Raw genomic sequence first — 57,671 nt, 5'->3', positions numbered from 1 at the left:
CACCGCGCACACCATCCGGCCGTCCTTCGAGATCATCAAGACCCGTCCGGACACCTCGATCGTGTCGAGCGTGTTCCTGATGGCGCTCGCCGACCGCGTCCTGGTCTACGGCGACTGCGCGGTGATCCCGGACCCGACGAGCGAGCAGCTCGCCGACATCGCGATCTCGTCGGCCGAGACGGCGACCCAGTTCGGCATCGACCCCCGCGTCGCGATGCTCAGTTACTCGACCGGCGACAGCGGCACCGGCGCCGACGTCGACAAGGTCCGCGCCGGTACCGCCTTCGTGCGCGAACGCCGCCCTGACCTGCTCGTCGAGGGCCCGATCCAGTACGACGCCGCTGCCGACCCGACGGTCGCGAGCACGAAGATGCCGGACTCTCCGGTGGCCGGCAAGGCGACCGTCTTCATCTTCCCGGACCTCAACACGGGCAACAACACCTACAAGGCCGTGCAGCGCTCCGCCGGTGCGGTCGCCATCGGGCCCGTCCTGCAGGGACTGCGCAAGCCGATCAACGACCTCTCCCGCGGCGCCCTCGTCAGCGACATCGTGAACACCGTCGCGATCACCGCGATCCAGGCCGGCACCGCGTCCGACGCGGCCTGACCTGCGCGACGCACACCGCGCCTCCCGTCCGGCCGACCAGGCCATGAGCAGAAAGCGACACCACCCGTGACCGCAGCCCTCGTCGTGAACTCCGGATCGAGTTCGTTCAAGTACCAGCTCATCGAACTCGAGGGGGAGCGCACGCTCGCCTCCGGGCTCGTGGAACGCATCGGCGAGTCGGCCGGCGCGTGGAAGCACACCAACGCGCTGACGGGGGAGTCGTCGTCGAACGACGCAGCGTCCGTGCCGGACCACGCCGCCGGGTTCCAGGCAATGATCGATGCGTTCGCCAAGGTCGGTCCGTCGTTCGAGGAACACCCGCCGGCCGTCGTCGGCCACCGCGTCGTGCACGGCGGCACCACCTTCGACCGCGCGACCGTGGTGACGGACGACGTCGAACGACAGATCGAGGCGCTCAACAGCCTCGCGCCGCTGCACAACCCGGCGAACCTCGAGGGGATCCGGGCCGCGAAGCAGGTGTTCTCCGACGTGCCGCACGTCGCCGTGTTCGACACCGCGTTCCACCAGACCATGCCGCCGCACGCCTACACCTACGCGATCCCGGCCGACCTTGCGGCGAAGTACTCCATCCGCCGCTACGGCATGCACGGCACGAGCCACAAGTACGTCTCCGAGCAGGCCGCGGTCTTCCTCGACCGCCCGCTGTCCGAGCTGAAGACCATCGTGCTGCACCTGGGCAACGGTGCCTCGGCCGCAGCGATCGACGGCGGGAAGTCGATCGAGACGTCGATGGGCCTCACGCCGCTCGAGGGCCTCGTCATGGGCACCCGCTCCGGCGACCTCGACCCCGCCGTCCTGCTGCACCTGCACCGCGAGGCCGGGCTGTCCTTCGACGAGCTCGACACCATGCTCAACAAGCAGTCCGGGCTGCTCGGCCTGACCGGCAACGGCGACATGCGCGACGTCCAGGACGCCGCCTTGAACGGTGACGAGGTCGCCGAGGCGGCGCTCGCCGTGTACCGCCACCGCATCCGTCGCTACGTCGGCGCCTACACGGCGCAGCTCGGCGGGCTCGACGCGGTGGTCTTCACCGCCGGCGTCGGCGAGAACAACGCGCTGCTGCGCCGGCGCGTGCTCGCCGGGCTCGAGCACCTGGGCATCGAGATCGATGCGGACCGCAACGAGCTGGGATCCCGGGAGGCCCGGGTCATCTCCACGGACACGTCACGTGTCGCGGTGCTCGTGATCCCGACGAACGAGGAACTGGAGATCGCCCGGCAGTCGGCTGCGGTCGCGCTCTGACGCGGAGCGCGCTGCGCGGTGCGCGCTGCGCTGCCTGGCGCCAGCACGGTGCGGCCTGGCTGGGCTGGTGCGGGGTTGGTCGCTGGGTGCGCGCTTGTAGCGCGGCACGGAGCGTGCAAGCTCGCACGGGGTGACGAGGTGCGCACGGTGCGGACGGGAGGCGCGGGGCGGGCTGGTGCCGTGCCTCCTGTCCGGCGCTGGGTTGCGGTCACCGCACGGTGCGGCCTGGGTGGGCTGGTGCGGGGTTGGTGGCTGGGTGCGCGCTTGTGGCGCGGCACGGAGCGTGCAAGCTCGCACGGGGTGACGAGGTGCGCACGGTGCGGACGGGGCGCGCGCCTCAGGACAGGGCGTCGAGGGCCGCGGGGATCGGCGTGTTCCCGCTCGTGACCTCGAACTGGACCCCGACGGCCGAGTCGTCGAGCAGCGCGTGCAGCACGACCGTGGCGACGTCGGCGCGGGGGATCGAGCCACGCGGCACGGTGCGCCCGACGTCGACCGTTCCCTGCGGCGGGGTGTCGAGCAGGGCTCCCGGACGCACGATCGTCCACCGCAGCCGTCGGGCGCGCAGGTTCGCGTCGGCCTCGGCCTTCGCCCGGAGGTAGACCTGGAACACGGCGGCGTCGTCCTTCGCAGGGACCACCGCGGCCTCGGCGTCGTAGGTGTCCGCCGCCATCGCCGACACCATCACGTACCGGTCGATGCCGGCGCGCTCCGCGGCGTCCGCGAGCAGGATCGCGCCGTCCCGGTCGACGGTGAGCTTGCGCTCCGCGCCGCTGTTCGGCCCGGCGCCGGCGGCGAAGACCACGGCGTCGACCCCGCGGAGGCGCAGTGCCAGGTCGTCGTCGCCGAGCTGTTCGAGATCCGCGACGATCGCCGTGGCACCCTGCTGCTCCACGTCGGCGACGTGCGCGGGGTTGCGGACGATCGCGACGGCGTCGTGTCCGGCGTCGGTGATCTGGCGGGCGAGGAGCAGTGCGATCTGGCCGTGTCCTCCGGCGATGGCGATCTTCATGTGTCAATCCTGCCCGGTCGCATCCGGTAGAGTTGTCGGCGGCTCCTCACGTGACGCCATCCAGGTGAACTCCCCCAGGGCGGAAACGCAGCAAGGGTAGCCGGGCTCTGGCGGGTGCGTGAGGAGTCTTTTCGTCGTTCGAGGCAACGCGCACAGACCTGTGGAGGGGCACGCGGGTGTCGGTCGTCCCGGCTACCCTGGTCGCGTGGTCACCGCCCTGTATCGCCGTTACCGGCCCGAGAACTTCGCCGAGCTCATCGGGCAGTCGCAGGTCACCGACCCGCTCCGCACGGCGCTCCGCACCAACCGCGTCAACCACGCCTACCTGTTCAGCGGGCCGCGCGGCTGCGGCAAGACGACCTCGGCCCGCATCCTGGCGCGGTGCCTCAACTGTGCCGAGGGGCCGACCGACACCCCGTGCGGCGTCTGCCCGAGCTGTGTCGAGCTCGCCCGTGACGGCAGCGGTTCACTCGACGTCATCGAGATCGACGCCGCGAGCCACAACGGTGTCGACGACGCGCGGGACCTCCGTGACCGCGCCGTGTTCGCCCCCGCGCGCGACCGCTACAAGATCTTCATCCTCGACGAAGCGCACATGGTCACCCCGCAGGGGTTCAACGCGCTGCTCAAGCTGGTCGAAGAACCGCCGGAGCACGTCAAGTTCATCTTCGCGACGACCGAGCCGGAGAAGGTCATCGGCACCATCCGGTCGCGCACCCACCACTACCCGTTCCGGCTCGTGCCGCCCGCCGTCATGCTCGAGTACATCGAGCAGCTCTGCACGCAGGAGTCCGTGACGGTCGCACCCGGCGTCCTGCCTCTGGTCGTGCGCGCCGGCGGTGGTTCCGTCCGCGACACCCTGTCCCTGCTCGACCAGCTCATCGCCGGCAGCGAAGACGGCGCGATCGCCTACGAGCGCGCGGTCGCCCTGCTCGGCTACACCGATGCCGCGCTGCTCGACGACGTCGTGGACGCCCTTGCCGTGGCCGACCCGGCCTCCGCCTTCGCTGCGATCGACCGGGTCGTGCAGACCGGTCAGGACCCGCGTCGGTTCGTCGAAGACCTGCTCGAGCGACTGCGCGACCTGATCGTCGTCGCGGCGACGAACGAGAGCGCCGCGGCGGTCCTGCGCGGTGTCTCGCCGGACGAGCTCGACACCATGACCCGGCAGGCCGGTGTCTTCGGTGCCACCGGGCTGTCCCGTGGCGCGGACATCGCGAACAAGGCGCTGACCGACATGACCGGAGCGACCTCGCCCCGGCTGCACCTCGAGCTCATGACGGCGCGCATGCTCGTGCCCGAGGCCGACGACACCCAGCGCGGTGCCCTCGCCCGGGTCGAGCGGCTCGAACGCCGCGTCGGTGTCGGGGACGCCGGCGGCCACCAGGCACCGTCCGGCGCGGTCGCGGCGCAGGGGTCGGCACAGCTGGCCGCCACCAGCACGGCGCCCGCTCCGGCCCCGTCGTCGACTGCGGCACCGCGTCGGCAGGAGCCCGCCGCGCAGCATGGCCCCGCCGCCCAGCAGGTCCCGGCCGTCCAGCAGGCCCCGGCGGCGCAGCGGGAGCCCGCCGCGCAGCAGGCTCTCGCCGCGGCGTCGGCGAACGCGGCTCCGACGGCGCAGTCCGACGCCGGCAGTGCGGCACGCGACGCCGCAGCCTCCTGGGCTGCAGCCGTCCCGAGCGCTCCCGAGCCCGCTGCTCCGACCACCGAGCAAGTCAGTGCTTCGTCCACGGGCCAGGGCACGACGATCGGTGACGAGCCGGCGGTCCGGACCGTCGGCGCCGTGGGCTTCCAGCAGATGCGCGACGCCTGGCCACAGATCGTCGAGCACGTGCAGCACGCCAAGCGGTCGGCGTGGTCGGTGGTCGTCACCGCACAGGTGACCGCGCTGCGCGACGACGTGCTGACCCTGACCTTCCCGAGCCAGCAGGACGTCGCCTCGTTCAAGGAGATGTCCGACCCCTCGGCCAGCGTCAGCGAACTGCTCCGCGCCGCGATCATGGACGTCATCGGGCTCCGCGTGAAGTTCGTCGCCCGCGGTCCCGGAGGCCCGGGTCAACAGCGCACCCCGGCTCCCACGCAGCAGCCGTCCGCGCCGGTCGGCCGTCCGGCGCCGGCGAGCCAGCCCGCTGAGCAGGCGCAGCCGCAGTCGCAGCCGCAGCCGCAGACGTCGTCGGCGCCGCAGTCCGCCGCGCCCGCTCCGACGTCGGCCCCGGCCCCGGCCTCCGAGGCCGCTGCAGCCACCGGGGACGGTCCGGCCGCCCCTGCTGAGGCCGCCGCCTCCGCAGCGCCCGACACGACGGCGGCACCCGAACCCGCGGCGTCCACGCCGGAGTCCGGTCCCGCCGCCACCGAGCCGGAGCCCCGTCCGGCGCAGGCACCCGCTCCGGCGTCGGCACCCACTCCCGAGCAGGCGCCGGCCGCCGAGCAGGCGCCGGCCGCCGAGCAGGCGCCGGCTCCCGCTGCTGCGTCGGCACCTGCTCCGACGCAGGCACCCGCTCCCGCGCAGGCGCCCGCACCGTCCGGCGCACCCGTCACCGACTGGGCGGTCGCGACGATCCCCTCGAGCGACCCCACCGCCGACGCCGTGCCCGAGTCCGTCGAACCCGGCTGGGCGGCACCCTTCGGCACCGCTCCGGCCGCCGCGCCCGTCGCCCCGGCCGAGTCCGTCGACCCGCAGCAGCCCCGGTCCGAGGCGCCTGCGCAACCCGCCGGTGCCACTGCACCGCAGGGGGTGCAGCCGACCGACGGTGGCCCGCAGGCGGCGTCGTCGACGGTCGCCGCGCCTCCCGGAGGACCCGTCGTACCGGGCGTGCCCGTCGACGACTACCCGCTGGACGACGAACCGTACGACGACGGCGCGCCGTTCCCGGACCCCGGTCACGGCCGATCCGCCGCAGCGCCCGCGCAGGCGCCGGCCGCCCCGCGCGCGCAGACCGCCCCGCCGGCCGCGCCGCGGACCGCACCACCGGCGCGTCGTGCGCCGGTCGCCGGTCGCTACGGCGAGGCCGTCGTGCGTGAGATCCTCAATGCCCAGTTCATCGAGGAGACCGCTCTCCACCAGGACGGTGCCTGATGTACGACGGGATCGTCCAGGACCTCATCGACGAGTTCGGTCGCCTGCCGGGCATCGGCCCGAAGTCGGCGCAACGCATCGCGTTCCACATCCTGCAGACCGAGTCGTTCGACCCGTCGCGGCTGTCCGAGCTGCTGGCGGACGTCAAGGAGCGCGTGCGCTTCTGCGAGATCTGCGGCAACGTCACCGAGAACGTCCAGTGCAGCATCTGCCGCGACCCGCGCCGGTCGCCGGCCACGATCTGCGTGGTGGAAGAGGCGAAGGACGTCGCGGCGATCGAACGCACCCGTGAGTTCCGCGGGCTCTACCACGTGCTCGGTGGCGCGATCAGCCCGATCGACGGCATCGGCCCGGACGACCTGCGGATCCAGCAGCTCATGACGCGCCTGGCCGACGGCACGGTCGAAGAGGTCATCATCGCGACCGACCCCAACCTCGAGGGCGAGGCGACGGCGACCTACCTGAGCCGGTTGCTCGTCCCGATGGGCATCCGGACGACCCGGCTGGCCTCGGGCCTGCCGGTCGGCGGCGACCTCGAGTACGCCGACGAGGTCACGCTCGGCCGTGCGTTCGAGGGCCGTCGCGTCGTCGGCGGCTGAGCCCCACGCAGGATCGTTGCGTGTGGGGCGGCTCGCACGCAACATCCTCGAAACACCGACTACCATTGTGAGACCGCGTGACCTCGCGGTGTCGCCGTCTCCGGGAGTACCAGCCAGTGGCCTTGATCGTGCAGAAGTTCGGTGGATCCTCCGTCGCGGACGCCGAGAGCATCAAGCGCGTGGCGAAGCGGATCGTCGAGACGAAGAAGGCCGGCAACGACGTCGTCGTGGCGGTGTCGGCGATGGGCGACACCACCGACGAACTCGTCGACCTGGCGCACTCGGTCACCCCGATCCCCGCCGGCCGTGAGCTCGACATGCTCCTGACCGCGGGGGAGCGCATCTCGATGGCGCTGCTCGCGATGGCGATCAAGAGCCTCGGGGTCGAAGCCTCGTCGTACACCGGCAGCCAGGCGGGCATGCTCACCGACGCGCAGCACGGCAAGGCGCGCATCGTCGACGTCACCCCGAAGCGCGTGCGCGAGGCGCTCGACTCCGGCCACGTCGCGATCGTCGCGGGGTTCCAGGGGTTCAACCGCACGACGGGCGAGATCACCACGCTCGGCCGGGGCGGCTCGGACACGACGGCCGTCGCCCTCGCCGCCGCGCTCGACGCCGACGTCTGCGAGATCTACACCGACGTCGACGGCATCTTCACCGCCGACCCTCGGGTCGTGCCGAAGGCCCGCAAGGTCGACCGCATCACGAGCGAGGAGATGCTCGAGCTCGCGGCGTCCGGCGCCAAGGTCCTCTACATCCGTGCCGTCGAGTACGCCCGCCGGCACGGCGTCACCCTGCACGTCCGGTCCTCGTTCAACAACACCGAGGGCACCATCGTCTACAACCCTGCCGAGGGGGCAACCGTGGAAGAACCGATCATCACCGGGATCGCCGGAGACCTCTCCGAGGGGAAGATCACCGTCGTGGGCGTCCCGGACCAGCCGGGCAAGGCCGCCGAGATCTTCACCAACGTCGCACGCGCCGGGGCGAACATCGACATGATCGTCCAGAACGTGTCGGCGGCGTCGACCGGGCGGACGGACATCTCGTTCACCCTGCCGAAGGACCAGGGCCAGACCGTGCTCACGGCGCTCGAGGTCGCGAAGTCCGACATCGGCTACGAGAGCATCCAGTACGACGACCAGATCGGCAAGCTCGCCCTGGTCGGTGCCGGTATGCGCACGAACGCCGGCGTCTCGGCGAAGCTCTTCCGCGCGCTGCACGACGCGTCGATCAACATCGAGATGATCTCCACCTCGGAGATCCGCATCTCGGTCGTCACCCGCGCCGACACCCTCAACGAGGCGATGCGGGTCGTGCACAACGCGTTCGACCTCGACGCCGAGGCCGAAGCCGTCGTCCACGCCGGCACCGGCCGCTGACCCACGCTGACCCGCTGAACCAGGAGCACCGCATGAGCACCCTCACCGTCGCCGTCGTCGGCGCCACCGGACAGGTCGGCGCCGTGATGCGTCGTCTGCTCGAAGAGCGCGCGTTCCCGGCCGACCAGGTCCGGTTCTTCGCGAGTGCCCGGTCCGCCGGCACGACCCTGCCGTTCCGCGGCGAGCAGATCGTGGTCGAGGACTCCGAGCTGGCCGACCCGTCGGGCATCGACATCGCCCTGTTCTCGGCCGGTGCCACCGCCTCGCGGGCCCTCGCGCCGAAGTTCGCCGCAGCCGGGGCGCTCGTCGTCGACAACTCGAGCGCCTGGCGCATGGACCCCGAGGTCCCGCTCGTCGTGAGCGAGGTCAACCCGCACGCGATCGACCAGGCCCCCAAGGGGATCATCGCGAACCCCAACTGCACCACCATGGCGATCATGCCGGTGCTCAAGGTGCTGGACACCGAGGCCGGGCTCCGCCGTCTGGTCGCCACGACCTACCAGGCCGTCTCCGGCTCCGGGCTCGCCGGCGTCGAGGAACTGCTCGGCCAGGCGCGTGCCGCCCTCGAGCAGGACACCGCAGCGCTCACCCACGACGGTTCCGCGGTGACGTTCCCCGAGCCGGTCAAGTACGTCCGCCCGATCGCCTTCGACGTCGTGCCGCTCGCCGGCAGCATCGTCGAGGACGGTCTGGGGGAGACCGACGAAGAGAAGAAGCTCCGCAACGAGAGCCGCAAGATCCTCGAGCTCCCCGACCTGCTCGTCGCCGGCACGTGCGTGCGAGTGCCGGTCTTCACGGGCCACTCCATCTCGGTGCACGCCGAGTTCGAGCGTCCGCTGTCGCCCGAGCGTGCGACCGAGATCCTGTCGAGCGCTCCCGGCGTGGAGCTGTCGGACGTGCCGACGCCGCTGCAGGCCGCCGGCAAGGACCCCGCGTTCGTCGGGCGCATCCGTGCCGACCAGTCCGCACCCGAGGGGCGTGGGCTCGCACTGTTCGTCAGCAACGACAACCTGCGGAAGGGGGCAGCGCTCAACGCGGTGCAGATCGCCGAGACGATCGTCGCACGCCGCACCGTCGCCGCGTAGCGGCAGGGTCGCCGCGGAGCGGCACGGCCGCACGGTCACCGCGCGCGGCTGACCGGCCTGTCGGTCGACGCCGGTAGGATCGACGGGTGGCAGTGAAGCAGGTGGACCCGATCGATGTCGTCCTCGTCGGGGGAGGCATCATGAGCGCCACCCTCGGCGCGATCATCCACCGGCTCGAGCCCTCGTGGAAGATCCGCGTGTACGAGCGTCTCGGCGCCGTCGCGCAGGAGTCCTCGAACCCGTGGAACAACGCCGGCACCGGGCACTCCGCTCTCTGCGAGCTGAACTACACGCCCGAGCTCGCCGACGGTCGCGTCGAGATCGCGAAGGCCGTCACGGTCAACGAGCAGTTCCAGGTCTCGCGGCAGTTCTGGTCGCACCTGGTCGAGATCGGGACACTGCCCGACCCGTCCAACTTCATCAACCCGACCCCGCACATCTCCTTCGTCTGGGGTGCGGACAACGTCGAGTACATGCGCAAGCGGTACGAGGCGATGCGGGGGCACCCGCTGTTCGCCGGGATCGAGTTCTCCGACGACCCCGCCCAGATCCGCAAGTGGGCGCCCGCGCTCATCCCCGGCCGCAAGAAGGACCAGCCGATCGCCGCGACCTACTCGGCGGCGGGCTCCGACGTCGACTTCGGGTCGCTCACCCGGCAGCTGTTCGACCAGCTCGAACTCGACGGGCTCGAGTTCGAACCGAACCACCAGGTCAAGAACATCTCGCGGGGCAAGGACTTCGACGGCTGGGCGCTCGACGTCCTGAACGAGGTCGGTCGGTCGACGCAGAAGATCGCCGCGAAGTTCGTCTTCGTCGGTGCCGGCGGTGGGGCCCTGCAGCTGCTGCAGAAGTCCGGCATCCCGGAGATCCGCGGGTACGGCGGCTTCCCGGTCTCCGGCGAGTTCCTGCGCACCGACGACCCCGAGGTCGTGCAGAAGCACGCAGCCAAGGTCTACGGCAAGGCCAGCGTGGGGGCGCCGCCGATGTCGGTGCCGCACCTGGACACCCGCATCGTCGACGGCAACGCGTCGCTGATGTTCGGGCCGTACGCCGGGTTCAGCCCGAAGTTCCTGAAGCAGGGGTCGATGCTCGACCTGTTCAAGTCGATCCGACCGCACAACCTGCGCCCGATGCTGAGCGTCGCGTTCTCGAACTTCGACCTGGTGCGCTACCTGATCGGCCAGCTGCTCGCCTCGAAGCAGACCAAGTTCGACGCGCTGCGCGACTTCATGCCGAGCGCCGAGCCCGAGAACTGGCACAAGATCATCGCGGGCCAGCGGGTGCAGGTCATCAAGCCGGACAAGGACAAGGGCGGGGTGCTGCAGTTCGGCACCGAGGTCATCACGGCCGCCGACGGTTCGATCGCCGGGCTCCTCGGGGCCTCGCCGGGGGCGTCGACCGCCGTGCCGATCATGCTCGGCCTGCTCCGGAAGTGCTTCCCCGACCGTTGGGACGGCTGGCAGGACGCGGTCCACGAGATGGTCCCGACCTACGGGCAGGACCTCGGTGACGACGCCGCCCTGGCCGACGCCACCCTCGAGCGCACGGCGAAGGTGCTCGGCCTGCACCACTGACCAGCTCCGGCTTGCGGCCTGTTCGAACATGTGTTCGAATGGCGGCATGCGGTGGAGTGGACAGGCGATCGATGCCGAGCAGAGCGACGCACTGCCGGGCATGGAGTCGAACAGCGGGTTCGTCCGGAGTGTGACGACGCCCGAGTTCGCGGGTGTCACGTTCCACGAGGTGCTGGCGAAGAGCGCGCTGAACCGGGTGCCGAGCGCCGACGGTTCCGGCACCTACGGCTGGACCATCAACCCGTACCGGGGGTGCAGTCACGCGTGCGTGTACTGCTTCGCGCGGCCGACGCACACCTACCTCGAGTTCGACGGTGGAGCCGACTTCGACCAGCAGATCGTCGTGAAGACGAACGTGGCCGACGTCCTGCGGCGTGAGCTCGGCAAGCCCACGTGGGACGGCCACCCGATCGCGCTCGGCACGAACACCGATCCGTACCAGCGTGCCGAGGGCCGGTACCGACTGATGCCCGGGGTGATCCAGGCGTTGGCGGACAGCCGCACACCGTTCAGCATCCTGACGAAGGGCACGCTGCTCCGGCGCGACCTGCCGCTCCTGGCCGAGGCGGCGAAGGTGGTGCCGGTCGACCTCGCGATGTCGATCGCCGTGTACGACGACGACCTGCAGCAGTCGGTGGAGCCCGGCACGCCCACGACGGCTGCGCGGCTCGCCACCGTGCGGGCGATCCGCGACGCCGGGCTCGACTGCGCGGTGTTCCTCATGCCCGTGCTGCCGTACATCACCGACACCCGTGCACACCTCGACGAGGCCGTCGGTCGCGCGGCGGCGGCCGGTGCCACGAGCGTCATGTACTCCGCGCTGCACCTGCGGCCGGGCGTGAAGCCGTGGTGGTTCGAGTGGCTCGGACGCGAACGGCCGGACCTGGTGGCGCGCTACCGGGCGATGTACCTCGACAACACCTTCGCGCCGAAGGACTACCGCCGGTGGCTGTCGGAGCGCATCCGACCGATCCTGGCGGCGCACGGCGTCGGCCTCGGGCGCGTGGACCCGGCGACGGGGTCGATGGGCTTCTCGGACCCCTCGACGGTGCCGCAGGAACAGTCGATCCCCACGACGTCGCCGCTCAAGCGCGCGGATCCGGGCTTCGACCGCCGTCTGCTCCGACCGGTCGCGACACAGACGTTGTTCTGAGCAACGAAGGTTGCGCGTTCGGGGGACATCGGTGCGTGGTGGGGGCCGGTATCATCGACCGGGTCGCCGAACGGACGCTGTTTCGGGGTACACGGTCAGCACCGAGGTGTTTGATCGTGGGCGGCATTCCCGCCACCCGGAAGGACCCATCTCGTGCTCGGCATCCCCACGCACCTCGCTCCGCGAGTGAACGCGTGGTCGACGGTGCGGGCCTTCCACGCCGGTGCGATCGGATCGTTGGTGGCGGCGGCGATCGCGCTGTTGCTGTACCGGTTGTCCGAGCCCGACGTGCAGGTGATCAGTGCGGTCCTGGCGCTCGTCCCGATGCTCGGCATGATCGGCGTGCACGTGCAGTTCGGCACCTGGCGCTCCGCGGTCGCGTTCCTGGTCGTCGGCGGCGTCTGTGCGTGGTGGTTCGCCATGGTTGTGCAGCAACAGGTCCCGTTGGGCTGGGTCACCTCGTACCTGCTGTCGTTGGCGGTCATCCCGCTCATCCTGGTCGGCGGTGCCGGCGCGGTGCCGAGCCGCGTCGTGCTGTGGTCCTTCCTCGGGTTCCTGACCGGACGCGTGGCGACGTGGATCGCGGTCGTCCAGGCCGACGGCCCACCGCGTCCGCTCGTGCTCGCCTGGGTGACGCTCGGCTTCGTGGTCGTCCTGGTGCTGTTCACGAGCCGGAGCACCGGTCGGTCGGAGCGGGTGCAGCCGGAGCTGCTGCGCTCGGCGCGTGAGGAGCACGTCTCCGCGTACCGTGCCGGGGTCGAGGCCGAGGCGGCTGCGATCCTGCACGACACCGTCCTGAACCACCTCAACGCGATCGCCCTGGCGCCCGACGGGCCGATGGACCCGCACCTGGCACAGACGGTCGAAGCCGACGTCGCCGTCCTGACCGGCAAGGGGTGGCTGGCACCGGCCGCCCGGCAGCGACCGGGTGCAGCCGTCGACGCGTTCGCCGTCATGGTCGACGAGCACCGTGCGGCCGGTCTCGATGTCACGGTTTCCGGTGATCCGTCCGCCCTCGACCGGCTCGACCAGCGTGCCGTCACCGCGCTCGTCCGCGCCGTGGGGCAGTGTCTGGCCAACGTCCGCAAGCACGCCGGTGTCGACGCGGCCGAGGTCAGCGTCTTCGACGACGGTGCGTCGTGCACCGTGATGGTGGTCGACGACGGTCGCGGTTTCGACGAGGACTCCACGGGCTCCGACCGGATGGGCCTGCGTGGCTCGGTCCGCGACCGCATCGGTCGGGTGGGCGGCGACGTCCAGATCTGGTCGTCGCCCGGTTCGGGGACGAGCGTGATGATGACGGTGCCGTTCGGACCGGTCACCGCCACGACCGACGCCGTGGCCACCGACCACGTCGGCACCGTGGTCCCCGACGAGGTCGGCGGCGTGCACGGAGCCGACCGGTGAGCGCCACGACCGAGGCCCGTCGGACCGCGCAGCAGTACGACCCGCTCGGTGCGATGGGGTCGCGTCCGCTCGCGATCGGGCTCGGCGCCGCCAGCATCGTCTGGGCACTCCTGGTGTCCGTGTTCGACCGTGACGTCGTGGGCAGCCCCACCCTCAGCGCGCTCACCGTCATCCTGGTCGCGGCATCGGCAGCGGTCGTGTTCACCGCCTCGAGTCCGTTCCGCGCACCGTTCCCGCGGTGGGCGTTCGTCGCGCACGTCGGGCTGCTCGGCCTGGCGTCGGTGACGAGCGTCGCCGCGCAGTGGGGACCCGACCGCAGCGCCCTGAACGACTTCATGTCGCTCATCACGGCGACCGGCATCGTGATGGTCGCGCCGTACCGGCCCTGGACGGACCTGACCATCGGCGGCGCCCTGCTCGCCGTCGTCAACGCCGCGACCTGGGGCGTCGGTGCAGCGACGTTCCCGCACGAGATCCCCGTCGCCGTTGCGGCCTTCCTGGCGGCGGCACCGACCCTGGTGCTGACCGCTGCGTCGGCCGTCTTCGCGTGGACGTTCGCGGGTCTGGCCGAGCGGGTGCAGATCCGGGCCGGTTCCTACTCGGTCGAGCGTGCGGAGCGGGACGGCATCGCGGCGAGCGTGCAGCAGGACCGGTCGACGATCCTCGCCCGCGACGTCGCACCGTTCTTCGCCGAGCTGCGCACGCGCGAGGTCATCACCGATGCCGACCGCGAGCGGGCACGACTGATCGCCGACGGCATCCGCCGGGCGATGGTCGCCGACGCGGACCGCACCTGGTTCGAGCAGGCCGTGCGGGTCGAGGGCGGGGACGCCCCGGTCGTCGACGACCCGCACGGGCTCGCCGCGATGCTCGACGCCGACCAGCGCTCCGTGGTGCGGACGTTCCTGCGGGCCGCGTTCCGCGCCTCGACCGTCGACCCGGCCGGGTTCCGGGCAACGCTCCGACGCGCGGACGGGCAGGACGACGCGGCCACACGCGGCGATGCAGCGCGCACCGACCCGGCCCGCACCGACCCGGCGCGCACCGACCCGGCCCGCACCGACCCCGCCCGCACCGACCCGGCCCGCGATGCCCGCGTGCTGCTCGAACTCGACCTCGCCGTGGCCGACTCCGACATCGGGATCCACCGCACCTTCGACCCCTACTTCGCCGTCCTCCGTGTGACGTTCCCCGACCTCGACGTCGCGGTTCGTCCGTCCGCCCTCGCACTAAGGTTCTCCTATGACCAGCACTGACCCGAACAGGCTCTCGGAGGGGTCCCCGTCCCTCCCGAACCCGGGGGCACGACGTGTGCGGTTGGCCATCCTCGACGACCACGAGGTGCTGCTGGACAGCCTGTCGAGCTGGATCGCGGTGAACGCGTTCGACTTCGACCTGGCCCTGACCGCGCACACCTGGCTCGAGATGGTCCACAGCGACAGCTTCCCGACCGACCTGGTGTTCCTCGACTTCCAGCTCAAGGAACCCGTCTCGATCGAGGCCCGTGTCCGCACCTGCCGCGCCGCCGGTGCGAAGGTGATCGTGCTCTCCAGCGTCGACAGCCGCGAGTCTCGCGACCGTGCCCTGGCAGCAGGCGCCGCGGCGTTCCTGTCGAAGTCCCTGCCGATGCGTGAGGTCATGGACGTCGCCCGCGAGATCATGGGCGTCGCACGCGAGACCCCGCAGCCGCGCGAGTGGCGTCCGCTGCCCACCGGGGCGGCCGCGCACCAGCGTCCGAAGCTCAGCCACGGCGAGGAAGAAGCGCTCCGGCTGTACGTGTCCGGCTACTCGACCAACGAGGTCGCCGCGCAGATGAACGTGCAGTACGAGACCGCGAAGACCTACCTGCGCCGGGTCCGCGAGAAGTACAGCAAGGTCGGCCGTCCCGCCTCGAAGAAGTCCGATCTGATCCGGCGGGCCGCCGAGGACGGGTTCCTCGCGTAGTGGCGAAGCTCTACTTCCGCTACGGCGCGATGAACAGCGGCAAGAGCACGGGGCTCCTGCAGGCTGCCTACAACTACGAGGAGCGCGGCCACCGGGTCCTGCTCGCGAAGCCCGCGGTGGACACCAAGGGCGACCGTGAGATCGTGTCCCGCCTCGGCGTGACCCGCACCGTCGACCTGGTCTTCGCGCCCGACGCCGACGTCCGGTCCGCGGTCGCCGCGGCCGGCGCCGTCGACCCCGAGTCCGACCGCCTCGACGGCATGGTCCGCGCCGTCAGCTGCGTCCTGGTCGACGAGGCGCAGTTCCTCACTCCGCAGCAGGTCGACGACCTGCTCCGCATCGCGGTCCTCGACGAGATCCCGGTGATCACCTACGGCATCCGCACCGACTTCCGCACCGAGGCGTTCCCGGGCAGCGCCCGCCTGCTCGAGGTCGCGCACTCGCTCGAAGAGCTCAAGACGATCTGCCGGTGCGGTCGCAAGGCCGTCTTCAACGCCCGCACGGTCGACGGCCGGTTCGTGTTCGACGGCTCGCAGGTCGCCATCGACGGCGTCGACGTCGCCTACGAGTCGCTCTGCGCCAACTGCTACCTGACGGAGTCCGGCGGCCGGCTCGACGGCGCCTGACCCGCGCTGCCGGCAGATCGTCACACACCGCTCGCGTTCGCCGAGCGGACACGTCGAGTCGCCGGTCCGCCCGTCGGGCGACCGGACGCTACCAGTCCGCGAGATGCGCGCGGCAGGTCGTGACCGCTCGGCGCTCGAGACGCGACCGCAGACGGCCTGGAGGCGCGGTGCAGCCCCGCCACGGGCCTCCCGGCCGTCGCGCCTGACGTCCAAGGCGCGCCGCATGCGTCCGCCGTTCGGTCGCGAACCGTCGCTTGTGCGACGTCCGGGCGACGCCTGGTGACCGGTCGACCGGCGGACGACGGCGTGTCCGGACCGGTGGTGGAGGCGGTCTCGTCGTGGAATGCGTGCGCCGCGGCGTGCGTTGCTGACCACATGAGCGACGACACCCTGCACCTGTCCGTCCTGGACCTGGCGACGCGCGAGTACGGCCAGTCCAACACCGAAGCCCTGCAGGGCTCGATCGACATGGCGGTCCACGCCGAGAAGCTCGGCTACGAGCGGTTCTGGGTCGCCGAGCACCACGGCATGCCCGGCATCACCTCGTCGGCCCCAGCGGTGCTGCTGAGCGCCGTGGGCGCGGCCACCTCGACCATCCGCATCGGCTCCGGCGGCGTCATGCTGCCGAACCACGCACCCCTCGTCATCGCCGAGCAGTTCGGCACGCTCCGAGCGCTGTACGGCGACCGCGTCGACCTCGGACTCGGCCGTGCGCCGGGCACCGACGGGGCGACCGCGATGGCGCTGCGCCGCACCGACCGGCTCGACGTCGACGACTTCCCCGACCGCCTGGCTGACCTGATCGGGTTCTTCACCGGTATGTCCGCGGACAACCCGTTGTCGGGCATCCGCGCGGTGCCGGGCTACGGCGACGTGCCGGAGTTCTGGCTGCTCGGTTCCTCCGGGTACAGCGCGCAGGTGGCCGGGGCGCTCGGCGTCTCGTTCGCCTTCGCCCACCACTTCGCGTCGGACAACACCGAGGCGGCGCTCGCGTTGTACCGGGACTCGTTCCGGCCCTCGCGGTTCCGCCAGACGCCGAACGCCCTCATCGGCGTGCAGGTCGTCACGGACGAGGACCCGGCCGTCGTCGACGAGCAGAGCGCTCCCGGGATGATCTCGTTCATCCGGATGCGCTCCGGACGGAAGCCCGAGCCGGTCTCGATGGACGAGGCCCGCGCGTACGAGTTCAACGACCTCGAGCGTCGGTTCATCGCCGCCCGCACCGAGCGCCAGGCGTACGGCACCGCCGACCAGGTCGCGGACAAGATCAGCGCGCTCGTGGAGTCCACCGGGGCGAACGGTGTGATCGTCGCTCCGGGTGCTGCGCAGGCGCGCTACCGGCACCAGGCGCTCGACGTGGTGGCGGGGCTGCACGCCGCCGGGCGGCTCGTGCGCGCTGGCGCGTCGGCGTCGGTCTAGCTCGCTCGTTCGTTCGCTTGGTGAGCAGAAATGGTCGGGTCGCCGTCGGGCACCCGACCATTTCTGCTCACCAAGTGAAGCGGAGCCTCAGGTGAGCAGACCGAGGCGCGTCGCCGCAGCCACGGCGCCGACCCGCGAACCGACGTCGAGCTTGCGGAACACGTTGTAGACGTGCCGCTTGACCGTGCCGATCGCGAGCTGCAGGTCCGCCGCGATCTCGGCGTTGGTGCGCGCAGCCGCGAGGAGCCGCAGGACCTCGAGCTCGCGGTCGCTGAGTGGTGATCCCGCGCGGGCCTCGGTGACCAGGTCGACCGGGAACGTCACCGGCGCGGCATCGGCGTGTGCGGCCCGGGCGATGCGGTCGACGAGCTCGCGGCTCGGGGTGTCCTTCGTCACGAAGTCGACCGCACCGGCGTCGAGCAGTGTCCGACGCAGGACGGCATCGCGGTGCATCGTGAGCACCACCACGCGGACGTCCGGACGGGTGCGGCACACCGTGGCGATCGTGGTGCGTGCCGGCGGACCGTCGAGCTCGACGTCGAGGAGCAGGACGTCGATGGCGGCAGCTTCGGGGGAGTCGAGGACGTCGGACGGACGCTCGCCGTGCGCGACCACGCGGATCGTGGGGACGGCGGCGAGGATCGTGGCCAGTCCTTCGCGGAACAGCTGGTGGTCGTCGACGATGGCGACGTGCGTGACGGTCACAGCGTGCCCCTCGGGATCGTCAGGCGGACGGTGGTGCCGGTGCCGGTGCCTGGGGTGCTCTCGACGTCGAGTCGCGCGCCGATGACCGCGGCCCGCTCGCGCATGGTCTGCTGCCCGAGGCGTCCGTCGGCGTCGGCATCGGGGTCGAAGCCCGGGCCGTCGTCGGAGACCGTCACGACGAGGGATGCCGAGGTCCACGCGAAGTGCACCTCGGCGGTGGAGTGCGGAGCGTGCTTCCGGCGGTTCGTGAGCGCCTCGAGCAGGATCGTCAGCGCTTCCTCGGCCTGCCAGTTCGGCAGGTGCTCGGGCGTACCCATGGTGCTGAACGACAAACGGTGGTCGTCGGAGAACAGGTCCCTGGCGTGCCGGGCGAGCGCATCGTCGAGCAGGGCGTCGCCGACGCGGGCGTGCAGGCTCACCGCGAGGTCCTGCACGTCGCCGAGTGCTCGGCGCAGGAGCCGGGCGGCGTCGTCGAGCTGGTCGGCCCGTTCGCCGGCCGGGGGATCGGTCAGCAGCACCAGGTCGAGCCGCTGGAGCCCGGCGAGGATGCCGTGCGCCACGCGGTCGTGCAGGTCACGGGCGATCTGCGTGCGGGAGTCCAGGTGCGCCGTCGTGACGCGCTGGCGCAGCGCTTCCGTGTAGGCGACGGCCCCGGCGGGGAACCGGCTCCAGATGCCCGCGTGCAGGGCTCTGGTGGCGCGCAGGACCTCGGTGGTGGACACCGCGCCGACCTCGTCCACGAAGACGGGCAAGTAGGCGTCGAAGAGCATCTCCGCGGCGAGCATCGCGCCGGCGGGGTGCTGGGACTGTTCGGCGTGCAGGGAGCCGGAGGCCAGGTGCTCCGGATCGAGGTACGCGCCGCTCACCACGCTGTCCTCGGCACCGGCGGCGTAGCGCGCGTGTGCCTCGGCGATCATCGACGTCACGTTGTCGACGAGGTTCTGCGTCAGGACCGGGTCGTCGGCGAGCTCGGGGAACTGTGCGGCGATCCGTTCGAGGACCGGGCGGAGGTGGTCGGCGCGTGACATCGCTGTCGAGGCTATCCGTGTCGTCGCGGCCGGGGGAGCGGCGGCCGAGTCGTGTGTCGGGAGGTGTAGTGCCGAGCGCCCGACCGTGGAAAAGCAGAAGGCCCCGGTTCCGGAGAACCAGGGCCTTCTTCGTACTGTCTCAACACAGTGTCGGGGTGACAGGATTTGAACCTGCGACCTCCTCGTCCCGAACGAGGCGCGCTACCAAGCTGCGCCACACCCCGCGGTGTGATCACTCCGTACCGGAGCAACCCGACAATACTATCCGATGATCGGGGGTGCTCACGACCATCCGGCGAACTCCCGGGCGCGTCGTCAGGAGGTGCGGGCGGTGAGGGTGACGACGACCGCTTCGGGGCGGCACGAGAACCGCACGGGCGCGTAGATCGAGGTGCCGAGACCGGCCGAGACCTCGAGCCACGACCAGTGGTTCCGGTGCTCCCACTTGTGCAGCCCGCTGACGTACCGGCGGGGCAGGTCGCTGTTCGTGACGAGGGCACCGACCCCGGGCACCTGGACCTGGCCGCCGTGGGTGTGGCCAGCGAAGATGATGTCCGCACCCTGGGTGACGAAGGCGTCGAGCACGCGGCGGTAGGGCGCGTGCGTGACTCCGATCGCGACGGGAGCTGGGCCGTCCTCGTCTTCGGACCAGGGCACCTCGCCGCGCATCTCGTCGACGTTCGTGGGGAGCAGGTCGAGCCGGTCCCAGTCGCGGTGTGCGTCCGAGGTGCCGAACAGCTCGAACCGCGAGCCGCGGAGCTCGATGGCGCGGGCGTGGTCGTTCAGGTCGAGCCACCCGAGGGACTCGAAGAACGCCGTCTGCCGGTCGATGTCGAGCTCGACGGGCTTCGCCTCGCTGTGCATGCGGCTCGGGCCGGAGAAGTACTTCAGCGGGTTGCGCGGCGACGGTCCGAAGAAGTCGTTCGACCCGTACGCGAACACGCCGGGGACACCCCGGAACGGCTCCAGTGCGTACTCCACGGCCGCGTTCGCCGTGGGGTGCCCGAGGTTGTCGCCGGTGTTGACGATGAAGTCCGGCTCCACCAGGGACAGGTCGCGCAGCCACTGCTGCTTGTCGGCCTGCCACGGGGCCATGTGGATGTCGGACAGGTGCAGGACCGTGACGTCACGCGACCCCGGCGGGAGGACCGGGACGGTCTCCCACCGGATGCCGAAGCGTCGACGCTCGACGAGCGAGCCCCAGGCGAACGAGGCGGCACCGACGGCCGCGCCGGCTGCGAGGACCCCGAGCGCGGCGCGACCCCGGGTCACTTGCAGTCCTTGGGCGCCTTGCCGTTCTTGTCGCCGTACAACTGGATGTTCACGTCGGCGTTCTTGTCGGCGGCAGCGCCGATCGCGGGTTCGACGGCTGCGACCTTGCACGTCTTGTTCCCGCCGCCCTTCGCGAAGTCGTCCGACACGTTGACGTTGCCGAATCCGGCGTCGTTCAGCGCCGAGCGGGCATCGCCGAGCGAGTCACCGCCGATCTCCGGCACGTTGGCCTGCGAGCCGTCCGAGGTGTAGACCGTCACGCTCGAACCGGAGGACAGGAGTGCACCAGCGGACGGCGAGGTCGACGACACCGAACCGGGGTTGCCGGTGCCGGGGCGGGCGCCACCGTCGACGTAGGTGAAGCCGGCGCCGGAGATCGCTGCGCGGGCTTCGTCAGCGGTCTTCCCCTGCAGGTTCGGGAGTGCCTTGGCGTTGCCACGGATCGCCGTGGGCTGCGGGTCTGTGAAGGCACCGGCGGGATAGGTGGCATTGATCGCGGTCATCGCCTGCCGCCACACATCGGCGCGGGATCCGGCGTACGTGCCGTTGACCCCGTTGCTGTAGTGCCGGAGGTTGTTCTTCTTGCCGTCGGTGTTGCCCTGCCAGTAGGCGGTGGCGACGCGTGAACTCGCGCCGACGAGCCAGATCTGGTCAGCCTCGTCGGTCGTGCCCGTCTTGGCGAACATCTGGGTGCCGTCCGGCGTCTGTGCACCGCGCGCGGTACCGCTGGTGATCGTGCCCTTCATGGCGTAGATCGCAGCCTGTGCGAACGCCGGGTCAACTGCCTGCTGGCAGTCCTTCGTCTGGCCGCCGAGCTGCTTGCCGGACGGCGAGGTGATCTGGTCGATGGCGATCGGCTTGCAGTAGATGCCGTTGTTCGCGACAGCGGCGTAGGCAGCGGCCATCGTCATCGGGGCGATCTCGTTGGTACCGAGGATGGCCGACGGGTTCTGGTACTGCAGCTCGCCGCCGTCAGCGCGGTGCACACCGAGCGACTGCGCGATGTCCCGGATGTCGCAGAGGTCGAGCTTCTGGGCCATCGACGCGAACGCGCCGTTGATCGAGCCAGCGGTGGCCCCGAGCACGCTCCAGTTGCCGCCCTCGCCCGGAGCGTCATTCGAGACGTCGAACTTCGTGTAGTCGGTCTGACCGCAGATGGTCCACGGCGTGACCACACGTTCAGCACCGCTGACGGTCTCGTTGAGCCCGTGGCCGGTCTTGATCCAATCCAGCAGGGTGAAGAGCTTGTACGTCGAGCCGGTCTGGAACCCGCCGGAGTTGCCGTACTTGTAGTCGACGCTGTAGTTCAACGAGGTCGATGTCGGTGCCGACTTCAGCGACTCGTCGAAGTCCTTGTTCTGCGCCATCGTCACGATGCGGCCGGAGCCGGCCTCGATCGAGTTGAGCGTCGCGCCCAAGGCCAGGTTCGTCTCGGCCTTGTTGTCGTAGGTGTTGAGGAGCTGCTTCTGCTCGGCGTTGAGGTCGATGTTCAGCGTCGTCTGGATCTTGTAGCCGCCGTTCCGCCACGCGGTGTCGCGTGCCTTCTGCGACGAGCCGAGCTGCGACATCTCGAGCACGACCTTCTTGGCGTAGTCGCAGAAGAACTGCGAGCCGTCGCCGACCGATGCCCGGCAGCCCTGCGAGGGCTGCGTCAGGTGCACGTAGTCCGCGGGCTTCGACAGGCGGGCCGTGCGGTACTCGGCCTCGGTCAGGTTCTTCTGGTCGTACATCGAGCGCAGGATGACGTTGCGCCGGGCGACGTTGGCGTCGTACTTCTTCGGCGTCGACAGGTTGCGCGCCTCGGGGTACTGCACGATGGCCATCAGCGAGGCGGCCTCGGCCGGGGTCAGGTTCGTCGCACTCTTGTTGTAGTAGTGCTGCGCAGCGGCCTGCACACCGTAGGTCTGGTCGCCGAAGTACGCGATGTTCAGGTAGGCGGTGAGGATCTCCTTCTTGGAGTACTTCTTTGCCAGCCCGATCGCGAGCTTCATCTCCTCGAGCTTGCGGGGGATGGTCTGCTCGACGGCCTCGTTGTAGGCCTTCTGCTGCTCCTTCTTCGTGGGGAGGTTCAGCGCTTCGTTCATCTTGATGTTGCGGACGAGCTGCATGGTCAATGTCGACCCACCGCCCGAGTCGCCGAGTCCACCGGCGATGCTGCCCACGCCGGCGCGGATGAGCGAGGTCATGTCGACGCCGCCGTGGCTGTAGAAGCGCTTGTCCTCGCCGTCGATGGCCGCGTTCTTCAGCTGGTCGCTGATCTGGTCGAACTTCAGTTCCTGCCGGTTCTGGTCGTACAGCGTCGCGAAGTGCACCGACTTGCCGCCCGAGTACGCGTACAGCTCGTTGCGCTGCGGCAGGTCACCGATCTCGATGTACTCCGGCAGCGACTCGAACACACCGATCGTCGAGGTCGTCGTGACACCGGCGACCGCGATGGCCGGGGTGACCCCGATCGTGACGAGCAGGCCGGCGAGGGCACTGAACCCGACGAATCCGATGAAGGCGCCGACTGCTGAGACGGGCTTGGTCCGCGAGGCAGACGTCTTCTGGGCAGACATAGGATGCAGCCTAAACGACACCCACGACTGAAAGGCTGGCAAGGAACCGCATGACTCGCTGGGAGTACTTCACCACGCCCCTGATGATCCACAACACCACCGCCATCCTCAACAACTACGGGGACGAGGGCTGGGAGCTGGTCCAGATCGTCACCGGCCCCGAGGGTGGGCTCGTCGCGTACCTCAAGCGTCCGAAGGCCGACGCATGAGCATCGCGGACCGCCTCGCCGAGCTGGGGCTGACGCTCCCGCCGGTCGCAGCACCCGTCGCCGCCTACGTCCCCGCGGTCGTCACCGGCCAGTACGTCTACACGGCCGGCCAGCTGCCGTTCGTCGACGGCGCTCTGCCCGTCACCGGCAAGGTCGGAGCGTCGGTCGACGCTGAGACCGCCACCGCGCAGGCCCGCGTGGCCGCGCTCAACGCCCTGGCCGCCGTCGAGTCGGTCGCCGGGTCGCTCGACCGCGTCGCCCGGGTCGTCAAGGTCACCGTGTTCGTCGCGTCGGAGCCGTCCTTCACGGGCCAGCCGGGGGTCGCGAACGGCGCCTCCACCCTGGTCGGCGAGGTCTTCGGTGACGCCGGCGTCCACGCGCGCAGCGCGGTGGGCGTGGCGGTGCTGCCGCTGGACGCTCCTGTGGAGGTCGAGCTGGTGGTGGAACTGACGTCTTGACGGACCGTCAGCAGTGAAGCGAACGCAGGTGGGGCCTCCCGTCCGACATGGACTGGAGGCCCCACCTGCGTGACACGGACTACATGAGTTCCGCGATGGTCGCCATGATCGCCGGGTCGGCCAGCGTCGTCGTGTCGCCGATGCGGCGCCCCTCGGCCGCGTCGCGCAGCAGGCGCCGCATGATCTTGCCGGAGCGCGTCTTGGGCAGCTCCGGGACGATGACCACCTGGCGGGGCTTCGCGATCGCACCGATGCGCTTGCCCACCCAGTTGCGGAGTACGGTCGATGCCGATTCGCGGTCGACGTCGGCGGCGGCCTCGGCGGTCAGGATGACGTACGCGACGACCGCCTGTCCGGTGGTCTCGTCGGCGGCTCCGACGACGGCGGCCTCGGCGACGCCCTCGTGCCCGACCAGGGCGGACTCGATCTCGGCCGTCGACAGGCGGTGCCCGGAGACGTTCATGACGTCGTCGACGCGGCCCTGGATCCAGATGTCGCCCTGACCGTCGAGCCGCGCTCCGTCGCCTGCGAAGTACCGGCCCGGGAACCGCGACCAGTAGGTCTCGACGAAGCGGTCCGGGTCGCCCCAGATGCCGCGCGCCATCGACGGCCACGGCTCCGTGATCGTGAGGTAGCCGCTCTCTCCCGGGTCGGCGCGGTTGCCGTCGTCGTCGACGATCTCGGCGACGATGCCGGGCAGCGGCGTCTGCGCTGCGCCGGGCTTGAGCTTCGTGACGCCGGGCAGCGCGGAGATCATGATCGCGCCGGTCTCGGTCTGCCACCACGTGTCGACGATGGGCGTGCGGTCGTGGCCGATGACCTGGCGGTACCAGTTCCACGCCTCGGGGTTGATCGGTTCGCCGACGCTGCCGAGCAGACGGAGGGTCTCGAGACTGCGCGCCTCGGGGATCTCGCGGCCGGCCTTCATCGCCGCACGGACCGCCGTCGGCGCGGTGTACAGAACGGTGACGCCGTAGGAGTCGACGATGTCCCACCAGCGGCCGGGCTTCGGCTCGTCGGGCGTGCCCTCGTAGAGCACCTGCGTCACGCCGTTCGCCAGGGGGCCGTAGACGACGTACGAGTGCCCGGTGATCCAGCCGATGTCGGCGGTGCACCAGTAGACGTCCTTCTCCGGGTGCATGTCGAACACGTTCTTGTGCGTGTACGCCGCCTGGGTCAGGTACCCGCCGGAGGTGTGCACGATGCCCTTCGGCTTCCCGGTCGTGCCCGAGGTGTACAGGATGAACAGCGGGGTCTCGGCGGGGAAGGCCTCTGGCGTGTGCTCCGGGGCGGCCTTCGCGACCTCGTCGTGCCACCACAGGTCACGGTCGTTCCAGGCGATCTCGTTGCCGCCGCGCTTGACGACCAGGACGTGCTCGACGCTGTCGGTGCCCTCGCCCTCGAGTGCCTCGTCGACCGCGGGCTTGAGCGCCGACACCGCGCCACGGCGCCAGCCGCCGTCCGCCGTGACGACGAGCTTCGCGCCGGCGTCCTCGATGCGGGCGCGGAGGCTCTCGGCGCTGAACCCGCCGAAGACGACGGAGTGCACGGCGCCGATGCGGGCGACGGCGAGCATCGTCACGACGGCCTCGGGGATGAGCGGCAGGTAGACGACGACGCGGTCGCCCTGCCCGACGCCGAGGTCGGTGAGCATGTTCGCGGCGCGCTGGACCTCAGCGGTGAGTTCGGCGTAGGTGATCCGGCGGGTGTCGCCGGGTGCGCCCTCGAAGTGGATCGCCACCCGATCGCCGTTCCCTGCGCGGACGTGCCGGTCGAGGCAGTTCTCGGCCACGTTGAGCGTGCCGTCGGCGAACCACTTCGCGAACGGGGCGCCGGACCAGTCGAGGGTCTGCGTGAACGGGGTGCGCCAGTCGAGCAGGCTGCGGGACTGCTCGGCCCAGAAGGCCTCGCGGTCGGCGGCGGCGGCCTCGTGCAGGTCTTCGTGCGCGACGGCGTCGGCGACGAACTCGGGTGTCGGCGGGAAGGTGGCGCCGTCGTCCTCGCGGTGGTCGGTCTGGGTCGGAGTGGACATCGATGTCCTTTCGCGTCGTTGCGTCCTCAGGGTGCGCCACGGAGACTACCCCTCGGCCCGTGCGCTGCGCGGTTGCGTGACGAGCGGCGTGCCCGGGTGCGGGGGAGCCGGGCCGCGGCGGCGGCGGGCCCGGGTCTGGGGGCGCGGGGCCGCGACGGCGCACGCCGGTGTGTCCTGGTCGCGGCGGCACGCCCGGCGGTCGTGTCGGGGGTTGCCCCGAGGGGCGGATCGTGGGGTACAGTAGTTCCTGCTGGACTCGTTTCCGGCGGCATCGAATCGGATTCCCCCCAATCCTTCGATGTCCAGGCGGCACCAGTTCCCCCCAACCGGTGCCGCCTCTTCTTTTGTCCGGGGTCCGGCTCGAGCGATCAGCGCTCGCCGGCCGCCCAAGATCGACGGCGATCCGCACGGGCACGCCGGTCGAGTGGACAGACCGGTACATGCTCACGCATGGAACGTTTGACGGGCTCGTAGCAATTGCTACTCCGTCCCGGTGCCCGTGAGCGAGGGGACCTGCTCGTGTGGTCTGTCGTCGCGCTGCGTCGGGCGCTCCTCGCCGAGTGGGGTACGGCTTTCTGTTTCGGGGGACAAATCGGTCCGTTGGTGCCTTCGGCCACTACCCCTCCACAGGCTGGTTGTGGCACCGGATGCCGAAAACGGCTCTCCTCCTACGCTCTGGCGTCATGCACCGTCACCGTGCCACGCCGTTCCTGCCCGGGGCCGGGCCTGTTCCGCCCAGGGCCGGACCGTTCCTGCCCGGGGCCGGGTCCGTTCTGCCCGGGGCCGGGCCTGTCCCGCCCGGGGCCGGGCCTGTTCCGCCCGCGGCTGCAGCCACCGCCCTTCGGCGTCGAACGCACGGTGTCGTCGAGTTCGAGGAACTCGCCGGCCTCGTGACGGACGCCGGGGTCACCGACGTCCTGGTCGTCGGCGGCGTCGGCACCTGGACCGACCGTGGCGGCGGACTCGAAGCCGCCGCGCCGCGCCTGAGCGAGGCGCGCACCCGGGAGCTCGCCACGCGGCTGGTGGCGCTCGGCGGACGCCACGTCGACGAGACCACTCCGTGCGCCGACGTCCGGCACGGCGACGGGATCCGGGTGCACGTCGTGCTCGCCCCGGTCTCGGTCGGTGGCACGGCGATCTCGATCCGGCTCCCACACCCAGACCGGCCGACCCTCGCCGCACTCGACCGCGCCGGCACCTTCGAGCACGTTCCGCGCTCCGTCGTCGAGGCGGCCGTGCACCAGCGCCGCAACGTCCTGGTCACCGGTGCCACCGGCAGCGGCAAGACCACCTTGCTCGCCGCGATGCTCGGCGCCGTCCCGGCCGACGAGCGGATCGTCACGGTCGAGGACGTCGCCGAGCTGCGCATCGCCCACCCGCACGTGGTCGCACTCGAAGCGCGGCAGGCGAACGCCGAGGGCGTCGGCGCGCTCGGCCTCGACCGGCTCGTGCGTGAGGCCCTGCGGATGCGCCCGGACCGGATCGTCGTGGGGGAGTGCCGGGGCGCCGAGGTCCGCGAGCTCATGTCCGCGCTGAACACGGGCCACGACGGGGGTGCCGGCACCTTGCACGCGAACGGTGTCGCTGACGTCGCCGCTCGGCTCGAGGCGCTCGGCGCCCTCGCCGGGCTCGGCGTCGAGGCGCTCGCCCGACAAGCGGTCAGCGCGTTCGACCTGGTGCTCCACGTCGAGCGTCGGGCAGGCGGACGACGGCTCGCTGCGGTGGGCGCGTTCCACGTCGGGTCGGACGGGAGGCTCGGGGTGCGCCCGGTGGACGGGGCACCGTGAGCAGGGGGTCGCTCCTGGGACGTCGGGTCCGGCGTCCCGCGCCGTTCGACCCGGCGCGCGTGGCCGGCACCCTGGACCGGGTCGCGACGCTCGTCGCCGCCGGGGTCCCGCCGCCGCGGGCCTGGGAGCTCGTCGGCAGGCTCCCTGCAGGGACCGCTCCCGCGTCCGCGGACATCGCCGTCGTCCTGCGGGTCGCGGACCGGACCGGCGCCCCCGTCGCGGAGACGCTCGGGGCACTCGCCGGCGCGCTCCGCCGATCGGCCGCGTCGGACCGGGCGATCCGGGTCGCCCTCGCCGGCCCGCGCACCAGCGCCCGCGTCGTCCTGGCGCTGCCGCTGTTCGGCCTCGGACTCGGGGCCGCGTGGGGGTCCGGAGCCGTGCAGGTCCTCACGGGCTCGCCGCTCGGCTGGGTCTGCTCGGCGCTCGCCGCCGTGCTCGTCCTGTCCGGGCGTGCCTGGACCGCGCGGCTCGTCCGGTCGGCGACGCCGGACGGACGCGTGCCCGGGGTCGTCCTCGACGCCTGGGCGGTGGCCGTCTCGGGCGGTGGTTCGTGGATCGCCGCCGGCGAGGCGGTCCGTCGTGCCGCCGACGGGATCGTCCCACCGGCTGCCGACGTGGCTCGCCTGCGCGAGGTCCTCGACCTGGCCGTGCGAGCGGGCGTGCCCGCGGCAGGACTACTGCGCCGCGCCGCGGAGGACGTCCGTGACGATGCTGCTGCCGCCGGCCTCGCCGCAGCCGAGCGCCTGGCCGTCCGACTGGTGCTGCCGCTCGGTGTCTGCGTCCTGCCCGCGTTCGTGCTCGTCGGGGTGGTCCCCGTCGTGGTCGGCGTCCTCTCCTCCACCGTCGTCGGTGCGCGATGACCTCTCCACAGATGCCGCTCGAGGCCCCGATCGTGCGGTGGCCACGCGCCACGCTGGGATCACCGCAACAGAAGGGACGAACAAATGAGCACCACCCCGAACCGAATCCGTCGCACCAGCCGCGTCGTCGACCGGCTCCGCGTCGTCGCGCAGGACGACCAGGGGTCCGCGACCGCCGAGTACGCGGTCGTCATCCTCGCCGCCGTGGCGTTCGCCGGCGTGCTCGTCGCCGTCATGCGCTCGGGCGAGGTGCAGACCATCCTCACCGAGCTCGTCCGCGGTGCCCTGTCGCTGTGACCACGAGCGGCGCTCCGACCGGGACTCCGACCGGGGCTCGGTCACGGTCGAGTTCGCGGTCGTGCTGCCCGCCGTCGCACTCGTCCTCACCCTGCTCGTCGCGGCCGTGCTGGTCGTCGACGGACAAGGACGCCTGCAGTCGGCCGCCGCGGCGGCTGCGCGGGGCGTCGGGCGCGGGGACGACGCCGTCGGACTCGCCGCCGCCGAGCGGATCGCGCCGGGATCCTCCGTCACGATCCGGCGCACCGACGACCTGGTGTGCGTCGACGCCACGCGCGGCGGCACCGGTCCGTTCTCGGCGCTGCCGCTCCGGGCGACGGCGTGTGCTGCGGCCGGGGGACGCTGACCCCGAGCGCGGTTCGGTGACCGTGCTCGTCGCCGCCGTCCTCGGCGTCGGGGTGCTCGTCGCGTCGTCAGCGCTCGCCGCCGCCGGACACCGCACGCAAGCGGTCCGGGCCGGGGATGCCGCCGACGCCGCCGCGACCTCGGCCGCTGCGGCCTCCGTCGGACTCCTGACCGGCTCGCCGTGCGACGTCGCCGAGCGGGTCGCACGGGCGAACGGCTCGGCCCTCGTGGCCTGCGACCTCGCCGCCGCGACCGCCCGGGTGCGGGTGGTCGTCGGCTCCGGACCGTTCGCCGTCGGCGCATCCGCGGTCGCCGGTCCGGCGGACGACCACCCCGACCACGGTGTGTATGGTGTGCCTGTCGGCCACCGGTCACCGATGTCCCGGGCGACCCGGACACGTTCGTGTCCAGGGCCGACCAGCACCACGGATCAAGGAGACACGTGCCAGGCACGAAGAAGCTCGTGATCGTCGAGAGCCCCGCGAAGGCGAAGACGATCGCGCAATACCTCGGTGACGGATACGAAGTCCAGGCCTCGGTCGGACACATCCGCGACCTCGTCGAGCCCAAGAACCTGCCGGCCGAGCTCAAGAAGGGCTCCCTGGGCAAGTTCTCGGTGGACGTCGACAACGGCTTCGAGCCGTACTACGTCGTGTCCGACGCCAAGAAGAAGACGGTCGCCGAGCTCAAGCGTGCGCTCAAGGATGCCGACGAGCTCTACCTCGCAACAGATGAAGACCGCGAGGGTGAAGCGATCGCGTGGCACCTGCTCCAGGTCCTCAAGCCGAAGGTCCCCGTCAAGCGGATGGTCTTCCACGAGATCACGAAGGAGGCGATCCAGCGTGCGCAGGAGGCCACCCGTGAGCTCGACACCGCCCTCGTCGACGCGCAGGAGACCCGCCGCATCCTCGACCGCCTCTACGGGTACGAGGTCTCGCCGGTCCTGTGGCGCAAGGTCGCTCCCGGCCTCTCCGCCGGTCGCGTGCAGTCCGCCGCGACCCGGCTCGTGGTCGACCGCGAACGCGAGCGGCTCGCCTTCGTCTCGGCGAACTACTGGGACCTCTCCGCTCGGTTCGAGAAGACGGGGGAGTCCTCCTTCTCGGCGCGACTCGCCCGGATCCAGGGCACCCGCGTCGCCTCGGGGCGTGACTTCGACGACCGCGGTGCGCTCAGCGGTGACGTCGTGCGTCTCGACGAGGCCGCAGCCGCCTCGCTGACCACCGTGCTCGAGCGTGCCGGGGACGCCACCGTCCGCAGCGTCGACTCGAAGCCGTACACCCGCCGTCCGGCGGCACCGTTCACCACGTCGACCCTGCAGCAGGAGTCAGCGCGCAAGCTGCGCCTGTCGCCGCGGCAGACGGCGCGTGCAGCACAGACGCTGTACGAGAACGGGTACATCACCTACATCCGTACCGACTCGGTCTCGCTCTCGAAGCAGGCGATCGACGCGGCCCGCAAGCAGGCGGCCGACCTGTACGGCGCCGCGACCGTGCCGGACAAGCCCCGTCTGTACGCGAGCAAGAGCAAGAACGCGCAAGAGGCGCACGAGGCGATCCGTCCCTCGGGCGACTCCTTCCGCACTCCGCAGGAGCTCCAGGGCACGCTCACCGGTGTCGAGTGGCGGCTCTACGACCTCATCTGGAAGCGCACCGTCGCCTCCCAGATGGCGGACGCCAAGGGGTCGACCGCATCGATCGTGCTCGGTATCTCGTCGGCCGAGTCGGTCGAGGGCATCACGTCGACCGCGAACGGCACGGACGCCGAGTTCACCGCGTCCGGCACCGTCATCACCTTCCGCGGGTTCCTCAGCGCCTACGAAGAAGGCCGCGACGAAGACCGCCACGAGTCGAGCGAACGTGCCGGTCAGGACGTCGCACTGCCCGACGTCAAGCAGGGCGAGCACCTCGAGGTGCACGACGTGCTGGCGAAGGGGCACGACACCACGCCCCCGCCGCGCTTCACCGAGGCCAGCCTCATCAAGACGCTGGAAGAGCTCGGGATCGGGCGTCCGTCGACCTACCCGACGATCAGCCCGACGATCATCGACCGCGGCTACGTGTCCCTGCGCGGCACCCAGCTCGTGCCGAACTGGATCGCGTTCAGCGTGGTCCGGTTGCTCGAGGAGTACTTCGGCGAACTGGTGGAGTACGACTTCACCGCCGAGATGGAAGAGGACCTCGACCGGATCGCGCGCGGCGACGCCGACCGGGTCGACTGGCTCAAGGGCTTCTACTTCGGTGGCGGCGACGACGACCAGCGCGGCCTGCGGACCGTCATCGACAACCTCGGCGAGATCGACGCGCGTGAGATCAACTCGGTCGAGCTCGCACCGGGCCTCACCCTGCGGATCGGTCGTTACGGCCCCTACATCGAGGTGCCGAGCGACGACCCGGAGAAGCCGCGTCGCGTCAACGTCCCCGAGGACCTGGCACCCGACGAGCTGACCGTCGAGAAGGCCAAGGAACTCGTCGACGCCCCCGTCATCGGCGACCGCGTCGTGGGCATCAACCCGGACACGGGCAAGGAGGTCCTGGCGAAGGACGGCCGCTTCGGCCCCTACGTCACGGAGCGCACCCCGGAGCCCGAGCCCACCGTCGACCCGAAGACCGGCGAGGTCGTCGACGACGCCGCCGCCGCCGCCCCGGAGCCCGTAGCAGCCGAGGCCCCCGCCGAGACGACGACCGGCAAGAAGGCCCCGGCGAAGAAGGCCCCGGCGAAGAAGACGACGAAGAAGGCCGCGGCGCCCAAGGAACGGACCGCCTCGCTCTTCAAGTCGATGGACCCGGCGACCGTCGACCTCGAGACCGCGCTGAAGCTCCTCGACCTGCCCCGCGTCGTCGGACAGGACCCGGAGACCGGCAACGACATCACCGCGCAGAACGGTCGCTACGGCCCGTACCTGAAGAAGGGGACGGACACCCGGACGCTCCCGGGCGAGGACGCGATCTTCGACATCGACCTCCCCGGTGCGCTCGAGATCTTCTCGCAGCCGAAGTACGGCGGGAACCGTGCCGCGAGCTCCGCGCTCAAGGAGTTCGAGGCGGACCCCGTGTCCGGCAAGCCGATCAAGATGAAGGACGGCCGCTTCGGCCCGTACGTCACCGACGGCGAGACGAACGCGACGATCCCGAAGGGCGAGGACGTCGAGGCCGTCGACCACGCCCGGGCGGTCCAGCTCATCGCGGACAAGCGCGCCAAGGGACCGGTCAAGAAGAAGACGCCGGCCCGACGGGCGCCGGCGAAGAAGAAGTGACCGGACGGTTCATCACGCTCGAGGGCGGCGACGGCGCGGGCAAGACGACCCAGGCCGAGCTGCTCTCGGCGTGGCTCGTCGAGCACGGCCGCACCGTCCTGCGCACCCGCGAGCCCGGCGGCACCGACCTGGGCATCCGGATCCGCGAGATCGTGCTGCACGAGCGCGGGCACGTGTCGCCCCGGGCCGAGGCGCTGTTGTACGCGGCAGACCGCGCGCACCACGTCGAGACGGTCGTGCGTCCCGCGATCGCCCGCGACGAGGTCGTGCTGCAGGACCGGTACATCGACTCGTCGGTCGCCTACCAGGGCGTTGCGCGCGGCCTCGGCGCCGAACACATCCGCTCGGTGTCGGAGTGGGCGGCGGACGGCCTGGCGCCGGACCTGACGATCCTGCTCGACCTCGACGTGACGGTCGGACGCGCCCGGGTCGCCGCGGCCCGTGGCGACACGTTCGACCGCCTGGAGTCCGAGGCCGAGGCGTTCCACGAGTCGGTGCGACGGGCCTTCCTGGACATGGCGGCGGCCGAGCCCGACCGCTTCCTGGTGGTCGACGCCGGCGGATCCACCGAGGACGTGCAGCGTGCCGTCCGTGCCGCGGTCGCCCCGCTCGTCGCGATCGACCCGGCATGACCGTGGTCGCCCGCATGGTGGTGGTAGCACGCATGACGGTGGTCGCTGACAGGATGGTCCCGTGAGCGTGTGGGACGGCCTGACCGGTCAGGAAGAAGCAGTCGCCTCCCTCCGGAACGCCGCGGAGTCGACCGACGGCACCGGCGGCATGACGCACTCGTGGTTGATCACGGGGCCGCCCGGGTCCGGCCGGTCGAACGTGGCGACGGCGTTCGCCGCGGCCCTCGTGGGCAACGGTCCCGACGACGACCACACCCTGCAGCAGATCACCGCGAAGACCCATCCCGACGTGTCGGTGCTCACGACGCAGCGCGTGATCATCACGATCGACGAGATCCGGCAGCTCGTGACCTCGTCGTACTACTCGCCCTCGGTCGGGCGGTACCGCATCGTCATCATCGAGGACGCCGACCGCATGACGGAACGCACCTCGAACCTGCTGCTCAAGGCGCTCGAAGAACCTCCGGAGCGCACCGTCTGGATCCTCTGCGCCCCGAGTGAAGCCGACCTGCTGCCCACCATCCGGTCGCGCGTCCGCTCCGTACGCCTCCGGGTCCCCGGCATCGAGTCCGTCGCCGACCTGCTCGTCGCCCGCACCGGCATCGACCGCGCCCTCGCGATGGACGCAGCACGGCAGGCGCAGAGCCACATCGGCATGGCGCAGCGCCTGGCGACGAGCGAGGACGCCCGCGATCGTCGCCGCCGCACCCTGACGACCGTGCTCGGCGTCCGGAGCGTCGGCGACGCCGTGATGGCCGCCGCCGACCTGCTCGCCGTCGCCGACGAAGACGCCAAGGCGATCACGCAGCAGCGCGACTCCGAAGAACGCGACGCCGCACTGCGATCGCTCGGCATCGAACCCGGCGGGACGATCCCGCCGGCCCTCCGCTCGCAGCTCCGGCTGCTCGAGGACGACCAGAAGCGCCGTGCGACCCGCAGCCTGCGCGACGGTCTCGACCGCATCCTGGTCGACGTGTCCTCGCTGTACCGCGACCTGCTCCTGCTCGGTCTCGGTGCCCCGGCGGAACCCGTCAACCTGGCGATGCGTGATCACCTCGACCAGGCCCTGCAGTCGGTCACGCCGGCCGCGGCGCTCGAGGTGCTCGACGCGATCGCCCTCGCCCGGCAGCGGATCGCCGCGAACGTGGCGGCGTTGCTCGCGCTCGAGGCGCTGCTCGTCACGATCGCCCGCGTCCGCCACTGACCGTGACGGACTCTCCCCGCGACGAGTGGGGCATGGGACAATCACGGCATGCCCGACGCTGAACCCGGCCTGCGCGAACGGAAACGCCGCGCCACCCGCCGCGCCATCCAGGCGGCCGCGCTCCGCATCGCGATCGAGGACGGCCTCGGTGCGGTCACCGTGGACGAGATCTCGCGTCGGGCCGACGTCTCACCGCGCACGTTCTTCAACTACTTCCCGAGCAAGGAACAGGCGATCCTCGGGGACGACCCGGAGCTGCCCGATGACGCCGCGCTGCAGGAGTTCGTCGACGGGGGACCGGACGGCGACCTGCTGTCGGACCTCGGCGCACTGCTCGTCCACTCGACGCAGGAGCTCATCGAGGAACGCGGACTCATCGAGGAGCGGCAGCAGGTGCTCCGGGCGAACCCCGAACTCTTCAGCCGTCGCATGGAGTCGATGAAGGAGTTCCAGGCCGAGATCCAGGCGGCGGTCGCCCGGCGGCTCGAACGCGAGGACCCCGAACTCGCCGCGGACCCCGATGCGCTCCGTCGTCGGGCGCGCCTGGCGTCGATCGTGGCGCTCGGTGCGCTCCGGCACGCGTGGTGGGAGTGGTCCGGGTCCGAGGCCGGTTCGCACCTGGTCGACGAGCTCCGCAGGTCCTTCGCCGAGCTCGGCGTGCTCGTTTCGCGTTCACTCGTCTGAACCTGTATAGTCATTGATCGTGCCGCTCCGGGTTCGGAGCGCGCGCGCCGCCTTAGCTCAGTCGGTAGAGCGATTCACTCGTAATGAATAGGTCGTCGGTTCGATTCCGACAGGCGGCTCAGAACACGTCCCCGGTCACGGATCTGCAACAGGTCCTGACCGGGGATTTCTGCATCTGCGGGAAACCGCACCCCTTGGCTCCGGACCAGACAGCGGGGGAGGGCGCGGGTTAGCCTCGTCAGGACGCGGGGATCCCCGCGACCGACCACCCTGCACCGCCCCGTACCCCCTCGGCGGACGACCGACGGAGGCACCGTGTTCAAGCGTGCGACGACCGTCGTCCTGGTGGCTGCTGCGGCGGCTGCGCTGGCCATCACGGCAGCCGCGGTACCGGAGTCACGGGCGACGTCATCGGCGGCCCCGGCCGGCGGATCGAGCAGCAGCGCGAGCCCGACCCCGCACCCGACCACGGTGGCCACCGATCCGACCATCGGGCGGACGCCGACCTTCTCGGTGGACTTCGACACGCCGGCTGCGGCGAACGGCCCGTTCGCGGCGACGTACGCGCAGTCGTGGCAGCCGTACCCGGACGGCACCGGCGGCAAGTACTACTCGAGCAAGATGGTCAGCGCGCACGACGGGTACATGGACATCGCCCTCGACGGCGAGCACGGTTCGGCCGGAACGTTCGGCACGCCCGAGGACGCCTGGTCGCACGTCGGGGGGTCGTTCAGCGTCCGCGCCCGTGCCACCGGCGGCGACAAGAACGGCGCAGCGATCATGCTCTGGCCGACGTCGAACGACTGGGCGGACGGCGAACTCAACTACCCGGAGGGCAACTTCGACGGTTCGCCGCGGGTGTTCCACCACTCGATGCTGCCCGGGGACGAAAAGGCGTCGGACAACTACAACACCCGGGTGTCCTGGCGGGACTGGCACACCTACACGACGGAGTGGATCCCCGGGCGGGCGATCCACTACTACCTCGACGGCAAGCTCGTCTTCACGGTCGCGCGGAACGTCCCGACGACCCCGCACCGCTACATGGTGCAGGTCGGCGACTGGGGCAAGGCCGGCCACCTGCAGATCGACTGGGTCCGCACCTACGACGCGCAGTGACGCCGGGCCGCGCCGGCCCGCTCCCCGTTCTGGGGCTGCGCCGGACCTCCATCGTGCGGGACGATCGAACAGAAGCCGTGTTCTCCGTTCGGAAGGTCGTCATGCTCCTGTCACTCGTCTACATGAGCGCCGCCGACGAACCCTTCGACCAGCCCCGCCTCGACGCGCTCCTCGAACACGCCAGGGCCCGGAACGCCGCATCGGGCCTGTCCGGCCTGCTCGTGTACAAGGACGGCCGCTTCATGCAGCTGCTCGAGGGTCCTGAGGCCGCGGTCCTCGAGACGTACCAGCGCATCACCGAGGACCCCCGGCACACCGACGTCGGGCTGCTCGTCGAGGAGCGGATCCACACGCCGCGGTTCGGCGAGTGGACGATGGCGTTCGACCGCGACCACGAGACCGCGCTCCCCGATGGCTTCGACACGTTCCTGTCCGACGGCGACCGGAGTGCGGACACCAGCAAGGCGCGAGCGTTGCTGCGCTGGTTCCGCACCCACCCGATGGCCGCGCCCGACGCCGCACTCGGCAAGCACCGGCGCTGAGGGTCAGGGCAGGTAGTACGTCGGGTTCGGCAGCTTGACGCTGCGGTCCGCCGAGCCCCCGAGCAGGTCGCTGTACTGGTCGCCGAAGTTCGCGACCACGTCGTAGCGGCCGCCCGATCGTGACTCGATGTGCGCCCGAGTCTGCGACTTGTACTCGACGGTGGTGCACTTCGCCGTGGCGCAGGTGATGTACGACGGCTGCTGCGACGCCCCGACCCCGGTCCACTTCGTGTAGTACGTCTCGGTGCCGTGCTTCGTCGCCGAGAACTGCGGGGAGCCGACGCGCTGCAGGTTGTCGATGGTGGCGGTCTCCTGATCGGCGTTCCGGCCGGTCAGCCCGATGACCGTGCAGCCGGAACGCTGTGCGATCGACACGAGCGAGGTCATCGACGGGGTCGCGGGGAACCGTTCGTCCTGCACCCACTCGTCCTGCAGTGCAGGGTCGAACACGAAGTGCATGTCCGCGACCTCCATGTCGTAGGTCCAGAGCGTGGTGTCGTCGGCGTCGAGCACGATCGCGGGGTTGCGGTGCAGCTTGCGGCCGACGGCGCACTGGGCGGCGACGACGGGGGCCTGCCGCCGGACGAGGGACCGCATCTCGCGGATGTACGGGGAGTCGGTGCGGTTCGCGAGTCCGGTGCCGGGGTCGCCGTAGTAGGTGGCGATGGTCTTCTTGACGGAGTCGATGTTCGGGATGCCCTCACCGGACTGGGTCGCACCGGAGGAGCCGTCGGCAGCCATCGTGAACTGTGTGCGGGGCGCGAGCCGGGGCTCGGAGACGCCGGGCAGGTCGGCCGAGGGGAGGGAGTAGGTGGGGTTCGGCAGCTTGAGGGACCGGTCGGCGTACCCGCCCTGCAGGTCGCTCCACTGGTCGCCGATGTTCAGCGTGATGTCGTAGCCGAGGTCCTGCTCGATGTGCTTGCGGGTCAGCGCCTTGTACTCGACGGTCGTGCAGCTCGCGGCGGCGCAGGTCACGTACGACGGCTGCTGCGAGGCGCCCTTGCCGGTCCACTTCGTGAAGAAGCGGTCCTCGGTGAAGGCGGTGTAGCCGACCTTCGACAGGTTCTGCACGGTCGCGGTCTTCTGGTCGTCGTTCCGGCCGGTCAGTCCGAACACGGTGAAGCCCATCGCGGCGGCGCGGTTGACGAAGCCGACCATGGACGGGGTGGCGGCGAAGCGCTCGTCCTGCACCCACTCGTCCTGCCGTGCGGGATCGAAGACGAAGTGCATGTCCGCGACCTCCATGTCGTACGTCCACAGGGTGGTGTCGTCGGCGTCGAGGACGATCGCGGGCTTCTCGCCGTGCCGGACGGCATGGTCGTGGATGCGCTGCAGCGACGCTCCCTGGCGGGCGACGATCGATCGCATCTCGCGGATGTAGGGGGAGTCGGTCCGGTTCGCCAGGCCCGTGCCGGGGTCGCCGTAGTAGGTGGCGATGGTCTTCTTGACGGAGTCGATGTTCGGGATGCCCTCGCCGCCCTGCGTCGCACCGGACGTGCCGTCGGCAGCCATCGTGAAGTGCGTCCGCGGCGTCAGGCCGGCGTCGGCGGAGTGCCCCGGCGAGTGTCCCGGTCCGTGTCCTGGGTCGCCCCACCCGTGTGCGTTGGCCGGACCGCCGACGAGGGTGGACGTGAGGACGATCGCGGCGCTGGTGGCGACGACGGAGAGGACGGAACGGCGCATGGAGGACCTGCACACCTTCGACTCGGGGAGGAGTGACCCCCGGATGGGGGATCGTGGAGCACGTTAGCTGGCAATCACCAGTGGAGTCCATACCAAAGTGCTGCGGCCAGTCCTGGTAGACATGGCCGCATGACGGTTCGCTGGGGAGTCATCGGCACGGGCGGCATCGCCCGGTCCTTCGTGGGCGACTGCGTCGCCGCGGGCATCGAGTTCACGGCGGTCGGCAGCCGCACCCGCGACGGTGCCGAGGCGTTCGCGGCGGAGTTCGGCATCCCACGGGCGCACGGCTCCTACGAGGACCTCGTCGCCGACGACACGGTCGACGCCGTGTACGTCGCGACCCCGCACGTCCGGCACGCCGAGGACGCCCTGCTCGCGATCCGCGCCGGCAAGCACGTCCTCGTCGAGAAGGCCTTCACGATGACGGCGGCCGAGGCGCGGACCGTGGTCGATGCCGCCCGTCGAGCGGGCGTCGCGGTGACCGAGGCGATGTGGACCCGGTTCCTGCCGCAGATGGCGATGATCCGCGAGGTCCTGGCCGAGGGGCGCATCGGCCGGCCGGTGCTCGTCGAGGCGACGCACCACCAGGCCCTGCCCATCGACCCGTCGCACCGGCTGCGCGATCCCGCCCTCGGCGGTGGAGCCCTGCTGGACCTGGGCGTGTACCCGGTGTCCTTCGCCGTCGACGTGCTGGGGGTGCCCACCTCGCTCGTCGCGGCCGGCACGCTGAGCGAGCAGGGTGTCGACACGCAGATGGGCATCGTCCTGACGCACGACGGCGGTGCACAGTCGGTGATCCACTTCGGGATGGACGTGCGCAGCCCGAACACGGCCTCGGTGATCGGCGAGTCGGGGCGCATCGACGTCGACTCGACCTGGTACACCCCGACGACGTGGCGGATCCGGGACCGCGACGGCGTCGTGGTCGAGGAGTTCGACGCGCGCGAGGAGCTCGCCGGCTACGGCCACGAGGCGCGCGCGTTCGAGGCGATGGTCACGTCCGGCGTGCACGAGGGCGGTCCGATGGACGCCGAACAGTCGGTCGCGATCATGGCCGTCATGGACGAAGCCCGCCGCCAGGTCGGCGTGCGCTACCCCGCGGACGACGCCTCCACAGCGCCCTGATCCGGGTCGCGTCGTCCACATCGGGACGATCCGGCCTGGAGGCTGCTGCCGCAGTTCCGTAGGATCGGTCGCGATGTCCGAGCAGCAGCCCACCCCGCCTTCCGTACCGGAGCGTGTCCGCGCCGCCGTCGCGGCCGCGCGCGCCTCCGCCGTGCGCCGCCCGGTGCCCTGGATCGCCGGTGGCCTCGCGGCCCTGCTCGTGGTCGGTTCGGGCGGGGCCGTCGCGGTCGCGGCGGCGATGACACCGGACACGGGCACGGCGGCCGCGCCGGCGACCACGTCGAGCGCGACCTCGACACCGAGCCGGTCGACCGCCACCACGAAGCGACCGACGAGCACGCCGACACCGACCCCGGACGCCCGCGCCGTGCCGAAGGACCCGGCCGGCCCTTCCGCCCTGCGCACCTGCTCGATCGCGGGCGCCGCGTCGGCGAGCGGTCTCGGCGCGTTCGAGGGGTACGTCATGGACGCGAAGACCGGCGAGGTCCTGTTCTCGAAGGACGGCGACAAGGCCGCCCAGACCGGCAGCGTCATGAAGACCCTGACGACGGCGACGGCGCTCGCGGTGCTCGGCGGCGACCACCGCATCCCGACCACGGTCACGCAGGAGTCCGGCGGGACCATCGCGCTGGTCGGGCACGGCGACGCCACCCTGTCCGCCGGCAACGGCACGGTCTACCCGGGGGCCCCGACGCTCGCGCAGCTCGCCCAACAGGTCAAGGCGAAGGTCGGCGACACCCCCGTCACCACGATCGTCACCGACGACACGTACTGGAGCGACGCCGACGCGTGGGACCCCACGTGGCCGGTGTCCGAGCGCACCATCGGGTACCAGCCGAAGGTGACGGCGCTCATGGTCGACGGTGACCGGGCGAACCCGGCCGCGGCGACCTCGCCCCGGTCCGAGGACCCGGTCGGCCGTGCGGGCACCGCGTTCCGGACGGCACTGGCGAACGCCGGGGTCGCTGGGGCGGGGTCGGCACAGATCGTCAAGCGCGCCACGACCAGCACGGACACCATCGCGACGGTGTCGTCGCAGCCGGTGTCGACACTGATCGGGCAGATGATCCCGAACTCGGACAACACCCTCGCCGAGATGCTCGCCCGGGTGTCGTCGAAGGAGTCCGGCTCGAACGGCTCGGCGGCGTCGCTGACCTCGGTGTACCAGTCGGCGCTCGGTTCCTACGGCGTCGACCCGGCCGGCATCGTCATCAAGGACGGCTCGGGCGAGAGCGCCGCCAACGCAGTGTCGCCGAACTTCGTCGCCCACCTCATGGTGCAGGTCGCCGCCGGCGCGAAGGGCCTCGGTACCCTCGCGAACGCCCTGCCCGTTTCGGGGCAGTCCGGCACGCTGGCCAGCCGCTTCACCGGTGCGAACGCCGTCGCCCGCGGCAAGGTGCACGCGAAGACCGGGTGGATCGACAGCGCGAACACCCTCGGCGGGTACATCGACGCCGCAGACGGATCGCGCCTGACCTTCGCGTTCTACGCCATCGGGTCCTCGCGTGCGGCCGCGCTGCCGGCGCTCGACGCGGTGACCGCGGCGGCCTACTCGTGCGGGAGCAAGCTCACCGACTCCTGAGTCACCGGGTGTTGGATGGGCCCATGGCACGGGCTCTCCTCATCGTCGACGTCCAGAACGACTTCACCGAGGGCGGTGCGCTCGGTGTCACCGGGGGTGCGGCCCTCGCGGAACGGATCAGCGCGTTCCTCGGCCGGCACGCCGAGGAGTACGACCTGATCGTCGGCTCCCGCGACTGGCACCACGGCGACGACGACAACGGCGGACACTTCGCCGGACCCGAGGGTCCCGACTTCGTCGACACGTGGCCCGTGCACTGCGTGGCCGGCACACCGGGCGCCGAGTACCACCCGGAGCTCGACACCGAGCCGATCGACGTCGACGTCTTCAAGGGCCAGGGCACGCCGGACTACTCGGCGTTCCAGGCGCGGACCGAGTCGGGCGTGCCGTTGCCGGAGATCCTGACCGAGCACCGGGTGCACTCCGTCGACATCGTCGGCATCGCCACCGACCACTGCGTCCGGGCCTCGGCCCTCGACGCCCGGGCTGCCGGCATCGACGTCGCGGTCTACGAGGACCTGGTCGCCGGCGTCGACGACGAGCGCAGCGCCCGCGCGCTCGACGACATCCGAGCGGCCGGCGGGCACGTCGACCGCAGCGACATGGACGAGGGGCTCGCGAACCCCGGAGGAGCACAACTGTGACCGAGACCAGCACCGACACCAGCACCGACACGAGCACCACGACCGGCGACCTCACCACGACCGTGGGCGACGACCACGTCACCGTGCAGGGCGTCCCGACGGGCCTGTTCATCGGCGGGTCCTGGCGCCCGTCGACGAGCGGCGCGACGTTCGCCGTCCGCGACCCCTCGACCGGCGATGTGCTGGCCGAGGTCGCCGACGCCACCCCCGAGGACGGCATCGCCGCGCTCGACGCCGCGGTCGCCGCACAGCAGGAGTGGGCGGCCACCGCACCGCGCCAGCGCTCCGACGTGCTGCGCCGCGCGTTCGACCTGGTGCGCGCGCACGAGGACGGCCTTGCCGCCCTGATGACGCTCGAGATGGGCAAGCCCCTGGCCGAGGCCCGCGGCGAGGTGGTCTACGGCGGCGAGTTCCTCCGCTGGTTCTCGGAGGAGGCCGTTCGCATCGGCGGCGACTACCGCACCAACCCCGAGGGCACCGGACGCGCGATCGTCCTGAAGCGTCCGGTCGGCCCGGTGTACGCGATCACCCCGTGGAACTTCCCCCTCGCCATGGCGACCCGGAAGATCGGCCCTGCACTGGCGGCCGGCTGCACGGTCGTCGTGAAGCCGGCGGAGCTCACGCCGCTGACCACGCTGTTCCTGGTCGAGCTGTTCCGCCGTGCCGGGCTGCCGGACGGCGTGCTCAACGTGGTGCCGTCCCTCGACGCCAAGGGCCTGTCCGAGCCGATCATCGCCGACCGCCGCCTCCGCAAGCTCACCTTCACCGGATCGACGCCGGTCGGGTCCGCGCTCCTCAAGCAGGCGGCGGACAACGTGCTCAGGACGAGCATGGAGCTCGGCGGCAACGCCCCGCTGTTGGTCTTCGACGACGCCGACCTCGACGCCGCCGTCACCGCTGCGATGCTCGCGAAGTTCCGGAACGTCGGCGAGGCCTGCACGGCCGCCAACCGGTTCTTCGTGCAGGAGGGCATCGCCGACGCGTTCGTGGCCGCCCTCACCGCGAAGGTCGACGCGCTCCGCATCGGCCGGGGCACCGAGGACGGCACGACGATGGGTCCGCTCATCGACGACCGTGCGGTGGACAAGGCCGCTGGACTCGTCGACGACGCGGTCACCCGCGGTGCTCGGCTCGTCACCGGCGGACACCGCGTCGAGCGGCCCGGCACCTACTACGCGCCCACGGTGCTCGACGACGTGCAGCCGGGGTCGGAGATCCTGACGACCGAGATCTTCGGACCGGTCGTGTCGATCACCCGCTTCGCGACCGAGGACGAGGGCATCCGGCTCGCCAACGACACCGAGTTCGGGCTCATCGCCTACGCGTTCACGACGGGCTTCCCGCGCGGGCAGCGGCTCGCCGAACGCCTGGAGACCGGGATGCTCGGGCTGAACACCGGCGTCGTGTCGAACGCAGCGTTCCCGTTCGGCGGGGTGAAGTCGTCCGGGCTCGGCCGCGAGGGCTCGCACGAGGGCATCGAGGAGTACCTCGAGACCGTGTACGTGCTCACCCCGGACCCGTTCGCCGCCTGAACGGGCCCGACGGCGGGGCTCAGACCAGCAGCTGGTGCTTCGCCAGGTCGCGGTAGAGCGGCGTCGACTCGACCAGCTCGGAGTGCGTGCCGGCGCCGACGACCCGGCCGTGCTCGAGCACGACGATGACGTCGGAGTCGACCACGGTGGACAGCCGGTGCGCGATGACGAGCAGGGTGCGGTCTTCGGCGACGGCGTCGATCGCCAGCCGCATCTTCTGCTCGTTCACGCCGTCGAGCGACGACGTCGACTCGTCGAGCAGCAGGATCGGGGGAGCGGCGAGCAGCGCGCGGGCGATGGCCAGCCGCTGACGCTCGCCGCCGGAGAGCATCACGCCGTCCTCGCCGACCTGGGCGTCGAGCCCACGCGGGTCGCGGTGCAGGACCTCGCCGAGGTTGACCGCCTCGAGCACGCGGACGCAGTCGTCCTCGGTCGCGTCCGGCGAACCGAGCAGCAGGTTGGCGCGGATGGTGCCGGCGAGCACCGGGGCGTCCTGCTCGACGTAGCCGATCTGGGCGCGGAGCTCCTGGCGGTCCATGCCCCGGACGTCGATGCCACCGAGCCGGATGACGCCCTCGGTCGGGTCGTAGAACCGCTCGATCAGGGCGAGGGTCGTCGACTTGCCCGCACCCGACGGGCCCACGAGTGCGACCCGCGAGCCGCGGGGAACGCGGAACGACACGTCGTGGAGCACCACGTCGTCGGCCGGACGCTCGTCGGCGAGGCGATCCGGGCCTCCCGGTCGGTCCACCGCGCCGGACGCGACGGCGCCGTCCGGACCGGACGCATCCGCTGCAGCCGCGTACCGGAACGTGACGTGCTCGAACGTGATGGCGTCGTCGGAGGCGACCGCGGCGGCGGGGCGTGCAGCGGCGTCGTCCTGCGCCTCGGTCGGCAGGTGCAGGATCTCCTCGATCCGGCCGAGCGCACCGAGCGCCTGGGCGACCGCGACGGCGGCGCCCATCGCCTGGCCGAGCGGCATGATCATCATGAAGAGCAGCAGGATGAACGTGATGAGCGTGGCGATGGTGATGGTGCCCGCGGCGACCTGGGCCCCGCCGACACCGAGCACGGCGATGAACGCCACCTGCATGACGATGCTCGCGACCGGCACGACGAAGGCGGACATCTTCGCGATGTCGAGGCCGCGCTGGTAGGCCTCGGTCGCGTGTCCGTCGACCTCGTGCACCTCGCGCTCGGTGGCGCCGGCCGCGCGGATGGTGCGGACGGCGCCGATGCCGCGCTCGACGGCCGCGGTCAGGTCGCCGACCTTCTCCTGCGCACGCTTCGACGCGATCCGGATGCGCCGACTCAGTCCGCCGACGACCACGATCGCGACCAGGACGATGACGACCACGATCACGAGCAGCAGCGGGTCGATGATCGCCATCGCGATGATCGCGCCGATGAACGTGAGGGCGCCGCCGATCGACTCGATCAGGCCCTGGGTCAGGACGGCGCGCAGGAGGGTGGTGTCGCTGCCGACACGGGACACCAGGTCGCCGGTGCGGCGGGTGTCGAACTCCGAGATCGGCAGGTTGAGGATGCGGGCGATGAGCTTGCGGCGCGTGGAGAGCACGACGCCCTCGCCCGCACGCTGGAGCAGGAAGTGCTGCACACCGTTCAGGACGCCGGCGACCAGGACGAGCCCGACGAGCAGCCAGACGAGCGTGCTGAGCGTGTTGCCCTGCTGCACCGCCGTGACGACCTGGTTGACGAGCAGCGGCTGCGCGAGCGACGCCCCGGCGCCGAGGATGCTCAGCACGATGATGACGACCATCGCCGGCTTGTTCTCGAACAGGTAGGACAACAGGCGGCCGAAGGTGGCGCGGGGGCCGTCGGTCTTCTTGGGGCGCGCGAAGGGGAGACTCATCGTGTTCCTAGTTTCTGCCGTACTTCTTGTGCACTGCCTGTCGGCTGACACCGAGCAGGGTCGCGATCTCCTGCCACGACGCCCCGGCGTTGCGGGCGGCACGGGCAGCGAGCTCTTCGGTCCGGTCGAGTTCACGGCGGAGCTCGCGCACGTTCGCGAGGGCGGAGAACGGGTCGTCCCCGGAGGCTCCGGCCGCGAGGCTCGTGATGGTCGGTCGGTCCATGGCTGTCAACCTACATTGACGCGCCGACATCTGTCAACCTGAGTTGACGGACAGGGTCGCGCCGTGCGGTGGACGCGACGGCAGACGGACGGGCGCGCCCTGCTCAGCGGCAACGCGAAGCGTTGCGCAGGGCGCGCCGACCGAGCTTGCGAGGGAGGGGTGCCAGCTGGCACCGGGCCTCCCGTCCCACAGGTGGTCGCGTCTCAGGCGTCGGCGAACTCCTTGCTCTTCGTCTCGCGGACGAAGAGCAGCGCGACGAGCGTCACGACGGCGGCGATCGTCAGGTACAGCCCGACCAGGAAGATGTTGCCGTCGGCCTGCCACAGCGCCAGGGCGATCGTCGGTGCGAGCGAGGCACCGAGGATCGACGCGACGTTGTACGCGATCGCCGAGCCGGTGTACCGGACGTTCGTCGGGAACAGCTCCGGCAGCAGCGCACCCATCGGCCCGAAGGTCAGCCCCATCAGGGACAGCCCGACGATCAGGAACGTCACCACCGTGATCGGACCCTGCGACGCGGCGAACCAGAACTGGAACGTCAGACCGAACAGCGCGATGCCGATCGTGGTCGGGATGAGGGTCTTCCGGCGCCCGAACTTGTCGGCCAGGATGCCGGCGATCGGGGTGAAGATGCCGAAGAACACGACGCCGATCATGAGCAGCGTCAGGAACTCACCGCGGCTGTAGCCGAGGCCGACCTTCGGGACGAGCGGACCGGCCTCGGCACCGGTGGTGCCGTACGACAGCGTGAACGTGGTCATGAAGTAGAAGAGGACGTACGTCGCGACCATGCCGAACGTGCCGACGATGAGCGCCTTCCACGAGGTGCGGAACACCCGGCCCAGCGGGATCTTCGCGACGGTGCCGGACTCCTGGACGCCGCGGAACACCGGCGACTCGACGAGCTTGAAGCGCACGTAGAGCCCCACGATGACCAAGACCGAGGAGAGCAGGAACGGGATGCGCCAGCCCCACGCCTGGAAGTCGGCGTTCGGGGTGCCGTCGGCACCGGCGGGCATCGCGGCGTTGATCGCGATGAACAGTCCGTTCGCGAGCAGGAAGCCGATCGGTGCGCCGAGCTGCGGCATCGAGCCGAACACGCCGCGCTTGCCCTTGGGGGCGTTCTCGGTGGCGAGCAGTGCCGCACCGGACCACTCGCCGCCGAGGCCGACGCCCTGGGCGAAGCGCATCACGGCGAGCAGGACCGGCGCCCACACGCCGATGGTGTTGAACGTCGGCAGGCAGCCGATCAGGAACGTCGCGGTGCCCATGACGAGCAGCGACGCGACGAGGGTGGTCTTGCGGCCCACCCGGTCACCGAAGTGCCCGAAGATGATCGACCCGATCGGCCGCGCGAAGAAGGCGAGGGCGAACGTCACGAACGACGACAGCTGCGATGCCGTGGGGTCCTCGTTCGGGAAGAACAGCGTCGGGAAGACGAGGACCGCGGCCGTCGCGTAGACGTAGAAGTCGTAGAACTCGATCGAGGTGCCGACGAGGCTGGCGATGACGACGCGCGAGCGCGGGTTGCCTGCTGGTGCCGGAGCTGAGGTCGGGGTTGCTGGTGCCGGTGCGGCGGTCATGGGTGTCGTGTGGTCTTCCGTGGTGCGCACTCCTGGCAGGGAGCACGGATACCCGAAACGGCGGACACCGATCGGTTCGCGCAGGGTGGCGCGGGCACCGATCGGGTGCGTTCGGTTGGTGGGGGACCGCTTGTGACGGAAGACAACATCGTACGACAGATGTCGCCCACCTGCGAATCAGCCCAGAGTCAGCTGGCGGCTCCTGCGCCGGCGCCCGCCCCGGCGCTGGCACCGGCCTCGAGGTGGGCGGGCAGCTGGTGCCCCATCCGGTCGCGCTTGGTGTCGAGGTAGCCGGCGTTCTGCGCCGAGACGCCGACGACCAGCGGCACGAGTGACTCGACGGTGATGCCGTGCTCCTCGAGCTGGCGACGCTTCTCGGGGTTGTTCGAGAGCAGCCGCACGCGGGTGATCCCGAGTTCGGCGAGGATGCCCGCGGCGCCACCGTACGCACGGGAGTCTGCCGGCAGCCCGAGCGCCAGGTTGGCGTCGAGCGTGTCGAGGCCGTCTTCCTGCAGGCGGTAGGCCTTGAGCTTGTTGATGAGCCCGATGCCGCGTCCTTCCTGCCCGCGCAGGTAGACCACCACGCCGCCCTCGGCAGCGATGGTGTCGAGGGCGGCGTCGAGCTGGGGTCCGCACTCGCACTTCAGCGAGCCGAACGCCTCGCCGGTCAGGCACTCGGAGTGCACGCGGACCAGGGCGCCGTCGGACGGGGCGGACCCGTCGGGCAGCGCGCCGATGATCGCGACGTGCTCCGCGCCGGTCACGAGGTCGCGGTAGGCGCGCATCTGGAACGTGCCGTGGGTGGTGGGGACGTTCGTCGACACCTCGAACTGGACGGGGCTGCCCGGGGTGGAGGAGGTCAGCGCGTCGGTCATGGGGTGCTCCGGTCGTTCGTGGGCCCGTCGTCTCCGAACCCGGGTGCTGCGTCGTGCTGCTGCGGTGTCTGCTGCTGTGGTGGCGCTGGCTGCGGCTGCGCTGTCGCGCTGCGTTGCGGTCGGGCTCGGACCAGCAGGTCAGGGCCCAGGCTGGTGGTCGATAGTACGTCCAACCGCCGACGCCCGGACATGCTTCCCACCCCGAGGTCGTCGAGGGCGACCCGGGGTCCGCCGAGCAGGATCGGGGCGACGTACACGAGGTACTCGTCGACGAGCCCGGCGGCGATGAGCGCGGACGCGACGGTGGGGCCGCCCTCGACGAACACCGAGTGCACGCCGTGCCCACGCAGGGCGGCGAGCGACGCGGCGAGGTCGTGCCCCGGCAGCGTCACCAGCCCACGGGGGTGTCGACGGACCGCGGCGTCATCGGGGACGGCGCGGTCACCGAGCACGACCGCGAGCGGCTGGTCGGCGAGGAGTTCGCCCGCGTCACCCCGAGCGGTCAGGCTCGGGTCGTCGGCGAGCACGGTGCCGGTGCCGACCAGGATCGCGTCGTGCGCGGCACGCTGCTCGTGGACGTGCTGTCGGGCTGCGGCGCCGGTGATCCACTTGCTCGTCCCGTCGGCAGCCGCGGCGCGGCCGTCCAGGCTCGAGGCCCACTTCACGGTCACCCACGGGCGTCCGAGTCGGACTGACAGGAGCCACCGTTCGAGGAACGCCTCGGCCTCGTCGGCGAGCACACCGGACACGACGTCGACCCCGGCGGCGCGGAGACGGTCGGCGCCGCCGTGCACGTCCGCGCCCGGATCGTCGATCGCGTACACGACACGGGCGACCCCGGCCTCGATCAGGGCGACGGCGCAGGGGCCGGTGCGGCCGGTGTGGTTGCAGGGCTCGAGGGTGACGACGGCCGTCGCGCCGCGCAGCTGAGTCGGATCGACCTTCGCCATCGCGTCGACCTCGGCGTGCGGGGTTCCGGCACCCTTGTGCCACCCCTCGGCGAGGACGTCGCCGGCGGGGGAGAGGATCACCGCGCCGACCCGAGCGTGGTCGCCCACGACGGGCCCGAGGGCCGCGAGTTCGAGCCCGCGGCGCATCGCCCGGACCTCGGTGGGTCGTGCCGTGTCGCTCACGGATCGAGCCTACCGGCGGTGGATCGGTGACGCGTCATCGTCGGGAACGTGGCGTCATGCGGGACCGGGGCACGGAGCGCTGCGTCATGCGGGACCGGGTCACGGGGCGCTGCGTCACGGAGCGTCGGGCCACGGGAGGTCCGATGCGGGCGCACCATCGGCCCGGCGCAGGGCGGTCCAGGCGGTCGTCGGTCCGCCGTCGCGTCCGGGGATCCGGGCGGGCCCGACGCCAGTGAACGAGAACCCGGCGCTGCGGGCGACCGCGGCCGACGCCGTGTTGCCCTCGTAGCACTCCCAGTAGACGTCCGGAGCACCATCCTCGAACGCCCAGTCCACGACGAGCTCCACCGCATCGTGCATCAACCCGGCACCGCGGGCCGAGGGCGCCAGCCAGAAGCCGAGGTCGCGGCCGGCGGTGCGGTAGCCGATGATCCCCTCGAGCCAGGAGGACCCACTGCGACGGATCACCCAGGTGTACTCGCGGTCCGACGCCCAGCCGGGGCCGACCAGGGCGTCGACGAAGGTCCGTGCGTCCTGTTCGCGGTACGGCGTGGGGATCGTCGTCCAGCGGACGATGTCCGGGTCTTGACAGGCGTCGGTGATCGCCGCGGTGTCCGCCCGGGTCGGGACGTCGAGTCGGACCCGAGCGGACTCCAGCGTGACCGGCAGCACGGTCAGCCGCGCGAGCGCGGGACGAACCCGATCCGGTCGTACACGCGCGCCAGGGTCTCCTGCGCGATGGACTCGGCACGGTCCGCGCCGACGGCGAGCAGCCGGTCGAGCTCCGCCGGGTCGTCGAGCAGCTCGAGCGTGCGGGTGCGCACCGGCTCGAGCTCGGTGACGACGGCGTCGGCGACCGCGCCCTTGAGGTCCCCGTAGCCCCTGCCCGCGAACGATGCCTCGAGCTCGGCGACGGGGGTCCGGCTGAAGGCGGACAGGATCGCGAGCAGGTTCGTCACGCCCGGCTTCGCCTGCCGGTCGGAGCGGATCTCGCGCTCGTCGTCGGTGACGGCTGACTTGATCTTCTTCGCGGTGCGCTTCGGGTCGTCGAGCAGCCGGATCAGGCCACTGTCGGACGCCGCCGACTTGCTCATCTTGCTCGTCGGGTCCTGCAGGTCGTAGATGCGCGCCGTCTCGGTGCCGATCCGGGCCTCGGGCACGACGAACGTGTCGCCGAACCGCGAGTTGAAGCGTCCGGCGAGGTCGCGGGTGAGCTCGACGTGCTGGCGCTGGTCGTCGCCGACCGGCACGACCTTGGTGTCGTACAGCAGGATGTCGGCGGCCATCAGGACCGGGTACGTGAAGAGCCCGACCGACGCGGCCTCGGACCCCTGCCGCGCCGACTTGTCCTTGAACTGGGTCATCCGGCTCGCCTCACCGAACCCGGTGAGGGTGTTGAGCACCCAGGCGAGCTCGGCGTGGGCCGGCACGTGTGACTGCACGAACAGCGTCGACTTCGTCGGGTCGATGCCCGACGCGATGTACTGCGCGGCCGTCGCCCGGGTGCTCGCGCGGAGCTCGGCCGGGTCCTGCGGCGAGGTGATGGCGTGCATGTCGACGACGCAGTAGATGGCGTCGAAGTCGTCCTGCAGGTCGCGCCACTGCATGAGCGCCCCGACGTAGTTGCCGAGGTGCAGCGAGCCGGCGGACGGCTGGATGCCCGAGAAGATGCGGGTCTTGGTCATGGTGGTGTTCCTGTGGGTCAGGTGGAGCGCAACGAGTGGGGATCAGAGTTCGTAGTCGACGACCACGGGGGCGTGGTCGGACCATCGCTGGTCGTACGCCGCGGCGCGGTCGACCGTGTACTCCGTGACCTTCGCCGCGAGGTCGGGCGTGGCCATCTGGTAGTCGATGCGCCAGCCGGTGTCGTTGTCGAACGCCTGGCCGCGCCAGGACCACCACGTGTACGGCCCCTCGACGTCGCCGGCCTGCGCACGCCCGACGTCCACCCAGCCGAGCCCCGGGCCCGTCGAGCCGTCAGCGCCCTCGACCGGTTCGCCGTCGGCACCGAAGAAGCGCGAGAAGTAGGCACGCTCGCGCGGCAGGAAGCCCGCTCGCTTGACGTTGCCCTTCCAGTTCTTGATGTCGCGCTGGTCGTGCCCGACGTTGAGGTCACCGACGACGACGGCGAGCGGGTTGTGCGCGCGGAGGGCGGGTAGCCGTTCGGTCATGGCGTCGAGGAACTTCCACTTCTCGTCCTGCTTGGGGGTGTCGACCTCGCCCGAGTGGACGTAGGTGGACACGACCGTGACCGTGGTGCCGCCGATCTCGTAGTCGGCCTCGAGCCAGCGGCCGGCGGAGTCGAACTCGTCCGGTCCCAGGGCGACGCGGTGGATCTGGGCCGAGTGCCTGGACGCGATCGCGACACCCGCCCGGCCCTTGGCGGTCGCGGGGTCGTGCACGATGTCCCACTCGTCGCGGAGCAGGCCGGCCAGGTCCTCGCTCGACGCACGGACTTCCTGCAGGGCGAGCACGTCGACGTCGCGGGTGGCGAGCCAGTCGCCCATGCCCTTGCGGAAGGCGGCGCGGACGCCGTTCACGTTGACGGATGCGAGGCGCAGGCGTGTCATGCCGACCACCTTATCGGCGGGCACCGACAGCCCCGGACCGCACCGGTTCGAGGTTCCACGACTCGCCGCGTGCCGTCCGCCAAGGTTCCACGGACCGACGCGGGCGACGCCGAGATGCCGAGATTTCGGAACCTCGGGGGCGCGGGCCGGACGGGCCGGACGGACGGGACGGGCGCGGGCATGGCAGTGCGGGGGACCGCACGACGGACGGGAGGCACGGTGCCAGCTGGCACCGTGCCTCCCGTCCGTCGGATCCGCGCGATCAGGCCGCGTCGTGGTCCGTCTGCAGGAACTCGACCAGGCTGTCGGCGGTGGTCTCGGCGTCGTCGCCGGTCACGGTGAGGCTGACCTCATCACCGTTCTCGATGCCCAGGCCGAGCAGGGCGAGGATGCTGCCGGCGTTGCCGGACTTGTCGCCCTTGGCGATCGTGACCTGGTGGCCGGAGGCCGTCACGGTCTGGACGAAGAGGGACGCGGGGCGCGCGTGCAGGCCGGACGCGCTGGCGACGGTCACGGTGCGGGTGGCTTCGGACATCGATGTACTCCTGTCGATGGGTGGTGCGCTCATGCTAGCGAGCGCCGGATGGGCGGGTCGGGCGAGCGGTCAGGGTCGACCGGGCCAGAACACCTCGGTGCCGGCGGCCTCGACCTCGCGGACCAGGTCGAGGTTGACGGCGGGGTCGGTGATGATCGTGTCGATGGCGGCGAGGGGTGCGACGCGGCCGAACTCCTCGCGGCCGAACTTGGTGTGGTCGGCGAGCAGGATGCTGCGGCGGGCGGACTTGATCATCGCCGACTTCACCGCGGCCTCGGCCATGTTGTGGGTCGTCAGGCCGCGCTCCGGGGTGATCCCGTTGATGCTCACGAAGGCGACGTCGACGCTCACCATGCCGATGAGCTGGTGCGTCCACGTGCCGACGCCGGCCAGGGAGTCGCTGCGGATGTTGCCGCCGAGCAGGTGCAGGTCGATGCCCGGGCGGTTCGCGACGGCCATCGCGACGGGGAGCGAGTGGGTGACCACGGTGAGTCCGCGGTCGGTCGGCAGCATCTCGGCGAGGCAGATGGTGGAGGTGCCGGCGTCGATCATGATCGAGCCGTTCTCCGGCAGCTCCTCGAGCGCGGCCTCGGCGATGACCATCTTCTCGGCCTGGTTGATGCCGCCGCGGTCGCCGACACCGGGGTGGATCGTGATGCGCTCGACCGGGATGGCCCCGCCGTGGGCACGTCGGACCAGTCCTCGTCGCTCCAGCGAGGTGAGGTCGCGGCGGATGGTCTCTGGCGTGACCTCGAGCAGCTCGGCGAGGTCCTTGACGTCGACCCGCCCCTGCGCGCGCGCCTGCTCGACGATGCGCTGGTGGCGTTCTGGTGCGTACATCGGACCTCGTCGTCTCCTGGTCGGAACGGAACGGACATGACCGGGCACGAACCTGACGGAACCGAGCCGGAGCGGCTGGCCGCCAGACGCAAACGGGCATCTGTTTCTGCATTTTTATCCCCGGATGTGTTTGTTTGTCAACGCGGATCGGGGTAGTGTGCTGCTCAGCCGTACCGGCGAGGTCCCGTCTCAGCCGTGCGCGCACCGAACGAACACCCCACCGCAAGCGCGTGTGAGATGAAGGAGTCTCGAATGTCCGAACTGCTCGGCACCGGCGTCGGCCGCGGCGTCGCCCACGGCCCCGTGCTCCGCATGGCGGACCCGCTCGGCGAACCGTCGAAGGACGCCCTGACCGGTTCGGCAGACGACGCGAAGCAGGCCGTGCACGACGCACTGGCCGCAGTGGCCGAGGACCTCAACAAGCGCGGACAGCTCGCCGGCGGCGACGCCCAGGCCGTGCTCGAGGCGCAGGCGCTCATGGCGCAGGACCCGACCCTCCTCGACGACGTGCACACGCGCATCGACGGCGGCACCAACGCCGAGCGTGCCGTGTACGAGGCGTTCGCGCAGTTCCGTGACCTGCTCGTCGGCATGGGCGGCTACATGGGGGAGCGCGCAGCCGACCTCGACGACGTCGCCCAGCGCATCATCGCGAAGCTCCGCGGCGTGCACGCCCCCGGTGTGCCCGAGTCGGACACCCCGTTCGTCCTCGTCGCCCGTGACCTCGCTCCGGCCGACACCGCACTGCTGGACCTCGACAAGGTCCTCGCGCTGGTCACCCGTGACGGCGGCCCGACCTCGCACACCGCGATCCTCGCCCGCGCCAAGGGCATCACCGCGATCGTCGGCGTCACCGGTGCCGACGACCTGGTCGACGGGCAGTCGATCGTCGTCGACGCCGTCGCCGGCACCGTCGTCACCGAGCCGTCCGATGCCCTCGTGGCCGACGTCGAGCAGCGCATCGCCGACCGGCTCGCCGCGGCGGCCGCACCGCTCACCGCCGGTGCCCTGGCCGACGGCCACGTCGTGCCCCTGCTCGCGAACCTCGGCAGCCCCGCCGACGCCGCGGGCGCCGTTGCTCTCGGTGCGGAGGGCGTGGGGCTCTTCCGCACCGAGTTCCTCTTCCTCGACTCGCCGAAGGCGCCGACCGTCGACGAGCAGACCGAGTCCTACCGTCAGCTCCTCGCCGCGTTCCCGGGCAAGAAGGTCGTCGTCCGTGCGCTCGACGCCGGTGCCGACAAGCCGCTGCCGTTCCTCACCGACAAGGACGAGGAGAACCCGGCGCTCGGCCGTCGCGGGCTCCGTGCGCTGCGCAACCACCCCGAGGTGCTGCGCGACCAGCTCGTCGCACTCGCCCAGGCGGACGCCGCGACCGAGGCCGACCTCTGGGTCATGGCCCCGATGGTCGCCGACGCCGAGGAGACCGAGTACTTCGTCACCCTGGCCCGCGAGCTCGGCATCCGGACCGCTGGCGTGATGGCCGAGGTGCCGTCGCTCGCCCTGATGGCCGAACAGGTCTTCCAGAACGCGGACTTCGTGTCGATCGGCACGAACGACCTGACCCAGTACACGATGGCCGCCGACCGCATGCTCGGCACCGTCGCGTCCTACCAGGACCCGTGGCACCCCGCCGTCCTGCGCCTCGTCGCGCAGCTCGGAGCGGCCGGTGCCGACGCGGGCAAGCCCGTTGGCATCTGCGGTGAGGCCGCAGCCGACCCGCTCCTCGCCGTCGTGCTCGTCGGCCTCGGCGCCACCACCCTCTCCATGACCCCCGCGGCCCTGGCCGACGTGCGCGCCGAACTCGGTCAGCACACGCTCGAGCAGGCCCGCGAGATGGCCCAGGCGGCACTCGCCGCGTCCACGGCGGCGGCCGCGAAGTCCGCCGCAGCGGCCGCGCACGCCGTCTGAGCCGCACCATCCCCAACACCCCGTCCGCACCAGCAGCAGCTCCACCACACAGAAAGTCACCGCACATGACAACGTCGTCCGTTGCAGCGCCCGACGCACCCGCGAAGTCGCGGGGCGGCGCACGCGTCGCCGTTCAGAAGTTCGGCACGTTCCTCTCCGGCATGGTCATGCCCAACATCGCGATCTTCATCGCGTGGGGCCTGATCACCGCCTTCTTCATCGAGACCGGATGGACCCCCGTCGGGATCCTCGGCGGGTTCGGTGAGACGGACGGTGTGGCCAACATCGGTCTCGTCGGCCCGATCCTGACGTACCTGATCCCGCTCGCGATCGCCTTCCAGGGCGGCCGGATGATCTACGAGACCCGCGGCGCCGTCGTCGGCTCGATCATGGCGATGGGCGTCATCCTCGGCGCCAACGGCACGATCATGATCCTCGGCGCGATGATCTGCGGGCCGCTCGGCGCGTACCTCATCAAGCAGATCGACAAGATCTGGGACGGCAAGATCAAGCCGGGCTTCGAGATGCTCGTCAACAACTACGCGGCCGGCATCCTCGGCTTCGGGCTGGCGATGGTCGGGTTCTTCTGGCTCGCCCCGCTGTTCAAGCTCATCGCCGAGGGCCTCGGCGACGCGGTGAACTTCCTCGTCCAGCACTCGCTGCTGCCGCTCGCCAGCGTCATCATCGAGCCGGCCAAGGTGTTCTTCCTGAACAACGCCATCAACCACGGTGTGCTCGACCAGCTCGGCGCCCAGCAGGTGCAGGACTCCGGCAAGTCGATCCTGTTCCTGCTCGAGGCGAACCCCGGACCCGGTCTGGGCATCCTGCTCGCCTTCACCTTCTTCGGTGTCGGCATCGCCCGCTCGACCGCTCCCGGTGCGATCCTCATCCAGTTCTTCGGTGGCATCCACGAGATCTACTTCCCGTACGTGCTGCAGAAGCCGGTCCTGTTCATCGCCGTCATCCTCGGTGGTGCGACGGGCGTCGGCACGAACGTCCTGTTCGGCTCCGGCCTGGTCGCCCCGGCTTCGCCCGGATCGATCTTCGCCGTGCTGACGGCGACGGCGAAGGACAGCTACGTCGGCGTCATCCTGTCGGTCATCCTGTCCGCAGCGGTCACCTTCGCAGTCGCGTCGTTCTTCCTGCTGGCCAGCCGCAAGCGCGACCTCGCCAACGGCGGCGGCGACATGACCGCAGCGTTCGACAAGATGCAGGCCACCAAGGGCCGCGACGCGAACGCCGCGACCGCAGGGCTCTTCGGCGGCACCGCCCCGGCCAACTCGGAAGAGGCAGCCGCCGCCGGCACCACCGCCACCGCGACGAAGGTCCAGAACCTCGTGTTCGCCTGCGACGCCGGCATGGGGTCGAGCGCCATGGGCGCCAGCGTCCTGCGCAACAAGATCAAGAAGGCGGGCATCGAAGGGGTCACGGTCACCAACAAGGCGATCGCGAACCTGTCCGGTGACGAGGACCTGATCATCACGCAGGAAGAACTGACGGACCGCGCCAAGCAGAAGAACCCGAACGCGCAGCACGTGTCGGTCGGCAACTTCATGAACGCGCCGCAGTACGACCAGGTCGTCGACCAGCTCAAGAACCAGTAACGCCACCACCAGTAACGAAGTGCAGTATCGGAGGGGACGGGGACATCCCCGTCCCCTCCGTCACGTCCTCGAACACCAAGGAGAACCACGATGCCCGTCCTGCAGGAGAGCCAGATCCGGATCCACACCGAGGACACCGCGCCGACCAAGTCGGAGGCGATGAAGGAGGCGGCCGAGATCCTCGAAGCTGCGGGCGCGGTCACCGCTGACTACTACCCGGCGATGCTCGAGCGTGAGAAGAGCGTGTCCACGTACATGGGCAACTTCCTCGCCATCCCGCACGGCACGAACGACGCGAAGGACGCCATCAAGTCGTCCGCGCTGTCGTTCATCCGCTACGCCAGCCCGATCGACTGGGACGGCAACCCCGTGCGCTTCGTCGTCGGCATCGCCGGCGTGAACAACGAGCACCTCGACATCCTGTCCAAGATCGCGATCGTGTTCTCCGACGAGGACGAGGTCCAGAAGCTCACCGACGCGGCCGACACCAGCGCGATCCTGTCGATCCTCGGCGAGGTCAACGAGTGAGCACCACCGACCGGGGCACCGCCGTCCACTTCGGTGCCGGCAACATCGGCCGCGGCTTCGTCGGGCTCCTCCTGCACGAAGCGGGCTACGAGGTCGTCTTCGCCGACGTCGCCGCGCCGCTCATCGACGCCCTCGCCGCCGCCGACTCGTACACCGTGCACGAGGTCGGCACCGGAGCGCAGGACCACGAGGTCACGAACTTCCGCGCCCTGAACAGCGCGCAGGACGAGGACGGCGTCGTCGCCGAGATCGCCGCTGCCGCGATCGTCACCTGCGCGGTGGGCCCGAACGTCCTGAAGTTCATCGCCCCGGTGATCGCGCGGGCGCTGCAGCAGCGCGACGCGGACGCTGCGCCCATCGCCGTGATGGCGTGCGAGAACGCCCTGAACGCCACGGACCGTCTGCGCGAGTTCATCGTCGACGCGCTCCCGGCCGAGGGCCGTGACGCGGCACTCGCGAAGGCCGTCTTCGCGAACACCGCCGTCGACCGCATCGTGCCGGCCCAGCCCGAGGGCGCCGGACTCGACGTCACCGTCGAGACCTACTTCGAGTGGGCCATCGACCGCACGCCGTTCGGCGGCAACGAGCCGGAGATCCCCGGCGCGCACTACGTCGACGGCCTCGCCGCCTCGATCGAGCGCAAGCTCTTCACGGTGAACACCGGGCACGCCACCGTCGCGTACCACGGCTTCGTCGCCGGGGCCGACAAGATCTCCGACGCCATCGCGATCCCCGCGGTGCGCTCCGAGCTCGAGTCCGTCCTCGCCGAGACGAGCGACCTGCTCGTCCGCCGCCACGAACTCGACCCCGAGGTGCACCGCGCCTACGTCCAGGCGATCATCGCCCGGTTCGAGAACCCGCACCTGCCCGACACGGTGACACGCGTCGGCCGGCAGCCGCTCCGCAAGCTGTCGCGTGACGAGCGCTTCGTCTCGCCCGCCGCGGCGCTGGCCGAGGACGGCACCGAGCCGACCGCACTGCTCGACGCGATGGGCGCGGCGCTCCGCTTCGACGTCGCCGACGACGACGAGCAGAGCGTCGAGCTGCAGGCGTTGCTGGCCTCGGACGCGTCTGATGCCGACGTGGTGACGCAGATCACCGGCCTCGCCGCGGAGCACCCGCTGCACGCAGCGTTCGCGGACCGGGTGCGTGTCGCGCGCGGCTGACGCTCTCGACGTGGCCCGGTGACGACGGGAGGCCCGGTGCCAGTGGACTGGTCCCCGGTTCTTGGACTGATTAGTCGGTTCGAGATCCGGGGATGGTTCGTGTGGGTGGTACCGCGTCGTCGTTGACGAGTGCGC

50 protein-coding genes, 2 tRNA genes, 1 other RNA gene and 1 pseudogene (1 of these 54 running past the window's edge) are annotated in these 57,671 nt (G+C 71.0%); 36 read left to right on the top strand and 18 right to left on the bottom strand.

Annotation, left to right across the window (positions count from 1 at the left end; translation table 11 throughout):
* A protein-coding gene (pta, locus tag EDF23_RS11615) for a phosphate acetyltransferase (protein WP_123292134.1) crosses the window boundary here: on the top strand, window positions 1-607 show its 3' portion. It extends 1,502 nt beyond the left edge of the window; only the last 607 of its 2,109 coding nucleotides appear in the window; its start codon lies off the left edge, out of view; it ends in the stop codon at window positions 605-607.
* Window positions 608-673: 66 nt separating this feature from the next.
* On the top strand, window positions 674-1,870 hold the full coding sequence (locus EDF23_RS11610) for an acetate kinase (protein ID WP_131921735.1): 1,197 nt from the start codon (window positions 674-676) through the stop codon (window positions 1,868-1,870).
* A gap of 337 nt (window positions 1,871-2,207) precedes the next feature.
* Here EDF23_RS11610 and EDF23_RS11605 read toward each other — a convergent pair whose 3' ends face one another.
* Complete coding sequence (locus tag EDF23_RS11605) at window positions 2,208-2,882, bottom strand: SDR family oxidoreductase (protein WP_131879251.1); 675 nt, start codon at window positions 2,880-2,882, stop codon at window positions 2,208-2,210.
* 37 nt (window positions 2,883-2,919) lie between these two features.
* Here EDF23_RS11605 and ffs point away from each other — a divergent pair.
* The 12 genes from ffs to EDF23_RS11545 all read left to right on the top strand — a co-directional run bounded on the left by ffs (window position 2,920) and on the right by EDF23_RS11545 (window position 17,147).
* Window positions 2,920-3,016, top strand: an RNA gene (ffs, locus tag EDF23_RS11600) — signal recognition particle sRNA small type.
* A gap of 71 nt (window positions 3,017-3,087) precedes the next feature.
* The gene (locus tag EDF23_RS11595; protein WP_131921734.1) at window positions 3,088-5,958 is read left to right on the top strand and encodes a DNA polymerase III subunit gamma and tau; all 2,871 of its coding nucleotides are present in this window, start codon (window positions 3,088-3,090) and stop codon (window positions 5,956-5,958) included.
* Entirely contained in the window at window positions 5,958-6,557 is a 600-nt protein-coding gene (gene recR, locus EDF23_RS11590) for a recombination mediator RecR (RefSeq protein ID WP_111084231.1), read from the top strand. The genes EDF23_RS11595 and recR overlap by 1 nt, the downstream gene beginning before the upstream one ends.
* 116 nt (window positions 6,558-6,673) lie before the next feature.
* Complete coding sequence (locus tag EDF23_RS11585; RefSeq protein WP_131921733.1) at window positions 6,674-7,939, top strand: aspartate kinase; 1,266 nt, start codon at window positions 6,674-6,676, stop codon at window positions 7,937-7,939.
* Between the two features lie 32 nt (window positions 7,940-7,971).
* A complete protein-coding gene (locus EDF23_RS11580; RefSeq protein WP_131921732.1) occupies window positions 7,972-9,024 on the top strand; it encodes an aspartate-semialdehyde dehydrogenase in 1,053 nt (350 codons plus the stop codon).
* A gap of 86 nt (window positions 9,025-9,110) precedes the next feature.
* Window positions 9,111-10,598, top strand: a complete 1,488-nt coding sequence (locus tag EDF23_RS11575) for a malate:quinone oxidoreductase (protein ID WP_111084228.1) — start codon at window positions 9,111-9,113, stop codon at window positions 10,596-10,598.
* Window positions 10,599-10,644: 46 nt separating this feature from the next.
* Window positions 10,645-11,751: an Rv2578c family radical SAM protein gene (locus EDF23_RS11570; RefSeq protein WP_131921731.1), complete on the top strand. Its 1,107-nt coding sequence runs from the start codon at window positions 10,645-10,647 to the stop codon at window positions 11,749-11,751.
* A 153-nt stretch (window positions 11,752-11,904) separates the two neighbouring features.
* Window positions 11,905-13,158: an ATP-binding protein gene (locus EDF23_RS11565; protein WP_131921730.1), complete on the top strand. Its 1,254-nt coding sequence runs from the start codon at window positions 11,905-11,907 to the stop codon at window positions 13,156-13,158.
* Window positions 13,155-14,414: a hypothetical protein gene (locus EDF23_RS11560; RefSeq protein ID WP_131921729.1), complete on the top strand. Its 1,260-nt coding sequence runs from the start codon at window positions 13,155-13,157 to the stop codon at window positions 14,412-14,414. Before EDF23_RS11565 ends, EDF23_RS11560 begins: the two co-directional genes overlap by 4 nt.
* Window positions 14,401-15,102: a response regulator gene (locus tag EDF23_RS11555; protein WP_235035937.1), complete on the top strand. Its 702-nt coding sequence runs from the start codon at window positions 14,401-14,403 to the stop codon at window positions 15,100-15,102. The genes EDF23_RS11560 and EDF23_RS11555 overlap by 14 nt, the downstream gene beginning before the upstream one ends.
* Window positions 15,102-15,728 (top strand): thymidine kinase, encoded by a 627-nt coding sequence (locus tag EDF23_RS11550; protein WP_123292145.1) that lies wholly within the window; start codon window positions 15,102-15,104, stop codon window positions 15,726-15,728. The genes EDF23_RS11555 and EDF23_RS11550 overlap by 1 nt, the downstream gene beginning before the upstream one ends.
* 375 nt (window positions 15,729-16,103) lie before the next feature.
* Window positions 16,104-17,147 carry an LLM class flavin-dependent oxidoreductase gene (locus EDF23_RS11545; RefSeq protein WP_131921728.1) on the top strand — a complete coding sequence of 348 codons (1,044 nt, stop codon included), beginning with the start codon at window positions 16,104-16,106 and terminating at the stop codon, window positions 17,145-17,147.
* Between the two features lie 87 nt (window positions 17,148-17,234).
* On the opposite strand, the gene EDF23_RS11540 is transcribed toward EDF23_RS11545, so the two are convergent.
* From EDF23_RS11540 to EDF23_RS11520, 5 genes are all read right to left on the bottom strand, one after another.
* Window positions 17,235-17,852 (bottom strand): response regulator transcription factor, encoded by a 618-nt coding sequence (locus EDF23_RS11540; RefSeq protein ID WP_131921727.1) that lies wholly within the window; start codon window positions 17,850-17,852, stop codon window positions 17,235-17,237.
* Entirely contained in the window at window positions 17,849-18,880 is a 1,032-nt protein-coding gene (locus tag EDF23_RS11535) for an ATP-binding protein (RefSeq protein WP_131921726.1), read from the bottom strand. Before EDF23_RS11535 ends, EDF23_RS11540 begins: the two co-directional genes overlap by 4 nt.
* Window positions 18,881-19,030: 150 nt before the next feature.
* A tRNA-Pro gene (locus EDF23_RS11530) sits at window positions 19,031-19,104 on the bottom strand.
* 91 nt (window positions 19,105-19,195) lie between these two features.
* Complete coding sequence (locus EDF23_RS11525) at window positions 19,196-20,152, bottom strand: metallophosphoesterase (protein ID WP_131921725.1); 957 nt, start codon at window positions 20,150-20,152, stop codon at window positions 19,196-19,198.
* On the bottom strand, window positions 20,149-22,710 hold the full coding sequence (locus EDF23_RS11520) for a transglycosylase domain-containing protein (protein WP_131879227.1): 2,562 nt from the start codon (window positions 22,708-22,710) through the stop codon (window positions 20,149-20,151). Before EDF23_RS11520 ends, EDF23_RS11525 begins: the two co-directional genes overlap by 4 nt.
* 50 nt (window positions 22,711-22,760) lie before the next feature.
* Between EDF23_RS11520 and EDF23_RS11515 the strand changes: the two genes are divergently transcribed.
* Together EDF23_RS11515 and EDF23_RS11510 are read left to right on the top strand one after the other, a co-directional pair.
* On the top strand, window positions 22,761-22,919 hold the full coding sequence (locus tag EDF23_RS11515; protein WP_017888699.1) for a DUF4177 domain-containing protein: 159 nt from the start codon (window positions 22,761-22,763) through the stop codon (window positions 22,917-22,919).
* Complete coding sequence (locus EDF23_RS11510) at window positions 22,916-23,377, top strand: RidA family protein (RefSeq protein WP_131921724.1); 462 nt, start codon at window positions 22,916-22,918, stop codon at window positions 23,375-23,377. Before EDF23_RS11515 ends, EDF23_RS11510 begins: the two co-directional genes overlap by 4 nt.
* Window positions 23,378-23,456: 79 nt before the next feature.
* Here the strand turns inward: EDF23_RS11510 and acs are convergent, their stop codons facing one another.
* Complete coding sequence (acs, locus tag EDF23_RS11505) at window positions 23,457-25,409, bottom strand: acetate--CoA ligase (protein WP_131921723.1); 1,953 nt, start codon at window positions 25,407-25,409, stop codon at window positions 23,457-23,459.
* 647 nt (window positions 25,410-26,056) lie between these two features.
* On the opposite strand from acs, the gene EDF23_RS11500 reads away from it, so the two are divergent.
* From EDF23_RS11500 to EDF23_RS11445, 12 genes are all read left to right on the top strand, one after another.
* Window positions 26,057-27,196, top strand: coding sequence for a TadA family conjugal transfer-associated ATPase (locus EDF23_RS11500; RefSeq protein WP_347812709.1), 1,140 nt, complete (start codon window positions 26,057-26,059; stop codon window positions 27,194-27,196).
* Window positions 27,197-27,255: 59 nt separating this feature from the next.
* Window positions 27,256-28,056 (top strand): type II secretion system F family protein, encoded by an 801-nt coding sequence (locus EDF23_RS11495; RefSeq protein ID WP_165901106.1) that lies wholly within the window; start codon window positions 27,256-27,258, stop codon window positions 28,054-28,056.
* A gap of 84 nt (window positions 28,057-28,140) precedes the next feature.
* Complete coding sequence (locus EDF23_RS11490; RefSeq protein WP_131921720.1) at window positions 28,141-28,353, top strand: DUF4244 domain-containing protein; 213 nt, start codon at window positions 28,141-28,143, stop codon at window positions 28,351-28,353.
* Window positions 28,337-28,699 carry a TadE family protein gene (locus tag EDF23_RS11485; protein ID WP_131921719.1) on the top strand — a complete coding sequence of 121 codons (363 nt, stop codon included), beginning with the start codon at window positions 28,337-28,339 and terminating at the stop codon, window positions 28,697-28,699. The genes EDF23_RS11490 and EDF23_RS11485 overlap by 17 nt, the downstream gene beginning before the upstream one ends.
* Window positions 28,700-28,715: 16 nt before the next feature.
* Window positions 28,716-29,165: a hypothetical protein gene (locus tag EDF23_RS19490; RefSeq protein ID WP_207895485.1), complete on the top strand. Its 450-nt coding sequence runs from the start codon at window positions 28,716-28,718 to the stop codon at window positions 29,163-29,165.
* Complete coding sequence (gene topA / locus EDF23_RS11475; RefSeq protein ID WP_131921718.1) at window positions 29,141-31,951, top strand: type I DNA topoisomerase; 2,811 nt, start codon at window positions 29,141-29,143, stop codon at window positions 31,949-31,951. The genes EDF23_RS19490 and topA overlap by 25 nt, the downstream gene beginning before the upstream one ends.
* Window positions 31,948-32,583, top strand: a complete 636-nt coding sequence (tmk, locus tag EDF23_RS11470; RefSeq protein ID WP_131921717.1) for a dTMP kinase — start codon at window positions 31,948-31,950, stop codon at window positions 32,581-32,583. Before topA ends, tmk begins: the two co-directional genes overlap by 4 nt.
* 61 nt (window positions 32,584-32,644) lie before the next feature.
* Window positions 32,645-33,787, top strand: coding sequence for a DNA polymerase III subunit delta' (locus EDF23_RS11465; protein ID WP_123292158.1), 1,143 nt, complete (start codon window positions 32,645-32,647; stop codon window positions 33,785-33,787).
* A 48-nt stretch (window positions 33,788-33,835) separates the two neighbouring features.
* On the top strand, window positions 33,836-34,471 hold the full coding sequence (locus tag EDF23_RS11460; protein WP_111084208.1) for a TetR family transcriptional regulator: 636 nt from the start codon (window positions 33,836-33,838) through the stop codon (window positions 34,469-34,471).
* Window positions 34,472-34,517: 46 nt separating this feature from the next.
* A tRNA-Thr gene (locus EDF23_RS11455) sits at window positions 34,518-34,590 on the top strand.
* Between the two features lie 196 nt (window positions 34,591-34,786).
* Window positions 34,787-35,590 (top strand): glycoside hydrolase family 16 protein, encoded by an 804-nt coding sequence (locus EDF23_RS11450; RefSeq protein ID WP_131921716.1) that lies wholly within the window; start codon window positions 34,787-34,789, stop codon window positions 35,588-35,590.
* A 101-nt stretch (window positions 35,591-35,691) separates the two neighbouring features.
* Window positions 35,692-36,132, top strand: a complete 441-nt coding sequence (locus EDF23_RS11445) for a BLUF domain-containing protein (protein WP_123938665.1) — start codon at window positions 35,692-35,694, stop codon at window positions 36,130-36,132.
* A gap of 3 nt (window positions 36,133-36,135) precedes the next feature.
* On the opposite strand, the gene EDF23_RS11440 is transcribed toward EDF23_RS11445, so the two are convergent.
* Window positions 36,136-37,815, bottom strand: a complete 1,680-nt coding sequence (locus EDF23_RS11440) for an HAD family acid phosphatase (protein WP_131921715.1) — start codon at window positions 37,813-37,815, stop codon at window positions 36,136-36,138.
* A gap of 129 nt (window positions 37,816-37,944) precedes the next feature.
* On the opposite strand from EDF23_RS11440, the gene EDF23_RS11435 reads away from it, so the two are divergent.
* The 4 genes from EDF23_RS11435 (at window position 37,945) to EDF23_RS11420 (ending at window position 42,698) form a co-directional block, all read left to right on the top strand.
* Window positions 37,945-38,940 (top strand): Gfo/Idh/MocA family oxidoreductase, encoded by a 996-nt coding sequence (locus EDF23_RS11435; RefSeq protein WP_131921714.1) that lies wholly within the window; start codon window positions 37,945-37,947, stop codon window positions 38,938-38,940.
* A 73-nt stretch (window positions 38,941-39,013) separates the two neighbouring features.
* Complete coding sequence (gene dacB / locus EDF23_RS11430) at window positions 39,014-40,522, top strand: D-alanyl-D-alanine carboxypeptidase/D-alanyl-D-alanine-endopeptidase (RefSeq protein WP_131921713.1); 1,509 nt, start codon at window positions 39,014-39,016, stop codon at window positions 40,520-40,522.
* A gap of 23 nt (window positions 40,523-40,545) precedes the next feature.
* On the top strand, window positions 40,546-41,166 hold the full coding sequence (locus EDF23_RS11425; RefSeq protein WP_131845653.1) for an isochorismatase family protein: 621 nt from the start codon (window positions 40,546-40,548) through the stop codon (window positions 41,164-41,166).
* A gap of 104 nt (window positions 41,167-41,270) precedes the next feature.
* Complete coding sequence (locus tag EDF23_RS11420; protein ID WP_243648914.1) at window positions 41,271-42,698, top strand: NAD-dependent succinate-semialdehyde dehydrogenase; 1,428 nt, start codon at window positions 41,271-41,273, stop codon at window positions 42,696-42,698.
* A gap of 19 nt (window positions 42,699-42,717) precedes the next feature.
* On the opposite strand, the gene EDF23_RS11415 is transcribed toward EDF23_RS11420, so the two are convergent.
* From EDF23_RS11415 to EDF23_RS11370, 10 genes and pseudogenes are all read right to left on the bottom strand, one after another.
* On the bottom strand, window positions 42,718-44,571 hold the full coding sequence (locus tag EDF23_RS11415) for an ABC transporter ATP-binding protein (protein ID WP_131921712.1): 1,854 nt from the start codon (window positions 44,569-44,571) through the stop codon (window positions 42,718-42,720).
* 7 nt (window positions 44,572-44,578) lie between these two features.
* On the bottom strand, window positions 44,579-44,794 hold the full coding sequence (locus tag EDF23_RS11410) for a hypothetical protein (protein WP_123292166.1): 216 nt from the start codon (window positions 44,792-44,794) through the stop codon (window positions 44,579-44,581).
* A 203-nt stretch (window positions 44,795-44,997) separates the two neighbouring features.
* Entirely contained in the window at window positions 44,998-46,377 is a 1,380-nt protein-coding gene (locus tag EDF23_RS11405; protein WP_123938671.1) for an MFS transporter, read from the bottom strand.
* A gap of 188 nt (window positions 46,378-46,565) precedes the next feature.
* Window positions 46,566-47,219: pseudogene (ribA, locus tag EDF23_RS11400) on the bottom strand (GTP cyclohydrolase II); the annotation flags it as partial.
* Between the two features lie 29 nt (window positions 47,220-47,248).
* Entirely contained in the window at window positions 47,249-48,349 is a 1,101-nt protein-coding gene (gene ribD / locus EDF23_RS11395) for a bifunctional diaminohydroxyphosphoribosylaminopyrimidine deaminase/5-amino-6-(5-phosphoribosylamino)uracil reductase RibD (protein ID WP_243648913.1), read from the bottom strand.
* 150 nt (window positions 48,350-48,499) lie between these two features.
* Complete coding sequence (locus EDF23_RS11390) at window positions 48,500-49,057, bottom strand: GNAT family N-acetyltransferase (protein ID WP_165901105.1); 558 nt, start codon at window positions 49,055-49,057, stop codon at window positions 48,500-48,502.
* Between the two features lie 2 nt (window positions 49,058-49,059).
* Window positions 49,060-50,070, bottom strand: a complete 1,011-nt coding sequence (gene trpS, locus EDF23_RS11385) for a tryptophan--tRNA ligase (RefSeq protein ID WP_131921709.1) — start codon at window positions 50,068-50,070, stop codon at window positions 49,060-49,062.
* Window positions 50,071-50,112: 42 nt separating this feature from the next.
* On the bottom strand, window positions 50,113-50,955 hold the full coding sequence (locus EDF23_RS11380) for an exodeoxyribonuclease III (protein ID WP_131921708.1): 843 nt from the start codon (window positions 50,953-50,955) through the stop codon (window positions 50,113-50,115).
* A 262-nt stretch (window positions 50,956-51,217) separates the two neighbouring features.
* Window positions 51,218-51,490, bottom strand: coding sequence for an HPr family phosphocarrier protein (locus EDF23_RS11375; RefSeq protein WP_111086640.1), 273 nt, complete (start codon window positions 51,488-51,490; stop codon window positions 51,218-51,220).
* A 69-nt stretch (window positions 51,491-51,559) separates the two neighbouring features.
* The gene (locus tag EDF23_RS11370; protein WP_111086639.1) at window positions 51,560-52,330 is read right to left on the bottom strand and encodes a DeoR/GlpR family DNA-binding transcription regulator; all 771 of its coding nucleotides are present in this window, start codon (window positions 52,328-52,330) and stop codon (window positions 51,560-51,562) included.
* Between the two features lie 252 nt (window positions 52,331-52,582).
* Here EDF23_RS11370 and ptsP point away from each other — a divergent pair, with 252 nt between their 5' ends.
* The 4 genes from ptsP to EDF23_RS11355 all read left to right on the top strand — a co-directional run bounded on the left by ptsP (window position 52,583) and on the right by EDF23_RS11355 (window position 57,536).
* Window positions 52,583-54,238, top strand: a complete 1,656-nt coding sequence (ptsP, locus tag EDF23_RS11365) for a phosphoenolpyruvate--protein phosphotransferase (protein ID WP_123672272.1) — start codon at window positions 52,583-52,585, stop codon at window positions 54,236-54,238.
* A gap of 65 nt (window positions 54,239-54,303) precedes the next feature.
* Window positions 54,304-55,842, top strand: coding sequence for a PTS mannitol transporter subunit IICB (locus tag EDF23_RS11360; RefSeq protein ID WP_165903544.1), 1,539 nt, complete (start codon window positions 54,304-54,306; stop codon window positions 55,840-55,842).
* Between the two features lie 90 nt (window positions 55,843-55,932).
* Window positions 55,933-56,370 carry a PTS sugar transporter subunit IIA gene (locus EDF23_RS19630; protein ID WP_027466426.1) on the top strand — a complete coding sequence of 146 codons (438 nt, stop codon included), beginning with the start codon at window positions 55,933-55,935 and terminating at the stop codon, window positions 56,368-56,370.
* Window positions 56,367-57,536 carry a mannitol-1-phosphate 5-dehydrogenase gene (locus EDF23_RS11355; RefSeq protein ID WP_131921707.1) on the top strand — a complete coding sequence of 390 codons (1,170 nt, stop codon included), beginning with the start codon at window positions 56,367-56,369 and terminating at the stop codon, window positions 57,534-57,536. The genes EDF23_RS19630 and EDF23_RS11355 overlap by 4 nt, the downstream gene beginning before the upstream one ends.
* Window positions 57,537-57,671: the final 135 nt, after the last annotated feature.

The sequence above is a fragment of the Curtobacterium sp. PhB128 genome, from assembly GCF_004340725.1.
GTDB lineage: Bacteria > Actinomycetota > Actinomycetes > Actinomycetales > Microbacteriaceae > Curtobacterium.
The sequence above is the reverse complement of the archived record's forward strand: the minus strand, read 5'-3'. Positions and strand labels throughout refer to the sequence as shown.

Coding starts and splice junctions, on each gene's coding strand:
- EDF23_RS11605 (WP_131879251.1), bottom strand. CDS start 2,882: ATGAAGATCGCCATCGCCGGAGGACACGGCCAGATCGCACTGCTCCTC.
- recR (WP_111084231.1), top strand. CDS start 5,958: ATGTACGACGGGATCGTCCAGGACCTCATCGACGAGTTCGGTCGCCTG.
- EDF23_RS11580 (WP_131921732.1), top strand. CDS start 7,972: ATGAGCACCCTCACCGTCGCCGTCGTCGGCGCCACCGGACAGGTCGGC.
- EDF23_RS11570 (WP_131921731.1), top strand. CDS start 10,645: ATGCGGTGGAGTGGACAGGCGATCGATGCCGAGCAGAGCGACGCACTG.
- EDF23_RS11555 (WP_235035937.1), top strand. CDS start 14,401: ATGACCAGCACTGACCCGAACAGGCTCTCGGAGGGGTCCCCGTCCCTC.
- EDF23_RS11545 (WP_131921728.1), top strand. CDS start 16,104: ATGAGCGACGACACCCTGCACCTGTCCGTCCTGGACCTGGCGACGCGC.
- EDF23_RS11535 (WP_131921726.1), bottom strand. CDS start 18,880: ATGTCACGCGCCGACCACCTCCGCCCGGTCCTCGAACGGATCGCCGCA.
- EDF23_RS11520 (WP_131879227.1), bottom strand. CDS start 22,710: ATGTCTGCCCAGAAGACGTCTGCCTCGCGGACCAAGCCCGTCTCAGCA.
- EDF23_RS11515 (WP_017888699.1), top strand. CDS start 22,761: ATGACTCGCTGGGAGTACTTCACCACGCCCCTGATGATCCACAACACC.
- EDF23_RS11510 (WP_131921724.1), top strand. CDS start 22,916: ATGAGCATCGCGGACCGCCTCGCCGAGCTGGGGCTGACGCTCCCGCCG.
- acs (WP_131921723.1), bottom strand. CDS start 25,409: ATGTCCACTCCGACCCAGACCGACCACCGCGAGGACGACGGCGCCACC.
- EDF23_RS11500 (WP_347812709.1), top strand. CDS start 26,057: ATGCCGAAAACGGCTCTCCTCCTACGCTCTGGCGTCATGCACCGTCAC.
- EDF23_RS11490 (WP_131921720.1), top strand. CDS start 28,141: ATGAGCACCACCCCGAACCGAATCCGTCGCACCAGCCGCGTCGTCGAC.
- EDF23_RS11460 (WP_111084208.1), top strand. CDS start 33,836: ATGCCCGACGCTGAACCCGGCCTGCGCGAACGGAAACGCCGCGCCACC.
- EDF23_RS11445 (WP_123938665.1), top strand. CDS start 35,692: ATGCTCCTGTCACTCGTCTACATGAGCGCCGCCGACGAACCCTTCGAC.
- EDF23_RS11440 (WP_131921715.1), bottom strand. CDS start 37,815: ATGCGCCGTTCCGTCCTCTCCGTCGTCGCCACCAGCGCCGCGATCGTC.
- EDF23_RS11435 (WP_131921714.1), top strand. CDS start 37,945: ATGACGGTTCGCTGGGGAGTCATCGGCACGGGCGGCATCGCCCGGTCC.
- dacB (WP_131921713.1), top strand. CDS start 39,014: ATGTCCGAGCAGCAGCCCACCCCGCCTTCCGTACCGGAGCGTGTCCGC.
- EDF23_RS11425 (WP_131845653.1), top strand. CDS start 40,546: ATGGCACGGGCTCTCCTCATCGTCGACGTCCAGAACGACTTCACCGAG.
- EDF23_RS11415 (WP_131921712.1), bottom strand. CDS start 44,571: ATGAGTCTCCCCTTCGCGCGCCCCAAGAAGACCGACGGCCCCCGCGCC.
- EDF23_RS11410 (WP_123292166.1), bottom strand. CDS start 44,794: ATGGACCGACCGACCATCACGAGCCTCGCGGCCGGAGCCTCCGGGGAC.
- EDF23_RS11405 (WP_123938671.1), bottom strand. CDS start 46,377: ATGACCGCCGCACCGGCACCAGCAACCCCGACCTCAGCTCCGGCACCA.
- ribD (WP_243648913.1), bottom strand. CDS start 48,349: ATGCGCCGCGGGCTCGAACTCGCGGCCCTCGGGCCCGTCGTGGGCGAC.
- trpS (WP_131921709.1), bottom strand. CDS start 50,070: ATGACCAAGACCCGCATCTTCTCGGGCATCCAGCCGTCCGCCGGCTCG.
- EDF23_RS11380 (WP_131921708.1), bottom strand. CDS start 50,955: ATGACACGCCTGCGCCTCGCATCCGTCAACGTGAACGGCGTCCGCGCC.
- EDF23_RS11375 (WP_111086640.1), bottom strand. CDS start 51,490: ATGTCCGAAGCCACCCGCACCGTGACCGTCGCCAGCGCGTCCGGCCTG.
- EDF23_RS11370 (WP_111086639.1), bottom strand. CDS start 52,330: ATGTACGCACCAGAACGCCACCAGCGCATCGTCGAGCAGGCGCGCGCG.
- ptsP (WP_123672272.1), top strand. CDS start 52,583: ATGTCCGAACTGCTCGGCACCGGCGTCGGCCGCGGCGTCGCCCACGGC.
- EDF23_RS11360 (WP_165903544.1), top strand. CDS start 54,304: ATGACAACGTCGTCCGTTGCAGCGCCCGACGCACCCGCGAAGTCGCGG.
- EDF23_RS19630 (WP_027466426.1), top strand. CDS start 55,933: ATGCCCGTCCTGCAGGAGAGCCAGATCCGGATCCACACCGAGGACACC.